The organism is Pseudobutyrivibrio xylanivorans, assembly GCF_008935055.1.
Taxonomy (GTDB): Bacteria; Bacillota; Clostridia; order Lachnospirales; family Lachnospiraceae; genus Pseudobutyrivibrio; species Pseudobutyrivibrio xylanivorans_A.
This window is the reverse complement of record NZ_CP043028.1, coordinates 1,757,716-1,815,386: the sequence shown is the minus strand read 5'-3', so window position 1 is coordinate 1,815,386 and position 57,671 is coordinate 1,757,716. Positions and strand designations below refer to the sequence as shown.

Sequence of the window (57,671 nt, the reverse complement as noted above, 5' to 3'; positions counted from 1 at the left end):
GTACCCTCATTCCACAAACTATCGACACATCTCAGGGGATGCCCTTGCTCTTGCAATGTATCACAATGTAAAACTGGAAAATTGCGATTATGTGCAGATTCATCCGACTACACTTTTCTCAAATCAGAGCGGAAGAAGCTTTTTGATTTCTGAATCTGTAAGAGGTGAAGGTGCAGTTTTAAGAGATAAAAATGGAGAGCGATTTACTGATGAATTACAGCCAAGAGATGTGGTGAGCAAGGCAATTTTTGCCCAGATGGAAAAGGACGGAACGGAGCATGTTTGGCTTGATTTTTCGCCTATTCCAGAGGAGGAGATTTTAAATCATTTTCCAAATATTTATCAGCGATGCAAACAGGCAGGTTATGACCCGTTGAAGACCTGGGTGCCAGTTGTCCCTGCACAGCACTACTTCATGGGTGGCATCTATGTGGACAAGGATAGCAAAACCACAATGGAGCAGCTTTATGCAGTAGGTGAGACCAGCTGCAACGGTGTACATGGTCGTAACAGATTAGCCAGCAATTCACTTTTGGAAAGTTTGGTGTTTGCAAAGCGAGCTGCAAATGATATCGTAAATACGAATTCATTTAAACAGGCTGAAGACTTTGAAAGTCTTGTAAATATGGATGGTTATGAAGACTTGCCATCAATCATGGAAAACTATCATGCAATGGTAGTTGGAGAAATCAAAAAAGAAGAAAACTTAAGAGCCAAGAAGGAGGCTATATAAATGAACAATATTACTATGACTTTAAATGCGGACGAGCTTATCAGAATGGCTCTTAGAGAAGATATTTCAAGCGAGGATGTTACCACAAATTCCGTTATGCCAGAGGCTAAGCCAGGTGAGGTAGAGCTCATTTGTAAACAGGATGGAATCATCTGTGGAATGGATGTATATGAGCGAGTATTCAAAATTCTTGATGAGAATACAGTAGTCGAAAAATATGTAAAAGACGGGGATGAGGTCAAGAAAGGCCAGCTCATGGGAAAGGTAAAGGGCGACATCAGAGTGCTTCTTTCTGGTGAGAGAGTTGCTCTTAATTATCTTCAGAGAATGAGTGGAATTGCTACATACACAAATCAGGTTGCGTCACTTTTAAAGGGAAGCAAGACAGTTCTTCTTGATACAAGAAAGACTACACCTAACATGAGAATTTTTGAGAAATATGCTGTAAAGTGCGGTGGCGGTCAGAATCACCGCTATAATCTTTCAGATGGAATTCTTTTAAAGGATAATCACATTGGTGCAGCAGGCTCAATCACAAAGGCAGTTGAGATGGCAAAGGCGTATGCTCCTTTTGTTCGTAAGATTGAAATCGAGACAGAAACACTTGAGCAGGTAGAGGAAGCAGTAGATGCAGGAGCAGATATTATCATGCTTGATAATATGGATGTTGCAACAATGAAAGAAGCTGTTAAAATAATTAATGGTCGAGCAAAGACAGAATGCTCAGGAAACGTGACCAAAGAAAATATCGCAAATATCATCGACAGCGGAGTAGACTACGTTTCAAGTGGTGCACTTACACATTCTGCACCAATCCTGGATATTTCGATGAAGAACTTACATGCAGTTTAATCGAGGGAGGATACAATGGACGGACAGGCTAGAAGACAAAAGATAATAGAGATAATTCAGAAATCTGATAAGCCTGTATCTGGAACAGCGCTTGCTGAGCAGCTCAATGTGAGTCGCCAGGTTGTTGTTACGGATATCGCCCTTATCAGAGCAAATGGTGTGGACATCACTTCCACCAACAGAGGCTATGTAATCAATCAGAGCAATAAATGCAAACGCATCATTAAGAGCAGACACACTGATGATCAGATATTGGATGAGCTTTTTGCTATTGTTGATAATGGAGGCTGTGCCGAGAATATTATCATCAACCATCGCTATTATAATCGCCTTGAGGCTCCTTTAAATGTTAGCTCACGCCGTGAAGCCAAGGAATTCATGGCGGCCATCGAATCCGGAAAGTCAAAGTCATTAAGCTCCGCAACCAGCGGCTACCATTACCACGTAATCAGCGCTTCCGACGAGGAAACCCTCGACGTAATCGAAGACGAGCTGAAGGCAAAAGGTTTCTGGTTAGAACTAGACGACTGGATTTTACAATAACTAAGCAAGTAACTATCAAGCTCTGGGTGTTGCTGAAGGAGACATGTAGTCGACAAAAGCAATACTCAGGCTTGAGAGTGTGACTTGCGTAAATAGGAGAATACATGGGAGCTATAAGCAATGATTGGCTGGAGCCACTGACTCCAGAATTTAAGAAACCTTACTACAAGAGTTTGTATGAAACTGTAAAAAAAGAATATCATGAGGGCCCTGTCTACCCACCGGCAGACGACATTTTCAACGCCTTCGACTTCACACCTCTCTCAGAGGTGAAGGTGGTAATTATAGGGCAGGATCCATATCATGAGCCAGGTCAAGCTCACGGCCTTTGCTTTTCAGTAAAGCCAGGAATTAAGACACCACCATCACTGGTGAATATCTATAAGGAACTCCATGATGATCTGGGCTGTTATATTCCAAACAATGGTTATTTGGAAAAATGGGCACGCCAGGGTGTATTGATGCTGAACAATGTGCTGACAGTAAGGGCTCATCAGGCAGCAAGCCATAAGGATATTGGCTGGGAACAGTTCACTGATGCAGTTATTGATGTGCTGAATAAGCAGGACCGCCCAATAGTGTTCTTACTTTGGGGCTCGCCAGCAGCAAAGAAATGCGCAAAGCTAAATAACCCAAATCATTTGATTTTGAAGGCTCCGCATCCATCTCCACTATCAGCCTATAGAGGTTTTTTCGGATGCAAGCATTTCAGTCAGACTAATGCATTTTTAGAGTCAAAGGGACTCACTCCAGTCGATTGGCAAATCGAAAATCTATAATGAATTTGAAATCAGAAGCCTAGCATTTGCAAACATTGTAAATGCTAGGTTTTTTCACAAAAACTTCACCTTTTTTACATTGTGTGGCTAGTATTTTTCAATTATAGTTATATTAGACTAATTTACGCTAGGGGATTGTGTGCAATCCTTATTGAAACAATGTAGGAGCAGTATGTTAAGGAAATTATTAGCATTTATAGGACATTTCTTTAGCCCGGATTTACCAACGGATCTTATCCTGTTTAATATCATAACGATAGTGGGATTTTTGGGTGGTATAATTGCTATTCCATTTAATGCAATTAATGGAACCACGCCAGCCCTTTCGATAGTAATTTTGATGGCCATTTCAATGGATGCTGTTTGCATCTACATGGCCAACTACCGCAACAGACTGAAGAACAGCATGATTGCAATCTGCTTCATAGTAGGAATTTTGATTTTCCCAGTGATGTTTTTCCTGACAGGTGGAATTAACAGCGGTATGGTCTGCTGGTTCTCCATGGGAATCATCTTTATTTTCATGCTTTTGGATGGCATGGATTTTGTGTTCATGCTCATGACGGATATTGCTATCATCATAGGCTGCTACACTATTTCATATTATCATCCAGAATATGTAACTGATTTGGGCGCAAGGAAGAGTGTGTTCTTTGATGTTATCCAGTCGTTACTTATAAGTGCTTTTGCAGTTGGTGCCATTATTAAATTTCAAAAGTCTATCTATGTTGGACTTTACAAACAGGCATCAATCAATAACGATGATTTGCTTGAGAAAACTCTTCAGGCAAAGAAGGCTGAGCGACTTGCTCAGACTGCAACAGAAGCCAAGAGTAACTTCCTTGCAAATATGTCTCATGAGATTCGTACCCCTATCAATACTATCATGGGTATGGATGAAATGATTCTTAGAGAGACCTCAGAGAAGGTGGTTGAGGAGTATGCGCTTGATATTAAGACTGCTTCCCAGAATCTTCTTTCCATTATAAATGATATCCTCGATATCACTAAAATCGAGTCAGGTAAGATGGGTATCATCAAGGGTGAGTATCAGTTCATGAGCCTGATGCATGACGTGCTGAACAACGTCACTTTAAGGGCGAAGGAAAAGGGACTGGATGTTAAGCTTGATATTGCAGATGATATACCTTGTGATATGCTTGGCGATGATATAAGAATTAGACAGGTACTTACCAATATCATCACAAATGCGGTAAAATATACAGAGGAAGGTTTTATTGAAATTTCAGCCAAATGCCATAGAAATATTTATGACAATACTGTAGATTTACGCTTCTCGGTTACAGATACTGGAATAGGTATCAAGAAGGAGGATATCAAGCGAATGTTTGAATCCTTCGAACGCCTTGAGGAAAACCGAAACAGAAATATTGAGGGAGCAGGTCTTGGAATGGCGATTACCCAAAATCTTTTAAAGATGATGGGAAGTAACCTTGAGGTGAACAGTGTTTACGGTAAGGGATCTACATTCTCTTTTGTTATCAATCAGGAGATTGTTAACGGAGAAAATATAGGTGATTTCAATCAAAAGCTGAAACAGCTGACTGCTAATTATGAATACAGCACCAGCTTTGAAGCTCCAAAGGCAAGATTTTTGATAGTTGATGACAACACTATGAACCGTAAGGTTTTTGCAGCATTGCTAAAGGATTCAAAGGTTCATATAGATGAGGCAGCAGGCGGTGAAGAATGCCTGTCGATGATTAAGAGAGAGCATTACGATATGATTTTCCTTGATCATATGATGCCGGGAATGGACGGAGTTGAAACCTTCAAGAATATGGCAAATCTTGAGGGAAACAAGTGCTTAGGTACACCTGTTATTGCTCTTACTGCAAATGCCATTGCAGGTGCCAAGGAACGTTATATTACCATGGGCTTCCATGGCTTCCTTTCAAAGCCTATCGTTCCAGCACAGCTTGAGAAGATGATTCGTGATTTCCTTCCAGAGCATTTGCTTGAATATCATGAGCCTGATGCAAAGGATGAGGCACGAAGGAATAGAGTTCGTCAGGTTGAGCTTCCGGATGTGGAGGGAGTCGATTGGGATTATGCATTGCTACACTTCCCAGAGGCAAACATGGTATTTCAGACAGCCGTAGATTTTTACGATTCAATTGGCTATGAGCGTGAGGAAGTTTTAAACTTTTACAATTCATTAGATGATGGCTTCCCACTGGAAGATTATCGTATAAAGGTTCATGCGATAAAGAGCATGGCAAATACAATCGGAGCAACTGCTCTTGGTGGTCTTGCAAAGCTGTGTGAGTTTGCAGCAAGGGATAATGACATTGAGAGAATCAGAGTCCTTACACCAATTCTTTTAGAGGAAATGGATGTGATGAAGGACAGATTATCAGTGCTTAACTCTGATGTAGAAAAGCCTCTTTTGGAAGATATGGATGAGCTTTTTGCATTGCTTGAAATGCTAAAGATGTCTATCAAATCACACAATTCCGAGCAGGGCGACAACATCATGAAGCAAATCATGGCGTTTTCATATCCAGCGGATATACAGGGTAAAATAGAGCACCTCAATCTTCATATAGTAAACCTTGAGGACGAGGAAGCTTTGAACGATATTTACGACCTACAAAAGTAATAACTTAAGGAGAATATACATATGCGAAAAATACTTATTGTTGGAGACTTCAGCAGTGACACATCTGAAGTGAATTCCTATCTCGAAAAGCACTTTCATACGCAGCTTTGCACAAACAATGCAAAGATAGTTCGAAGCATGCTTAAGCTCTACATTCCTGATCTTGTGCTTATGGATATAGACGACTTTGAGAATATTCACGGTGAGATTTTCGAAGCAATTCAGGAATACAATCCAGAGCTTCCGGTTATCACCTATGGACGTGAAAAGAAAAAGCAGATGTTTATTACCTACTACTATTCAGGACAGTGCAAGCATATTGTTCAGGTGAGTCGTGAGGTTTTAATCCGTGAAATTTGCAAGGAATTCAATATGAATGCCGATGCAATTTTGAATGCGGTTGTAGACAACGACAAGAAGCACATCATCGTTGTGGATGACAATCCGGTGCTTCTCAGAAACATGAGAAACATGCTTCAGGACAAGTATCGTGTTACTCTTGCAACTTCTGCCGCTCAGTGTATGAAGGCAATGGGACAGGATAGTCCAGACTTGATAATTCTTGATTATGAGATGCCTGTTGTAGATGGAAGACAAACTCTCGAGATGATTCGTTCAGAGGAGGATTACAAGGATGTTCCCGTAATTTTCCTGACAGGAATTGCAGACAAGGAGCACGTAGACGCTGTGCTTGACTTAAAGCCAGCTGGATACTTTGTAAAGCCACCAATGCAGACAAAGATTATAAATGCAATCGAGAATATCTTTTTAAAGCAAAGTGAATAAGAAATTAAGGGGAGAATAGTGGCACCGTTATGAGGCAACCATGAGGAGGTCTACTTATGAGTTTTAGGAAGATTGGAACTAAGATGCTGGTCATGATTTTACCAGTATTGATTTTGGCTCAGCTTGTACTTACAACAATTTCAGCTATTTCCAGCCATAATCTGGTAAATGAAAAGACACAGGACGCCATGAGCGCTGAACTTCGTGCTAATATCAATCAGGTTGAGGGTAACCTGCGAGATGTGCAGATTCTTGCAAATGCCATTGCTATCAGTGTGGCTAATTCATACACATATACTCAGTGGGATGCCTACCAAAAAATGCTGGAGGACATGATAGCCACGAATGACATTGTACTTGGCTCTGGTATTTGGTTCGAGCCATACGTTTATGATCCAGAGCAGCAGTATTATGGACCATACGTTTACAAGGATGGCAATTCAAATGTCACTACTTGGGAGTACAGTAATGCAGAGTATGACTACTTCAATCAGGAGTACTATACAAATGCTATGGCTTCTGATTCTGCAGTAATTACTGACCCATACTATGACCCTTCATCAGGAAAGGTTATGTCTTCCTGCTCAGCACCGATAGTTGCCAGTGGCAAGAAAATCGGATGCATAACTGTTGATATTGAATTGACAGCTATCACTGAATTGATTGGCAATGTTAAGGTTGGAGAGTCAGGCGTAGGAATCCTTACAGCAGCCGACGGTATGCTTATAGCTGGTCATGATGAACAGATGGTTCAGAATGGCGACAGCATTTTAAATGACGCAAATGCTTCCTTTGCAGCAATGGGGCAGGAGGTAATTTCCAACGAAACAGGCCTTGCAACCTATATGGATGGAAAGACAGAGTACAAGGTTTACTACGATACAATTGCTGAGACTGGATGGAAGTTTATGATTTCCATTGAGGCTTACGAATTGATGCGCCCAATCTACAAGCTTATTAATATTCTGATTGCAGTATGTATATTTGCTATAGCTATAGCTATTTTGTTTATTGTTCTTGCTATCGGTGGTGTAGCAAAGACTATCAAACGTGTTCAGTCATTTGCTACAGAGTTGGCAAGTGGAGATTTTACAATTGATTCGCTTTCGGTTAATGGACGCGACGAGCTTGCCGTTATGTCCACATCTTTGAACGAGATGTACGGTAACAACAAGGGCGTTATTCAAAGTATTGCAGATTACTCAGTCGATATTAATGATTCAAGCTCTAAGCTTAAATCAGCCGCTCAGGATTTAAAGATAGAGTTTGACAAGATTGTCGACATTATGACATCGGTGAATTCTGATATGATGAATTCATCAGCTGCAACAGAGGAGCTTTCCGCTTCAGTTGATCAGGTGGCAGAATCAGCTGACAGCCTTAATGTTGAGGCAAAGAGCAGCCTTGATCTTGCTACTGATATTAAGAAACGTGCTGATGACATTGGAAAGAACAGTCAGGAAGCTTTTGATAAATCCCAGACGCTACAAACTAATTTCCAGAACAAGCTGGAAGATAGTATTGCTCAATCGAAGGTTGTTGAAAATATTGGTGAGATGGCAAGTGTTATCGCAGATATTGCAGATCAGATTACATTGCTTTCACTGAACGCTTCAATCGAAGCTGCCCGCGCTGGTGAACAGGGCAAGGGCTTTGCTGTAGTTGCTACTGAAATTGGAAAGCTGGCAGGCCAGACAAGCGATTCTGTTGAAAAGATTCAGGAAACAATTTCAGCTATTCAGGAGGCATTCGAGGGACTGGCAACAAATGCCAAGTCACTTCTTGATTATGTTTCAGGAACAGTTACACCAGATTATAAGAAATTCGTTTCAGTAGCTGAAAGATATGGACAGGATGCTCGGTCCTTTGAGGAAACCTCGGAGAAGCTTTCTGTAATGACTGATTCAATCCAGAATATTATGAGTGAGGTTAGACTGGCTCTACAGAATATCGCAGAAGCTACGCAGAATACTGCTGCTAATAGCGGAATGGTTATGGACTCAGTTGAGAACCTGTCAGAGACTGTCGGCGAAATCAATGACATGTCAGACAAGCAGAATGATATATCAGCTAACTTATCAGAGGTTGTTAGTAAGTTTAAGTTGAATAGTTAATAGAAAATAGAGGTGAGGCCGTATGAGCATACGGTCTCACTTTTTTATTTGGACAAAGGTATGTTAGAGCTAGCATTGCTAGTAGGCATCAAGCTCTTGGGGCTCTGAATGAGGCATGTAGCCGAAGTAAGAGACCTAAGGCTTGTAGCCGTAACTAGCAATATGATAAAATAAGGTAAGTTTGGGGAAATAATGTTAGGGAGATTGTATGCGAATTATTCACTGTGCAGATCTGCACTTAGACTCAAAAATGGAGAGTAATCTGGATAAAGAACAGGCATTGCTTAGACGCTCAGAGTTGATTGAGACTTATGAGCGTATGGTGGACTATGCCCATGAGAATCAGGCGAGAGCTATTCTGATTTCCGGAGACCTTTTCGATAAAACTCACATTCGTAAAGAAGTTAAAAAGCGTGTTGTGGAACAGATTGTAAACCACCCTGAGATAGATTTTTATTATCTCAAGGGAAATCACGACCGTTGTGACTTTATGGAGGAGGGAATTGATGAGATTCCTTCTAATTTTCATATGTTTACAGATGAAGGCTGGACAAGCTATGCCTGCGAGGATGTGGTTATCACAGGCATGGAGCTTAATGCTTCAAATGCCACTACACTGGCCCAGCGTTTGGTCCTTGATTCAGCTGCAACAAATATCGTCATGCTTCACGGACAGCAGTCTGACTATGATGGCAAGGATGGAGCAGAGATTGTAAACACTACAGCTTTAAAAGGGAAATTTATCGATTACCTTGCTCTTGGTCATGTTCACAAGTATATCTTTGAGCAGCTGGATGAGAGGGGTGTCTATTGCTATCCAGGTTGTCTTGAGGGACGTGGTTTTGACGAGACTGGTGACAAGGGCTTTGTAGTCCTTGATATTAATGATGGCAAAATTGAATCAGAGTTTATTCCATTTGCAAAGCGCCGTCTCCATGAGATAACAGTTCCAGTTACTGCGGATATGGATTTACAGCGTACTGTAAACAGGGCGAAACGTTACCTTGACGATGTGGACCCACAAGATTTGATTAAATTTGTTTTGACTGGTGAGCGTGAACTTGATGACGAGCTTGATATTGTTCGCTTTCTTCACCTATTCGAAAATAAATATTTCTTCGTAAAGTGTTATGACCGCACGAAGACTTTGGTTGATTACGACAGCTTTCAATATGACAAGTCTCTTAAGGGAGAGTTTGTGCGCCTTGTTCAGGCACAGGATATGGACGAGGACGAGAAAGCAAAGATTATTGAACTAGGCATCAGAGCCATTATGGGGGAGGATGTAGAATGAAATTAATATCATGTTACATTGCCCATTTTGGCAAGATAGAAGATTTTAAATACAATTTTGAGGACGGCTTCAATTCAATCCTTCGGGAGAATGGTTGGGGTAAAACCACCTTCTCTGTTTTTATGAAGGCTATGTTCTATGGATTGGAGTATTCGCCAAACACCAAGAAAAAGCTTTTAGAGCGCAATCACTACCTTCCATGGGATGGCAGTGTCTGTGGTGGAAATATTGTTTTTACAGCCCGTGATAAGGAATATCGAATCGAGCGAACCTTCGGAAAGACTGACAGAGAAGATACTTTTGCTCTTTATGATAATGTTACTGGATTGATTTCTAAGGATTTTTCGGAGAATATTGGCGAGGAGCTTTTCAGGGTAGACAGAGATTCTTTCGAGAAGAGTGTCTATATTCCACAGGCATCTATTGCTACAGCTATGACAGATTCTCTCAATGCGAAGATGGGAAATCTTGCAGCTGCAAAGGATGATATTAGCAATTTTGATGTGGCATTAAAGAGCATTAAAGATGCCAGAGTTGAATATACCCGCAACAGCAAGATTAATCCAGGAAAGCTTTTTGGAATTCGACAGGAAATTAACAGATGCAAGGAAGAATACGAAAAGCTTCCTGCAATAGAGGAAAGTGCCGAGGCTATGAGCTGCCTTGTTGAGGAAAAACAGGCTACACTTGATGAACTTGGTGCAGAAAAGATTAAACTGGCAGAGAATATCCAACTCCAGAGTAAGAAGGAGCAAGAACTGGGTGCCTACCGTATTCATAAGGAAAATCTTGCCCGTGAGCAGGAGAACGTGGCAGCGCTTGAGGCCTATTTTAAAGAGGGGCTCCCATCCGAGGATGAACTGGATATGTTGGAGCAGACGGAGAGAGATTTGGCTGTTCATGAGCGTACCATGAAGGTACTTATTGATGAGCAGGAGAGAAACAAGGCTCCGTTTGAGAAACCATTTGAGACAAGAATTCCAGATGAAACTGAGTTTGCCATCTGGAACAAAATGGCCGCAAATCTTTCTGAATTGAAGGCGAAGGCTGAGCATTCAAGACTTTCAGAGGAATCACAGAAGCAGCTTAATGAATTAAAATTCTTCTTTGGAAAGCTGGTTCCTTCTGACGAGCAGCTGGCTCACATAGAACGACAGACCACTCAGATTACCGGTCTAGAAGCAAAGGTAGAACAGAGTAATGAGCGACTCATCACCCTTATTGCTGAAAGGGATGCCGAGGAGAAGCACAGCAAGAGCAAGAGCATTTCTGTTTGGCATATTTTAGGAACTACGCTTTTAGTTATTTTTATCGCCTTCGGTGTATTTTTCAGTACTCTTTTTGATGAATATCTTGGAAGAATATTTGAAATCGGTAGCTTTATCGCCGCGGTGATTGATGTAATACTAATGCTTGTCAGTGGACGAAGAGCCTATAAAAATAGATTGGACATTGCGGCAGAGTACGAAGAACGCATTTCGGAAGAGGAAAGCGCACTTGAAGTAAGCAGGCTTGAACTTAGAGAACTTCAGGAGGAATGCGAAGAATTTCTTTCTCATTTCCTTCTAACCAGAGCTTCGAGCATGCAGGAAAATGTTTATGAAATCAGGCGTAAGCTGGATCAATATCGACATCTTACAGACGAGGAACAATCTCGTCATCAGGAGGCAGAGAGTACATTTGATGAGCTTGCTGATTTGCAGCTGGAGCTTTACACCAAGATTCAACCATTTGCATCAGCTTATGGTATAAATCTTTACGATAAAGGCGGAGAATATGAATTTCTTGCTCAGCTGAAAAAGGATGCAGAGAAATACACGGAGTATCTGGTGAAGACTGAGGAAATCGCTCGCCATCAAAACACCATTACTACAATGACTATCGACATTAACAATGTGCTTAGTAGGTACCCTGTTGATGAGAACTTGGACAGAGCAGACCAAGTGCAGGAGATTAGCTTGAAGAAGCGTGAATATCTTGCTATCACAGAGCGAATCAAGAATCTGAAAGAAGAAATTTTAAGATTTGAAGCTGAGTATGATGTTAACGAGCAGGTTCAGTCGGTGGATGATTTGCAGCAGCAACAGAATTCTTTGGATGAGCAAATCATGGAACTCAATCGACAGATTATGCAGGAGAAGGACAACCTTTCACAGGCCCTTGAAGAGGTGGAACGACTGTCGGATATTTCTGAACAGCTGGAGCGTCTTGAGGTTAAGGAAAAGGAATACAAGAAAAATGCAGAAATCCTTTCTAAAACAGAGGACCTCCTGCAGAGAGCACGTGAAAGCTTTCTTTCAAAATACATGCAGCCGCTTCAGAATGGTTTGCATAAGTATTTAAGTCTTCTGGACAGTCCAGAGGGAACCCAGTCAGGCTATGCCATCGATGATTTTGAGCTTGATATGGATTTGAACATAAAGCTTTCGTATTCGGGAAGCACAAAGAGTGCAGAGTACCTTTCTCAGGGCTATCAGGATCTTGTAGCATTATGCTCTCGCCTTGCCCTGGTAGATGTCCTCTATGCCGACGAGAAACCAATTTTGATTTTGGACGACCCATTCACAAATCTCGATGACAAAAAAATAAAGGAGTCACTGAAACTCCTTCATAAGATTGCTGCGGATAGGCAGACGGTATATTTCACTTGTCATGATTCGCGGCTATAAAAAAAGGGGCTGTTAAAAAACTCCCCTAAAAAGGTAAGGAGTGAAATCTTCGGATTTCACTCCTCTTTTTTTTGTTGTGCATTTACTTCCAGAAGTGACAGACAAAATATTAAAGGAATAATTAAAGGATATCTATAGTAAAAAATGTTTCTTTTGTGAATTGCATATACAATTTAACATTTTGATTATACAATGATTTTATATTGTATCACTATTTAGGAGGTATACATAATGGCACAAGTAAAAACATCTGAACTATCCGTAAAAAGAAGTATTGGTAAAACATTACTGTTTTCTTTGGTTCCAATTATTTTAATTGGTACAATAAGCATCATTGGATTTCTTACCTATAGTGCCCGAAGTATCATTACAGAAATTGCTTTGATGGATTTAATGGCTGAAACTGATTCCAATTCTAGAGCACTTGGAACCAAATTTCAGATGCTTACTTCTAAATTCGGCGAGTATTGTGACACCTTAGAACAGGTATATTTTGAAGATCATGATGCCATGCTCAAATATATTGAGCCATCAACCAAATATAAACCTGTTGAAAATTCAGGTATTTACATAGGTTTTTCGGATGATACCTATTTGTTTGCTAATGGTACTATTCAGGCCGCTGACTGGAAACCAACAGAGCGTGGATGGTATGCAGCCGGAGTTGATAATGAAACTTTTGTATGTATCGAACCTTATGTAGATTCAACTACTAATGAGTTGTGCGTTACATATGTAAGAAATATCAATTTCTATGATGGTCAGTTCGGTGTTGCAGCTACGGATGTATTCTTATCAAAACTTCAGGAAGAGGTAGCAGCACTTACACCTATGAAGACTGGTGGCTCTATGGTATTGGCTGGTGATGACATTATCAGTTACTTTGACCCAACACTAAATGGTACTAAGGTTTCTGAATCAGGAAACACATACCTTGAAGAAGTTAAAAAATATGCTGAAGGTGAGCCTACAGATGTAGTAAAAATATATCAACCTACAGCTAAGGAAAATTACTATGTTTTTGCCAAGGCTATTCCTGGAACACCATGGGTACTTGTATCTTCTGTTTCAGAAGATGATGTAATGAAGGATGCTAACAAATTTACCAATATTGCAATAATAGTAATGATTCTTCTTGTAATTGTTATTATTTCAGTCATATTAATCACAGTTAAAAACATTATCACAAAACCTGTAACAATCCTTTCTGATAGCATTCACAAGATTTCAGAAGGTGACTTTACTACAAAGATGCCTAAGGACAAGGGTGATGAAATTGGTCTTATCAGTCGAGAGATGGATAGCTTTGTTTCTATTATGAATGGCGCTATCAGTTCTATTCAGAGCAAGGCTGAACAGCTTCAGGCCGATTCAGAAACCTCTAAAAATGCATCAGGAAAGATGAGTAGTGAAGCTACTGACCAGTCTGTTTCAATGGGACAGATTCAGGATACAATGGATGATATTTCCAATGCTGTAGCCGAACTTGCTGAAAATGCAACAAGCCTTGCTCACGCAGTTTCTGACTTGACTGATAATGGAAATTCTACAAACGAAGTAATGCTAAATCTTGTAGATCAAGCCAAGATTGGGCAGGAAGATATGACCGCTGTTCAGGAAAACATGAGTAAAATTACTGAATCCATGAGCGAAATGAACGATGTAGTATTAACTGTTGGAGATTCAGCGAAACAGATTACAGATATTGTTCAGATGATTGATTCTATCGCAGAACAGACCAATCTCCTTTCTCTTAACGCTTCTATTGAAGCTGCAAGAGCTGGTGAGGCTGGAAAAGGATTTGCAGTAGTTGCTGATGAAATCGGAAAGCTTGCTCAGAATTCTCAGGATGCTGCAAAGGAAATCGGCGATATCATCCGCCAGATTACCGGACTTATCTCAGATTTGGCTGACAAGTCTCAGCACAACACTGATTCTATTAATGAAAGTGGCTTAGCCGTAGAAAAGGCTGGTACAAGCTTTAATAAGATTTATGAAGATTTGAATATCGCTGCGGAAACTATGAAGAACATGATAAACATGATGGGCGAGGTAAACGACATCGCATCATCAGTTGCAGCTATTTCACAGCAACAGTCAGCAAGCTCAGAAGAAATATCAGCTACAATGTACACTCTTACCGAAAGTGCTAATCAGATTGCCTCTGAAAGCCAGGGCGTAGAAACTGTAGCAAATTCCGTATCAGATTCAGCACTCTCCATCAATGATGAGCTTTCACGCTTTAAGATTGATTCTGATCTGTAATAAATGTTCCTATTTGAAATCGTTATATACAAAAAAATGGCTGCCCCCTGAATTTATCAGGGGGTAGCTCTTTTTGAATGTGCGCCTAGCGGCGCACGTTTCTAACGGGTTAAAGTCCTGAATCCGCCCGGTAGTGGGAAGGATATAGCCGAAAGCAAGGGTGTCCGCCGTGAGGCGGAATCTGAAGGAAGCTGGATGTGGGGAACATACTAACCCACGGGCAAATCTCCGGTCTGACGTACAGAAATCTCATACGAGGTTATGCATGAGGGTAAGGCTGCATTACAAGTCGAAGCCCAATAACTACACGGAATCATGCATGATAAATGAGGCAGATGGATGGAGAGGAAGAAACGTGTGGTACCTAGGGAGGTCTGTGTGAAACGCTCCGAAAGGAGTAACCACCGTACAAGGAAACGAGGCGGTGCTGAACACGCAGAAGTCAGCAGAGGTCATAGTAGGGATATGGACATGGAAACATGGACATGCTAACTGAAGGACCGAATCAATAGGAGTCTTAAGTATGACCGAGAAAGGAGGAATGACTGTTAATGGCAGAAAACATTGATAATAATGGCTGTTCGCAAAGAGATAGTGCGGAACACGAAGGGTATGCGAAAGCGCTTAGGTCATTCAATCGGATATGGAAAGAAAGAGACAGTGCACAGCCGAAGCTCTTGGAAGCGATACTGTATAAGGACAACTTTAACAGAGCGTATAAAAGAGTTAAGGCAAACAAGGGAGCGCCAGGCATTGATGGAATGACTATCGAAGAGGCACTTCCGTACCTTAAGGAACATCAGCAGGAGTTAACTGACCGCATATACCGTGGTAAGTATACTCCATCGCCAGTCAGGCGAGTTGTGATTCCAAAACCAGATGGAGGTGTGCGTAAGCTTGGCATACCTACCGTGATAGACCGAACACTCCAACAGGCAATAACTCAACAGTTAGTGCCAATCTATGAACCATTGTTCGCGGATGGAAGCTACGGCTATCGTCCAAACAGAAGCGCAAAGGACGCTATACAGAAGGTAAAAGAATACGCAGAACAAGGTTACACTTTTGCAGTAGTCTTGGATTTATCAAAGTATTTCGACACCTTGAATCATGAAATCCTTATCAAACTGCTCAGAAAGAATGTGATGGATGAACGTGTAGTTCAGCTTATAAAGCGTTATCTGAAAAGTGGTGTAATGGAAAACGGAGTGGTCATTGATACAGAAGAAGGTTCACCGCAAGGTGGGAATTTATCTCCACTTCTTGCGAATATCTACCTCAATGAGTTTGACCAAGAGTTCCTGAAAAGAGGTGTGCCCTGCATAAGATATGCAGATGATATCGTTCTTCTAGCGAAAAGCAAAAGAGCATCAGAGAGACTCTTGGAAAGCAGTACGAAATATCTCGAAGACAAACTGAAGCTAACGGTTAATCGTGAGAAAAGCCGTACTGTAAGCGTGTTTGCAATCCGAAATTTTAAATTCCTTGGCTTTGCATTGGGAAGGAACGGGAGTGGCGTTTTCGTCAGAGTTCATCCAAAGTCATGGAAGAAGTTCAAGTCAAAGCTGAAAGATTTATCTTCCCGTAAGTCTGTGCAGTCCATCAAGCCTAGTCTTGAGAAAATCAAGGTATATGCGAGAGGATGGCTTAACTACTACGGTATAGCAAGCATGAAGTATAACATAGACGATATCAATGGGTGGCTCTATCACAGAATACGTATGTGTATATGGAAACAGTGGAAGAAGCCAAAAACTAAAGTACGCAATCTCATAAAGATGGGCGTGCCCAAGGACTTGGCGCATATGGCTGGAAACAGTCGGCGCGGACATTGGTTTACCACACATACAGTCGCAGTCAACATGGCAATGACAAAAGAAAGACTGATAAACAGTGGCTTCTATGATTTAGCCACAGCCTATCAGTCTGTGCACGTCAACTATTGAAAGCGCCGTATACCGAACGGTACGTACGGTGCCATGAGAGGACGGCGGTTAGCCACCGCCTCCTACTTAATTGGTTATTTGATTTTAATAGGAAAAACAGGAAAGGGGCTGTTAAAAAACTCCTATAAAAAAGGTAAGGGAGCTGTTAAAATTTCGGTCGTTGACGGTATTCGAGGTGTCCCTCACGTACCCATTCATGAACGATGGAGCGGTCGATTCCGAATTCTTCCGCAACCATCATCTCATTAACATCATAATTGTCATTAATATAGTCTTTTACCTTTGGAAAGAGTTCTCTTTTCATACACTCTTTGCAAAGGTCATAAGGTGAATTGACAGGGATTCTGCGGCCGCACTTTGAGCAGTGCTTGGTCACAGGCCCCTGTTCATTTAGGAAATTTAGTCTTGACTTTTTCATAATTGCCACCTCATCAGTCACCTTCGGTGACAGCTTCCCCTCAAGTGGAAGCCTCTAGAAACCAATCTGGTTTTTGAAGAAATCTCCGCGTTCCTCAAAGTTCTTAAATACTCCGTAGCTTGCAGCAGCCGGAGAAAGTATAACAGCAGATCCTTTGCTTGCGTTTTCCTTAACATAGGTGCAGGCGTCAGCTAATTCTTTGATGTAGTGAACATGCTCCATAAACTCTGGCGTTGCAACAGCCTGAAGCTTGTCTAAAAGCACTTTTCCACTGTCGTACATAAGGATAATGTGCTCTAAATTTCTGGTCTGTAAAAATTCTACAAGAGGGTCATAATCGATTCCTCTGTCCATGCCTCCAAGAAGAATTGTTCCAGCGTTTGGAATAGCTTTGATTGCACTTATTGCAGATTCAACCGTAGTTGAAATTGAATCATCGTAGTAATCTACTCCGTCCTTATTTCCTAAAAATTCAAGGCGGTGAGCAAGAGTTTTAAAGCTTGCAAGTGCTGCCATGAAGTCCTTGTCACTGATATCATATCTTCGGCAAACATCATAAACAAACGCTGTGTTAAACAAATTGTGGCTGCCACGTAAGGTTACACCTGGAATTTCCTCGAAAGAGCTAAATGGCAAATCGCCAGTTTTTACCTTGATTATTGCTGCCTTGCATTCTCCCTGTTTTGGAAGGAAATCAGGATTGCAGAAGAGGAAATCACAATAGCCTTGATTGCGATAAAGATTCTTCTTTGCATTCCAATATTTTTCAACTGAACCATAGTGGTCAAGGTGATCTTCGTAAAGGTTCAAAAGGATAGCCTTTGATGGTGAAAAATGAGCATACTCAAGCTGGTGGCAGGAAAGCTCAAAGACGATAATGGTACGTGGATGAATACGGTCTGTAATATCGAAAATAGGAAGACCGATATTTCCTCCGAAAAGCACGTCCTTTCCACACTCTTTAAGTATATGATATAAAAGTGAAGATGTTGTGGATTTTCCCTTAGTTCCTGTGATTCCTATAGTCTGAGCACCGTATACTTCGAGGAACATATCAGCCTGGCAGGTGATGTGGCATTTATACTCCTTAATGTCCTTTGGAAGAACGATTCCTGGGCTTTTGAAAACTACATCATAGTCATCCAAGCAATCCAAGTAGGAAGGACCAGTAATGACATTGTGCATAGCGGTAAGGTCTGAAGTTACAGCATTAGCATCTGCTATATCAAGACACTCATAACCTCCAACTGATGAAATCATTCGAAAGCTTGATTGTCCTTCACGTCCAAAGCCTAAAATTAAAACCTTTTTATCATTTACTAAATTTCTAATTGTTTCCTTCATTTGCTAAAGCGTCCTTTATTATCTTTTCAAAATATTCATCTAAAGCATGTTCAGATGAAAATTGATTCTTATATTTGTCGAAAGCAATTGCTGGCACAACAGATGAATCCTGATAGTGCATTAACAGCACAGGAAGAGGAATCTGATCTTTTGCATATCGACTGATGCTTTCGGTGATTGCAGCATTTACTTCATCACGGCTGCCTACACATTCAAATGGTTTTTCTGGAAGAATACCACAAAGCTTGTCAAAATCCTTCATGAGAGTTTCATCTTCAAAAAGTCGCTTTCCGAAGATGGCGTCCAGTTCCGCCAAAGAGAGGAATGGAGATAGGATGATGTAAACAAATAGGCACTTAGGGCAGTGACCACACCAAATATCCTGCTTGCTACCTACGTTACAGCTCTTGAAAATGCCGTGGTACTTCTTGAAACGTGAAAATAGCATAGCAATCTGAAGCTCTGAAAGTGGGCGCAGGAAGCTGAAATAAAATACCCCTGAACCGATGAACTGGCGCTCATAGCGTCTGAAATCTGCCTCGAACTCAAAGCTCTTTGAATACTGATGGTTTACATAGCTGTCGGCAACTGTTGATTCGTTGGCACTTGATTCATTAGAAAGAGCAACGAAGTCCAAGCCATTTAAGTAGCCTGCGATAATGCTTGAAAATGCAACCAAGGCAGAGAATGGAGTGTGACCATTCAAAAATCCCTTTGCGTTTAAATCGAGCATGTTTTTATCAAGAGTGCGCTTAGCATAAATTGTACGGTCTGTAAGCCCACCGACCTCAACAGTAGCATCTGTAGCGCCACGTGAGTTGATAACATAGCAATTCACATCAGCCTTATCAAGAAGAAGCTCGATAGAAACAACTGAGTCCTTGCCTCCGCCAACTGGAATCATTACACGAGGCTGTTTAGAGCCAAGTGACGTCGTATTGTAGGTGGCTGAATTGCAGTAGGATTCCTTTGTGCCATCGCACTGAATTGTCATGAAATCGTCGAAATCTTCTTCAATGCCATTGGTGTAATAAAACTCGCCAAGCCCATTAAAGTAAAGCTTCTTCCACCAGCCAATCTGTTCGGTAGAAAGCTTTCTGTCTTTGATGATAACGGTAGGTGGGCATGCGATTTTCCAATAGCTTACAAGCTCTACCATGCCCAGTGAAAATACCATTTCGTCAATAAGCTCTTCATCAACAGCATCAATCCTGTTGATGCGAGGTATGCTCCAGGTTGGATGGAACTCGCTGAGACCGTCGATGGAAAAATCGAAAGTCATGCTAATTCCAGAATCATTTAAATCATAGGAATATCCCTGATAAGTAAAGGTAGGATAGTCCTCTCTGAATTTTTTATAAAAATCTTGTCTGCTCATATATATCCTTTATTGTGATTATAGATTTCTTTATAATTAACTATAAGAGTATATCACAAAATTGTGTAAATTAAACACTAGAGGAGACAGTCGATGCCACACGTTGGAGGACAAAAATTAAAGATAATAAATGAATACCAGATTCTTATGGAAGAGAGCGATGAAAATCATCAGATAAATGCAGTGGAGATGACCCGCAGGCTTGAGGCCAGAGGTATTCCAGCAGAGCGAAAAAGTGTCTATAAGGATATGGATACGCTGATGGAAGCAGGTGTTGATGTGGTCAAAGGAGACAAGGGATACTATATAGCATCTCGCGTGTTTGAGCTTGCAGAGCTGAAGCTTCTTGTGGATGCAGTGGGTGCATCAAAGTTTATATCTCAGAAGAAAACCAAGGAGCTTGTGGATAAGATAACCTCATTGGCTGGTGTGGATGATGCCACACAGCTTCAGCGTCAGGTGGTTGTGCCTGAAAAGGCAACGGCATCTAATGAAAAGATTTTCTATACAATTGATGTTATTTATCAGTGCTTGGATAATGACAAGATGATGTCCTTCAAATATCAGGAGTGGACACTTTCAAAAGAAATGAAGCCCCGTCACGGAGGAAAAGTTTACAGGGTGAGCCCTGCTTTTCTCATTAGAAATGATGAAAATTATTATCTCGTAGCGTTTGATGGGGAAAACCAAGAGATACGCCACTATCGTGTGGACAAGATGGTATCTGCTGAAATGCTTGATGAGACGCGTATTGGCAAGGAGCAGCGCGACACATTGAACCCACAGGAATATGCCAGACATCATGTCAGTATGTTTGCAGGAGAGGAGCTCACTATCACTATTCGTTTTGCTAAACATCTTATTGGTGTGGTATTGGACAAATTTGGAACAACTGTTGATATTCGACAGGATGGTGACAAATACGTAAAAGCCAGAGTGAGTGTGGCGGTTTCTCCACAGCTCTACGGCTGGCTTGTAGGCATCGGTGCAACAATCACCTTCCCCGAAGCCGAATGCCGTAAATTCGAAGCGTACTTGGAGGGGATGTTAAGTGTAAGTCGGTAGGCATCAAGCTCTTGGTGTTACTGGCAGGGCACATGTAGTGCCCAGAAGTAATACCAAGGCTTGTAGCCGTAACCGACGTGGAGTTTAAATATACCCCCCGTCTACACCAATAATCTGCCCTGTCATATATGATGGGGCTTTTATTATGCCAAGCACAACTTCTGCGATTTCATCTGGGGTACAGAACTTGCCTACAGGGATTTCCTCAGCAAGCTCAGCCTTCTCTTCAGGAGATAGCATGCCATTCATATCTGTGTCCACCACGCCGCAGGCGATTGCATTGACGGCAACTCCGTTTGGAGCAAGCTCCTTTGCAAGGGCCTTGGTAAAGGCGTTCATACCACCCTTGGTTGCAGAGTAGGCTACCTCGCAGCTTGCACCTACCGAACCCCACATAGAGCTGATATTGATAATATTTCCAGACTTGTGTCTTATCATACTTGGTACAATTGCTTTTGCAGTATAGAAAAGTGATGACAGATTGGTACCAAGCATACTGTTCCAGTCCATGGCAGTCATATCAGTAAGGAGTCCGATTGAGGCTTTTCCTGCATTATTTATTAGGACATCTATGCGCCCAAGCTTGTCCAAAGCGTCCTCGCAGGAGGTAACAGTAAACTCAAAATCTGCGATATTTCCACAGTAGGTGTAAACCTCTACCTTATACTCTTCAGTAAGCTCCTGAGCTAAATCTCTTAGCATTTCAATATTGCTGTGGCAGAAGAGGGCAAGATGATATCCATCAGAAGCCAATGCTCTGGCAATTGCTTTGCCAATACCACGACTAGCGCCTGTAATCAATGCAGTTTTTTTCATTTTCTTGTTCTCCTATTGATAAAAGTGTATAGGTTTTTGATTTTCATCAGAAAATCAAAAACTGGAACTGGACCAATATTTTCTGAAAGAAAATATTGCCCTTCAGAGCAGGGTTCTTGTGGGCTTTTCCCTAAGTTACCCACAAGAAGTCTTACAATATATTAAGAAAATATTAATTATCAGATAATAACTTGAGAAAAAAGGTCTCTCTTGCTATACTATTCATATGATAAATGTATTTAATTCATTTATCAAATATTCGGTAAAGGTGGTACGACATCATGAAAACAACAATAACAGGAAAGAACATCGAATTAACCCAGGGACTTAAGGACGCAGTGGAGGAGCGTTTCAAAAAGTTAGACAAATATTTTACAAAAGATACTGAAGCGATTATTACTTTAGACGTAGAGAAGGGACGTCAGAAAATAGAAGTTACAATCCCAATGAAGGGAAGTTATTTGAGAGCAGAGGAAGTTACATCTGATATGTATGCTTCAATCGAGGCTGTTACAAATACCCTTGAGGCTCAGCTCAAGAAGCACAGAAACAAAATCATCGATAGAAAGCAGTCTGATTCAAGAGCTATTTTCGCTCAGGACTTTATCGAGGAAAAGGCTGGAGATGAGGAGAAAATCCAGATTATCCGTAAGAAGACCTTCGATATGAAGCCAATGTATGCTGAGGATGCTTGCCTTGAAATGGAAATGCTCGGACATGATTTCTTCATGTTTAGAAATGCGGATACAGATGAAATCAATGTGGTTTACAAGAGAAAGAACGGAGCTTACGGCTTGATTGAACCAGAATTCTAGAATTCGCATAATGGTAAATGAATAGTCATTTGATTTTAACCTCCTACTGGTATAATGCCTAGCATTATCCCAGGAAGGAGGTTTTTTATGGCAAAAATTGGGTTTGGCGGATATTTACAAAAGCTGCGTGAGCAGAAGAAATGGACCCAGGCTTTTTTAGCCGAAAAGGTTGATTGTATGCCATCAACAATTTCCAGAATTGAGAATGAGCATGAATTTCCGGAAATAAAGCTGTTGAAGAAGTTCAATGGAGCTTTCGAGCGTATGGGAATTGAATTTAATGCTGTCACAATGGAGGAATTGTTCGGTTTCAAAAAGGCTCGTGTGGAGCTACTCATGGCAATCAGGAAGAGGAGAGAGGAGGAAATAGAAAGAAAGCTGGACAAGTTTCAGAAGGTCATGGACAAGAATGACACTGAAGATATGCAGTATTTTGTGTTGGCACATCTGATATTTTGCAGAAAGAATGGAATGACTGTAGAGGCATTTCTCGATAAATCCATTGAGGTATACGAGATGTGCAGATGTCTGCCAGACTTCGAGGATATTCCAATGTTGACGCTGACCCCTATTGAGTATGAAATACTTTTCATTATGGGCGAATCCTATATGATTTCTGGAAAAAAGGAAACTGCTGAGCTGATTTTTGACGGTCTGTTTAAAAATTCCAAGAATAACATCACCCCATTTGCTCCAGAGAAGCTTTTGGAGATTTCAGCTATAATGGCAAGAGTTTGTCTTATGAAAAACGACTATGATAAAACTGATAATTTCCTGAAATTCATCTTTGATGAATTCATTAATAAGGTGGAAACTAGGATGTTGTTCAATGCCCTGTTCATAAAGAGTGAGCTTTGCAAAGCTATTGATGATGACAAAGGCGCGATTCTTGTGGATTCATATCTTGATTCTGTGCAGTTGCTGATGGATTACATGCATGAAGAGTACAGGATAAGAAAAGATATGAGGGGCTCCCTATTGTAATTTTGTCAAAAAAATACTATATTAACGCGGAGGGAATACTGAACGGAGGCAACAATAAATGGATATTGTAGTATTAGCTGGTGGCTTAAGTTCCGAGAGAGATGTTTCTTTTAAATCGGGAACTCAGGTAGCCGCAGCACTTAGAAATAGAGGACATAGAGCTCTTGTATTGGACGTGTTTATGGGATTTTCTGATGCAGAGTGTGACATAACAGATATTTTTGAAAACAGCGAAGAAAATTCTGTAAAGGTTGAAAACATTCCAACAGAGGCACCGGATATCAAGGCGATTATTGCAAGCCGCGCTGATAAAAGCGCTAGCTTTTTTGGCCCAAATGTTATCAGAATTTGTCAGAAGGCTGACATTGTCTTTATGGCCCTTCACGGCGGTGATGGTGAGAGCGGAAAGGTTCAGGCAGCATTTGATTTATTTGGAATCAGATACACTGGCAACGACTATATTTCCAGCGCAGTTGCAATGGATAAGCAGATGACAAAGGACTTCCTTGATAGAGCAGGAGTGCCTACACCTGTTGGCGTTTCACTGAAAAAGGAAAATAGAAGGGGCTTTAAGTTCGACAAGTATCCTTGTATTGTAAAGCCTAACTGTGGCGGCTCGTCAATCGGTGTTACCATCGTTGAGTCTGCTGACCAGCTTGGTGCAGCTTTAGATGCAGCATTTGAGTGGGAAAACGAGGTTGTAGTTGAGCAGTTCATTAAGGGTAGGGAGTTTTCTGATGGTGTCATCGAGGGTAAGGCTCTTCCAGTTATTGAGATTGCTCCTAAGCAGGGCTTCTACGATTACAAGAATAAATACGCAGCAGGATCAGCAGTTGAGACATGTCCAGCAGAGCTTACTGTAACTCAGACAGAGACAATGCAGAAATACGCTGAGAAGGCATTTAAGGCTCTTGGTCTTACAACCTATGCCCGAATGGATTTCATGATGGACGAGGAAGGCGATATTTACTGCCTTGAGGCCAACACTCTTCCAGGAATGACACCTACAAGTCTTCTTCCACAGGAGGCTGCAGTCATCGGACTTGATTTCGAGGATTTGTGTGAGGATCTCATCGAAGTGTCATTGAAGAAGTACGGCATTAAGCACGGTTAAGATAGAATACGGGAAATTCCCAAGGTTAGAGAGAAGTAGTATATGAAGAATATGACATTGGCAAAGGTTGCTCAAGCAGTTGAGGGGCAGCTTGTTTTGCCAGAAGGCTGTGAAGCATTATGCGATAAGGAGATTGCTGGTGCTGTAAACGATAATAGAAAGGTTGAAAAGGACTTCCTTTTTATACCTATGGTTGGCGCGCGAGTTGATGGTCACGATTTCATCGAGGACGCTTTTTCAAAGGGAGCATTGGCATCTCTTTCCGAAAGAAAGCTTGAAAATCCATCAGGCCCATATATAATCGTTTCAGACACAAAGCTGGCTCTCAAGCAGATTGCAACTGTCTATAGAATGCAACTAAATATTCCAGTTGTTGGAGTCATCGGAAGCGTTGGAAAGACCAGCACAAAAGAGATGATTGCTTCAGTACTTGAGACAAAGTTTAGTGTGCTCAAGACTGAGGGAAATTTCAACAATGAAATAGGACTGCCTCTTACAATCTGTCGCATTAGAGATGAGCATCAGGTGGCAGTTGTGGAAATGGGAATTTCTGATTTTGGTGAGATGCACCGTCTTGGAGATATTGCAAAGCCAAATATAGTTGTTATGACAAATATTGGTCAGTGCCATTTGGAATTTTTGAAGGATCGCGATGGAATTCTTAAGGCTAAGACAGAAGTTTTCGAGCATATGCCAAAGGATGGTGTGGTTATCCTTAATGGGGATGACGATAAGCTTTCTGGGGCTGATACCCTTGGCCTTGAAAAAATCTTTTATGGATTGAATGGTCAGGAGTTTAGTGCAAAGGATGTTGTAGCTGAAGGTATGTCAGCTACAAGGGCTGCATTTAAGGTTAAGGACGATAGCTTTGATGTGACTATTCCGCTTCCAGGAAATCACAATGTGATGAATGGACTCGCTGCTACGGCGGTAGGCTATAAGCTTGGCCTTAGCGCAGATGAGATTAAGAGAGGCCTTGAAAATGCAGGCACAATCTCAGGTCGCAACAATATTATTACCATTCGTGACATCACAATCATTGACGACTGTTACAATGCAAATCCAGTTTCTATGAAGGCATCTATAGAGGTACTTGGAAAGGCACCAGGACGTACAATTGCAGTTCTTGGAGACATGGGAGAGCTTGGAACAGACGAGAGACAGCTACACTATGGAATAGGCAAAGCTCTTGAGGACAACAATATTGGCTATGTATTTACGGTAGGCCAGCTTTCTGAGGAGATTAACAAATCTCTCAGCCAGACCAACAGCTCGTGCATGGCACATCATTACAGCTCAGTTGAGACTATGCTGGAAGATTTGCTTCCTATAATCCGCGGTGGCGACACAATACTTGTGAAGGCGTCACACTTTATGAATTTCGAAACTGTAGTAAAAACATTAAAAAATAAACTGGGATAATAAAACTAAGAACCCCCTAGTTACACTATCAAGCCTTACTGTTACTCCGCTCAGCTTAGAATGCTTCGCTTGAGTATCAGTAAGAGCTAGATAGCTACTAGGGGGTAATTTAATTTATACCAATTTTGAATCTTCTATTAATTGTTTTTCGATAATATCGTGAACGTAGAGCCCTATGCGCTTCTTATTGTCGCCTTCGAGAGCGTTAGGGTCGATGGATGGAAGGAATCGTACAATGACGTGTGCTCGTTTGATGCGAGGCTGTTGAGCTTCGAGAACCGCGCGAGTGTTTGTGAAACATACAGGTACGATAGGACAACCAGTTTTGGTAGAGAGCTTGAAGGATGCCTCGTGGAATTCGGCCATCTCTCCAGTTTTTGAGCGGGTTCCTTCAGGGAACACAAACATTGAAATCCCCTGTTTGATAAATTCCTGAGCTTTGATGATAAGCTTTAAATCCTGGCGAGGATCGGTTCTTGTAAGGAAGAGGCAGTAATTCATCTTCATCCAAACGTTTAAAAGAGGAACCTTCTCGAAGGTTTTCTTTGAAAGAAATCCGGTAACTGCAGGACAGATGTGGTAACCAAGGATTACATCAAAGAAGCTTTGATGATTACCAATGTAGAGTACGGCTTTGTCCTTTGGTATATTTTCAAGGCCGTGAACCTCATATTTCACACCAGAAATAAAAGCAACAACACCAAAAGCCCAAGCTACGCATTTATAGCCGATGACATCTTTGGCGTGTTTGTTGAAAAGTCCTACTATGAAAAGTATTCCCCAAATTGGAATACTTACAATCAAAAAGATGGTGACAAATGTGATTGCTAATATAGTTCTAAGCATTATAACCTCCAAAATATAAGATAGTTCAATTATATAGTAGACGGAAATGATAATCAACGAGTGTAAAAGCATAGCAACATGAGATTTAAATGGTAATTTAATTGTGTTACAGGATATAACAAATACAACGACCGGAGGGTACTTTTTATCATAAATATTCAAAAAACTCCCTGAAAATTTTGACAAAATTAACAAAAGATGGTACAATCCATTCAGCAGCATATAATATCATAACCCAGTCGGGGAATACGTGTTGCTAGAAAAGGGGGAGACATCATGGAACGCGAGGACTTTGACAAGGTGCGCGAATCTGTAAGATCGCAGTGCGGTAGTAGAGTTGTTATTCAGTTGGACAAAGGACGTAACAAGGTAGACATTCAGCAAGGTGTTATTCAAGAGGCTTACCCGAGTGTATTTACTATATTAGTTGACGACACTGAGACATGTCCATCGCAGTTATTATCTTTTAGCTATACAGACATAATTACTAAGGAAATTCGCATGAAACTTTGCTAGTTACAATTTCATAATGATCTCACGGCCCTGGCGAAATGCCAGGGCTATTTATTTTGAAAAAATTATGATTACCTTGAAAAGCCACATTATTATATGTATCATAATGTTGGATGATTGTGTAAAAAATTACAAGATATTGAGTTTGGCAATATATTCGGAGATAGTGTTTATGAAATATTCTAAGATAATCAGGGCGTCCCTTTGCCTTGCAATTATAGGATGTCTTGTTGCATCTGATTCAACAGTGTCAAATGCAGTCCGTTCAGTTTCAGAAATTGAGGCTGAGCAGGATGCACTGCAGGATGAGATTGATGCGCTGGATGCAGATTTATATAGCCTGGTAAGTCAGATTACCGAAATTAACAATGCCATTAAGGATACAGAGGCAGAGATAGCTGACACTGAAGCTGCTCTTGCGGATGCCACTGCAGCCAGAGAGGCTCAGTATGCTGCAATGAAGCTTCGTATCAAATATATGTATGAGACTCCTACACCAAGCGTGTTTGAGATGCTTATTGAATCTGGTTCAATTAGCCAGTTCCTTAATAGGGTTGATTATGCCAACAGTGTTCAAAAGTATGATCGAGAAAAGCTTGATCAGTTCATAGCCACTCAGGCAGAAATCGAAGAGCTTGCAGCAGCCTTAGAAGATGAAAAGGCATCTCTTGAGTCTGCAAAGAAAGAGTTAAAGACTCAGGAGGCAGCCCTTGAAACTATGGTCACTGCAAAGCGTGGTGAAATGGATGATTTGGATGCCGAGCTCAAAGAAGCGAAGGAGATTGCCGCGAGAGAGGCAGCGCTTCGAGCAGCAAGAGAAGCTGCCGCCCGCGCAGCTGCCGGTGGTACTGGTGGTGCAGTTAAGTCTGCAGGAAGCTACAATGTAAATGGAGACTTAAATCCTGGATATCGCACAGGTATCAGTGGCTCCAGCGTTGTTTCCTATGCAAATCAGTTCGTTGGAAATCCTTATGTTTGGGGTGGAACATCACTTACAAATGGTTGCGACTGCTCTGGATTCGTTCAGGGTGTCCTAGCTAACTTTGGAATTACTTATGGCTCACGAATGACCTCAGGTTCCTTCAGAGGTGTCGGACAGGAGGTTAGCTATAATTACATGCAGCCTGGCGACATTATCTGTTATCCAGGTCACGTTGCTATTTACGCAGGTGGAGGGCTTATTGTAGAGGCACAGAGTACTGCAACAGGTATCACTAATTATCGCCCTGCAAACTGCCACTCGATTATCACAATTCGAAGGGTACTATGAGAATTCAAAAGCTTATAAAACCTATAGTGCTTATTCTGTGCGTAGCGGTAATGGCCTACGTGCTTATTTACATGGATACAACCAGAGGACCGCTTGTTTATAACGATCATCTGGCAGATACAGCCGTCACTATCGATGGCATCCCTGTGACTTTTGAAGACTTGGCCTTCTACATTTTATTTGAAGAGGCAAAGATAGAGGAGCAGGCAAAGATTTACAATCCTGATTACACCAAGGATTATTGGAACATTCATACAAACGATACATTTATCCAGTTGGAGGCGAAGGATGTTGTGATGGGGATGGCGGTTCATGACCATCTCTTTTATCAGCTTGCCGTTGAAAATGGTATGGATACACTCACAGAAAGTGAGGAGCAGGATTTGTCTTATGCCATAAATGATTTTTGGGAAGACCGCCTGGATATCCAGCTGGAAAAGCTTCCCTGCGATGAGGACACTATCAATCAGCAGATAAGACTGGCAGCTATTGCTGAAAAATATCAGGATTATCTTGCAAAGGAGCAGGGACCAAGTCAGGCAGCATATAAGTACGATGGATATTATTACAGCCTGATTAGGGATGAACATCAGGTTGAAATAAATGAAAAGCTCTGGAAGAAACTTGTTATGGGTGATATTACATTAGAGCATACAAAGATTAATTATATCAATGGATTAACAGATGCGGACAAGGAAAAGAGCAAAACTGAGAAGAAAGGTTTACGAAGAAATGCAAAAGATAAATCGAAATGACCCTTGCTGGTGCGGCAGCGGTCGTAAGTATAAGCAATGTCATGAAGCTTTTGATAGAAAAATCGATAGCTTCGCAGCGAAGGGCCACAAGGTACCAAAGCACAACATGATTAAGACACCTGAGCAGGTGGAAAAGATTAAGAAATCTGCAGTTATCAACATGGCCTGCCTTGATGCAGTTGCTGAGGCAATTCATGAGGGCATGAGCACAGCAGAGATTGATAAAATTGTATACGAGACAACTACTAAGATGGGAGGAATCCCAGCACCTCTCAATTACGAGGGCTTCCCATTCAGCGTTTGCACATCTGTAAACGATCAGGTTTGTCATGGTTATCCTTCTGAGGATGTTATCCTTAAGAGCGGTGATATTGTAAATGTAGATTGTTCAACTATTCTTGATGGATATTATTCAGATTCCTCAAGAATGTTTATGATAGGCGATGTAGACCCTGAGACCAGAAAGCTGGTTGAGGTTACAAAGGAATGCTGCGACCTTGGCTTAGAGCAGGTTAAGCCTTGGGGCTTCCTTGGTGATGTGGGATTTGCTATTGCCGAACACGCACACAAAAATGGCTATCAGGTTGTTCGTGAGATTGGTGGTCATGGAGTAGGGCTTGAGTTCCACGAGGAGCCTTGGGTTGGTTACAATACACTTCCTGGCACAGAGCTTCTTATGGTCCCAGGCTTCATGTTTACAATTGAGCCAATGATCAATATGGGTTCACAGAAGATTAAGACAGACCCAAGCAATGGATGGGAGGTTTCCACACTTGATGGCAAGCCATCAGCTCAGTGGGAATATCAGGTACTTGTTACAGAGACAGGCTATGAAGTAATTTCATACTAAGAGGTAATTGAATATTGATGCGATTAGACAAGCTTTTGGTAGAATTAAATATCGGAACAAGGTCTGAAGTTAAGGCTCTTCTTAAGAAGGGCCTTATTTTTGTAGACGGAGAAAGGGCAGCAAAGCCTGAGCAAAAGGTAGATGAGAACTCTGTTGTTATAACTTATCAGGGGAAGGAATACACATACAAACAGTTTTCTTACTATGTTATCAACAAGCCTAAGGGAGTTATCACCGCAACAGAGGATGCACATGAGCGTACTATTATGGATGTGTTTTATAGCAAATGCCCTGATGCACCACGTGGACTGGCACCTGTGGGGCGTTTGGACAAGGATACCACGGGGTTACTGTTGATCACCAACGATGGTCAGTTGGCTCATGATATGCTTTCGCCAAAGAAGCATGTGGATAAAACTTATTTTGTAACACTTGACGGTGAATTAACTAATGAAAATGTCGCAGATCTTGAAGCTGGGGTACATATAGGCGAGGGAGAACCTACTGCACCTGCTACTGTGCAGTATGAAGGTGGAAATACTTGCTATATTACTATTCACGAGGGCAAGTTTCATCAGGTAAAGAGAATGTTCTTTGAAGTAGGACGAGAAGTGCTTGAATTAAAGCGCACAGCCTTCGGTCCACTGGTGCTTGATGAAGAAAAATTACCAGAAGGACACTTTATTGAGTTAAATCGTGAAAGTTTTTCTTGCAAATAGTTTAAACAAGATTTATTATATCTTCAAAGTAGTTTCATAAAGTAAAGTGTTAAAGCGAAACGGGAAGATTTCGCAATGAACGAAATGGAGGTAAATGTATGAAGAAGAAGGCTTTAAGTTTAGCACTTTGTGCAGCAATGACAGCATCTTTATTCGTAGGATGCGGAAGCGACAGTGGTTCAACAGGTGGTGGAGAATCAGTTGATACATCAGGAGAGCTCACTTGGAGAATTGGTGGTATTGGACCTATCACAGGTGGTGCTGCTCAGTACGGACAGGGTGTTATGAATGCGATTCAGCTTGCAGTAGACGAGGTTAACGAGGCAGGTGGAATCAACGGATATAAAATTTCTTTTAATTTCCAGGACGACGAGGCTGACCAGCAGAAGTCAGTTAACGCATACAATACTCTTAAGGATTGGGGAATGCAGATTCTTGAGGGAACAGTTACATCTGGTGCATGCCAGGCAGTTGCAGCAGAGACATATGCAGATAGAATTTTTACACTTACACCATCTGCTTCATCTACAGACGTAACAAACGGACATGACAATGTATTTCAGGTTTGCTTCTCAGATCCAAATCAGGGTGCTGTTTCCGCAGACTATATTGCAGATAATGGACTTGGAACAAAGGTTGGTATTATCTACGACAGCTCAGATCCATATTCATCTGGTGTTTACCAGACATTCGCTAAGGAAGCACAGGCAAAGGGACTTGAGATTGTAGCAACAGAGGCTTTCACAGCAGATTCAAAGACAGATTTTACAACACAGCTTCAGAAATGTAAGGATGCAGAGGCAGACCTTCTTTTCCTTCCATTCTACTACACAGAAGGTTCAATCGTACTTACACAGGCTAATCAGATGGGATATGCTCCTACAATGTTTGGTGTAGATGGTTTTGATGGACTTCTCGGTGTGGAAAACTTCGATGTAAAGCTTGCTGAGGGTGTATATCTTCTTACACCATTCGCAGCAGATGCAGAGGATGAGGCTACACAGAAGTTTGTAAAGGCTTATGAGGAGAAGTTCGGTGGAACACCTAACCAGTTTGCAGCTGATGCATATGATGGTATTTACATTTTAAAGGAAGCGCTTGAGGCATCAGGACTTACACCAGAAGCTTCTACAGAAGAGATTTGCGATGCACTTATCAGTGGAATTCAGAATGTAAATTATGATGGACTCACAGGTGAGAGTATGACATGGAACGATAAGGGTGAGGTATCAAAGGCACCTAAGGCTGTAATTATTAAAGACGGTGCATACGTATCAGCAGACTAAGAATTCGTTCTTAGACTATGGATAAAAGTTGGTAGGCATCAAGCTCTTAGGTCTCTGAATGAGGCATGTAGCCGAAGTAAGAGACTCTAAGGCTTGTAGCCGTAACCAACTTTTTTAGATTATTTTGGGAAAGAGAGTAATTCTTATGGGATTTTTAACCTATTTAATTAACGGGCTCAGCCTGGGAAGTGTATATGCCTTAATCGCACTTGGCTATACGATGGTTTATGGCATAGCCAAGATGTTGAACTTCGCCCACGGCGATGTAATCATGATTGGGGCGTACCTTTGCTTTATGTGTATGTCAAATACAGGTATGCCTGCTGTAGTTTCTATTGTTATTTCTATTGTGTGCTGTACTGCACTTGGAATGATTATAGAAAAAATAGCATATAAGCCACTTAGAAAGGCAACCAATCTGGCTGTACTGATTACCGCCATTGGTGTCAGCTACTTCCTGCAGAATATGGCTCTTATGATTTTTGGCTCAAATCCTGTAAGCTTCACTTCTGTAATCAAGTGGCAGGGACTTTCACTGGCAGGTGGCGCCTTAAAAATCACAGGTAATGCAATTGTTACCATAATCACATGTATCGTGATAATGATTGCCCTTATGTGGTTTGTAAAGAATACAAAGCCAGGACAGGCAATGCGTGCTGTTTCAGAAGACAGAGATGCAGCCATTCTCATGGGTATCAATGTGAATGCAACAATTTCTCTCACCTTTGCTATTGGTTCAGGACTTGCAGCAATTGCTGGTGCGCTCCTTTGTTCATCATACCCTAGCCTTACACCTTATACAGGTTCTATGCCGGGTATCAAGGCCTTTACAGCAGCGGTATTTGGCGGTATTGGTTCAATACCAGGAGCACTTGTTGGTGGACTTTTGCTTGGTATTATAGAGATTTTGGCGAAGGCATACATCTCAAGCCAGTTGGCAGATGCTATCGTATTTGCGGTATTAATAATTGTACTTTTAGTTAAGCCTACTGGAATTTTAGGCAAGCAAATCAAAGAGAAAGTGTAGGTGGCAGGTATGAAATTATACAAGAATTTAAACAAATCTACACAGAAGCTGCTAGGTTCAATCGGTGTGATTGTTGTTCTCTATTTAGTAATGACGATTATGGATGGCACTGGAAACCTAAGCTCACTCATGAAGGGCTTGTTAGTTCCAGTTTGTGCTTATTCGCTTGTGGCAGTAGGGCTTAATCTTTGCGTAGGATATCTGGGAGAGCTTTCCCTTGGGCATGCGGGATTTATGTGCGTGGGAGCATTTACATCTGCTTTTTTCTCACGAGTTTTCCAAAACACAATTCCTGATGTTCCTAGATTTATCATTGCACTTTTATTTGGAACAGCCATGGCAGCATTGTTTGGATTCCTTATTGCGATTCCAGTACTTCGTCTCTCAGGCGATTATCTTGCAATTGTAACACTTGCCTTTGGCGAGATTATTAAAAATGTTATTAATGTAATGTATGTTGGAATGGATTCCAAGGGACTTCATTTTTCAATTAAGGATCAGCTGTCACTGGGGATGAATCTTGATGGAACAATGATCATAAATGGCCCTCAGGGAATTACTGGAACTCCACGCCAGTCTACATTTACAATTGCGGTTTTACTTTTGATTTTGGCACTTGTGGTGGTTCATAATTTCGTTCATTCAAGAACAGGCCGAGCTGTCATGGCAATTCGTGATAATCAGATTGCCGCAGAGACAGTTGGACTTCCTGTGAAAAAGTATAAGCTTGTGGCATTTACAATTTCCGCAGCAATCGCAGGAATTGGCGGTGTGCTTTATGCTCACAATATCAATTCTCTTACAGCCACAACAAATAATTTTGGCTACAACATGTCAATCATGATTCTGGTATATGTAGTTTTAGGTGGAATCGGAAACTTCTCCGGTTCAGTTATTGCAGCAGTGGTGCTTACAATGCTTCCAGAACTGCTTCGAGGACTTTCAACCTACAGAATGCTGATCTACTCAATCGTGCTTATTGTGCTTATGTTGTTCAACTGGGCCCCAGCTATCCTTAAGTGGAGAGATGATCATGGTCTCACAACGGCGGCAATCATGAGCAAATTCAAAAAGAAGGAGGTGCGATAAATGGCTTTACTTGAAGTTACTAATCTTGGCATTTCCTTCGGCGGTCTAAGGGCGGTTGATGAATTTAATCTTTCTATCGAGAAAGGTGAGCTATATGGTCTTATTGGACCAAACGGCGCTGGAAAGACTACAGTTTTCAATATGCTTACAGGAATTTACAAGCCAACAGACGGCAAGATTTTCCTTGATGGCAAGGATGTAACAGGAAAGAAGACCGCAGATATTAATAAGGCTGGTGTTGCCAGAACCTTCCAAAATATTCGTCTTTTTGGAGATCAGAGCGTACTTGATAATGTAAAAATCGGACTGCATAACACCTTTGAATATGGTACAGCCACAGGCATTTTCAGATTGCCAAAGTATTTTGCAACTGAAAAAGAAATGGATAAGAAGGCATTAGAGATTCTTTCAGTTTTTGGACTTGACTCTTCAGCAGATATTTTGGCTTCTAACCTTCCATATGGAAAACAGCGTGAGCTTGAGATTGCAAGAGCATTGGCCACAAATCCAAAGCTTTTACTTTTGGATGAGCCTGCGGCAGGTATGAATCCAAATGAGACCCGAGATCTTATGAATACTATTGCACTTATCCGAAAGGAATTTGGGGTGACAATACTTCTTATCGAGCATGATATGAAGTTGGTATCAGGAATTTGTGAAAAGCTCACAGTACTTAATTTTGGTCGCGTGCTCTCGCAGGGGCGTACATCAGATGTGCTTAATAATCCAGAGGTTATTAAAGCTTATTTAGGAGAATAAATGAGCATTTCTAGCATACAATCTCTTAGTGCTCTGGAGAATGACATGTAGTCATCGGAAGAGCATCTAAGGATTGTGGGCGTGAGAAATGCGGATTAGAGGTTTTATGTTAAAAGTAGAAAATTTAGTTGTAAATTATGGAGTTATCCAGGCACTGAAAGGAATTTCATTTGAGGTAAACGAAGGTGAGGTTATTGCACTTATCGGTGCTAATGGTGCAGGCAAAACCACTACCTTACAGACCATCTCTGGTATGCTTCAACCAACCTCTGGGCAGGTGCTGCTTGAAGGAGTTGATATTACAAAGATTCCGGGGCATAAGATTGTTTCTATGGGCATGGCTCACGTTCCAGAGGGACGCCGAGTTTTTGCTGGATTAACAGTACTTGAAAACTTGAAAATGGGAGCATATACTAGAAGTAACAAGAAGGAAATTGCGGATGCGTTTGAGCGTATTTACGAAAGCTTTCCTCGTTTGAAGGAACGTCAGAATCAGCTGGCTGGAACTCTTTCAGGTGGTGAGCAGCAGATGCTTGCCATGGGACGTGCACTTATGAGTCAGCCACGCATTATTCTTATGGATGAGCCTTCAATGGGACTTTCGCCTATTTACGTAGAGGAAATCTTCAATATCATCCAGTCAATTTCCAAAGCCGGCACAACAGTTCTTCTTGTAGAACAGAATGCAAAAAAAGCTCTCGCCATCGCCGACCGCGCCTACGTCCTCGAGACAGGCAACATCGTGCTTGAAGGAAATGCCGCTGAGTTAATGAACGATGATTCAATAAAAAAAGCATATTTAGGAGAGTAAGCATTTCTTACAAGATTTGGAAATTTTAGTTATATGAGCCAGTAGCAGACAAGCTCTTGGTGTTGCCAAAGGAGCCAATCTCGCGACGGGGCAATACCAAGGCTTGTAAGCGTGACTGGCGTATTATATTAAGGGAGGTTACTTCATGGGGGATGAGAAAAAGCTGGTTATCAGCATTGCAAGAAGCTATGGTTCAGGAGGCTTGACTCTTGCAAAGAAGCTCGGCAAGGAATTGGGGATTCCTGTATACGACCGAGAGATCTTGAGAATGGCATCAGATCAAAGTGGAATTAACGAGGAGATGTTTGGCGAAGTAGACGAACATGTGCGAAAGATTTTTATGTCTGCAAAAGCTCATTACAAGGGATTACCTTTGAGCCCAGAGTATGCGGCATTTACTTCAGATGATAATCTTTTTGAACTTCAGGCTGATGTAATCAAACGAATTGCCAATACTCAAAGCTGTATTATCGTTGGTAGATGCGCGGACTTTATTCTTAGGGATAGAGCATATGTGCTTTCGCTTTTCTTCTATGCGTCAGAAGAGGATTGTTTAAAGCGTCTTCGCCGTCAGGTTAGCGGAACAGATGAGGAACTTATCAAGCGTATGCATGATATCGACAAGCACCGTGCTGACTACTATAAGTATTACACAGGCAAGGATTGGAACGATGCTCGCAACTACGACTTCTGCCTTGACACTGGCGTTATGGATTATGATCGTCTCATCGAGGTTGTTAAATCCTACATTGAAATAAAAAATAGAGAAATCTAAGTTAATAGTGCTACTGAATTCTGTGTCCCCCATTAGGCTTTTGTCCCGATGGGGGATTTTTAGAAGGGAGAGAAATGTCACATGGAAGCTTTATATCAGAATGCTGAGAACATACTTTATTATGTGGTTGGGCTGGCTACACTTTTACTGGAGTCATTTGGTATCTGTGTTCTAGTATATACAGCAGTAAAGAGTTTCATTCTTTGGATAAAGAAAGAAAACTCTATAAGACTAGAGCTTGCCCAAGGTATTGCCATAGCACTTGAGTTTAAGCTTGGAGGAGAGGTCCTTAGAACTGTTGTTGTCAGAGAATGGTCGGAGCTTGGTATTCTTGGGGCTATTATCTTACTGCGAGCAGCACTGACATTTCTAATTCACTGGGAAATTAAAAATGAACAGCAGGCTCTTGAGTCTAAGTAATTATTTAGGTAAAATGCAGGAGTTGAGTATAGACATAATAAAGTACAAATTTGAGGACTAGAAATGAATCTTAAAGTTTTAAAGACACTTGAGTATGACAAAATAGTGGCTAGATTGGCAGAGAAGGCTACCTGCGAATCAGGTAAGCTCAGATGCCAGCAGCTACTCCCAATAAATGATATTGAAGAGATTAAGATAATGCAGCAGGAAACAGCCTGTGCTTTCAATCGTCTTGTGAAGTTTTCAGATGTAAGCGCCAGTGGAACTACTGATTTACGCCCATCACTTGCAAGATTGGAACTGGGCTCATCACTTGGAATAGATGAGATTCTTGCTGTGGCTTCAGTGTTAGAGGTTACAAAGCGCGTTGCAAAGTACGGCAGCCAGATGGAAGATGAGGATGCGCTTAGCTTCTATTTCAACGGCCTTTCTCCAGAGGTGGCACTACTTAACGAGATTAGACGATGCATTATTGATGAGGAGACCATTGCTGACGATGCCAGCACAGCTCTTTTTGAAATTCGTCGAGGAATGCAGCGCACAAATGAAAAAATAAAGAGCGTAATGAACTCTCTTTTAAATAACAGTACAACAAGAGGCTATCTACAGGAGCCAGTCGTGACAATGCGTCAGGGAAGATATTGTCTTCCAGTTCGTTCTGATTACAAATCACGCGTTCCTGGAATGGTTCATGACCAGTCATCAACTGGAAGCACTTTTTTCATCGAGCCTATGCAGGCAGTTGATTTGAACAACGAGATGCGTGAGCTTCAGGTTCGTGAGCAGGATGAGATCGAAAGAATACTTGCAAATCTTTCCAACAGAATCGCTGAGGTTTCAGAGGGGATAATTCGTAATTACGAATTACTCACAGAGATTGATTTTATACTTGCAAAGGGACGTTATGCCATCGAGCTCAACGCAAGCAGCCCTGAGTTTAATGAGGATGGTATTGTAAATCTTCGTGGTGCACGTCATCCATTGCTTGATCCTAAGAAGGTAGTTGCTACGGATATTAAGCTGGGTGAGGACTACAATCTCTTGCTTGTAACAGGTCCTAACACTGGTGGTAAGACTGTGTCACTTAAGACCTGTGGTCTACTTACACTTATGGCACAGGCTGGTCTTCACATTCCTGCAAAGGATAGAAGCCAAATTGCTGTATTTGATGATATTTATGCAGATATTGGTGACGAGCAGTCAATCGAACAGTCGCTGTCCACATTCTCATCTCATATGGTGAATATTGTCCACATTTTAGAGGCTATTAACGGTGGAAGTTATTCACATGAGACAGAGGAACTGATAGCAAAGAATAAAAAAGATTTTGTTCATTCGAAGGTTATCCACGGAACAGCTACACCTGACAAGGTGCCACAGTTCTTAATCCTTATAGATGAGCTTTGTGCTGGAACTGACCCTAAGGAAGGTGCGGCGCTTGCTCAGTCAATCCTTGACAGATTGCACACACTTGATGTGCGTACAATGGCTACTACTCACTATAGTGAGCTAAAGGTGTATGCCCTTTCCACAGAGGGAGTAGAGAATGCCTCATGTGAGTTTTCGTTGGAGACACTTAGCCCAACATATCGCCTGATAATTGGCGTGCCAGGAAAGTCCAATGCCTTTGCTATCTCATCCAAGCTTGGAATTCCAGCGGACCTTATTGAGGATGCCCAGGGACGTCTTTCAGAGGATGATAAATCTTTTGAGGATTTGATGGTAGATTTGGAGCAGAAACGCCATCAGGTTGAGGAGGATGCAGCTGAGGCAGCAGCAGCACTTAAAGAGGCAGAGGCAAAGCTTGCAAACGCAACTGCTAAAGAAGAAAAGATTAAATCACAGCGCGAGGAGCTTATCCGACAGGCCCATGAGGACGCAGCAGCAATCCTTCAGGAAGCTAAGGATATTGCAGATGAGGCTATTCGAGACTTCAATAAATTTGGCAAGGGCGGCGGAAATATTTCCGCTATGGAGGCAAAGCGTGCTGCTCTTGGTAAAGGTGTAAACAAGGCTAAGAGTAAGTCTAAGGAAAAGCAGGAGGTTCAGGAGAACCACAATGTTCCAACAAACCTTCATGTTGGCGACAGAGTAAAGGTGCTTTCAATGAATTTGACAGGAAATGTATGTACTGTGCCAAATTCAAAGGGCGATTTGACTGTTCAGATGGGTATTATGAAGTCAACTGTAAATATTAAAGATCTTGTGCTTATTGAAGAAGAGGATAAGTTTGTACCTAAGAAGGGCACAAGAGTCAAGAATATGACTTACGGTGGTTTCAATAAGGCTGCATCAATTTCCCCAGAGATAAATCTTTTAGGCTGTACAGTAGATGAGGGTATTGCAAAGCTCGAAAAATATTTGGATGACGCATACATCAGTCATCTCACATCTGTAAGAGTAGTTCATGGTAAGGGAACTGGAGCACTTCGTGCAGGTGTGCAGCAGTATCTTCGCAAGTGTAAGAATGTAGCTGAATTCCACCTGGGCGAATTCGGAGAAGGCGATGCCGGCGTAACGATAGTAACTTTCAAGTAGAAATAAGCCGAGCTGTAAGTGACAAGCTCTTAGGTTTCTGGATGAAGCATTTAGCTGAAGAAAGAAACACTAAGGCTTGTTACTGTAACAGTTTGGCTGTTTTTGTAGTGTGACACTTGTGTGATTAATTGAATGTTATTATTTCTTCAGAAAAAAGTTAAAGAAAACAAAATGCTGACCGATAGAATAGTCAGTAAGAATTTTTTAGGAGGAAAAATAACATGACAATCGGGGAAATCATTAGCTGTGCAACACTTGATGAGGTATTCAGAAAGGCTTTCGAGCTCAATCGTGAGGGCATTAAGACAGAGTTTGTATCTAGCAATGAACTTAGAGTGGTTGCTGTAGAGACAGCTTAAGCGGAGACTTTATTATTGAAAATTCAGTGGCTATCTGGGAAAGGTCCAGATAGCCACTTTTTTGTCAGATGTGAACAAATTGTGAAACTGGGTTTTTGACAAAACGTAAAACATTACTTAATGGGGTTTACAAAGTTAAGATTTACTTGTAAAGTATACACATAAACAAACAAGTTCGGATTGTTACTGTAAGGCAGGCAAGACTGAATCGCCCTTTAACCATCATGCATGGTTATGTTATTATTGTATGGGAGCGATTTGGTCGTTTTTTATTTTACGAGAATTTTTTAGAAAAGAATCATTAGGGAATGAAAATAAAAAAGATATTAAATAATAATGCAGCCTTGGTCACAGATGACAAGGGGAACGAAATAGTTTATACGGGATGCGGTCTTTGTTTCCAGAAAAAATGTGGTGATCAGATTGACGAAAGTAAAATAGAAAAAACCTTCGTCATGGAAAAGCCTAGTGAACAGTTTAAGCAGTTGGTTTCAGAAATGCCATATGAACAGATTCAGGTGGCAGACGAAATCATCAAGTACGCAGAGGAGATTTTAAATAAGCGTCTTTGCAATAATATATACATCACTTTGACAGATCATCTTGGATACGCAATAGAGCGAGCCCAAAATGGTACGTATTTACGAAATAAGCTTCTTTGGGAAATCAAGAATTTCTATAAGGCTGAGTATAGCATAGGCTGCCATGCTCTTTCGATTATCAAGGAAAAGCTTGGAGCGACTCTTCCAGATGATGAGGCAGGTTTTTTTGCACTTCATATCGTAAATGCGGAATTAGATGGTAACATGCATCACACTCTTGAAACATCAGAGGTGATTAGCGATATCGTTAGCATTGTAAAATTTACTTTCAATTCAGAGCTTGATGAAAACACTCTGTCATATGAAAGATTTGTTACTCATTTGAAATATTTCTTACAGCGAGCTGAAAAGCGCGAGTATTATCCAGAGGATAATGTGGAAATGTTTTGCATGATGAAAAACAAATTTCCAGATGCTTACAAATGCGCAACCCGCATTAAGAGCTATATGGAATCCAAGTTTCCAGATAATGAAATTACAGATGAGGAAATGCTTTATTTAGTAGTGCATATTTCTCGAATTACTGATAGAAAAACTATAGAAAAACAAAAAGCTATAGGATAGTTACGGCGATAGAGTCGGCTAAACCTGTACACAAGTCATAGAGTCAAACTATGTCTCTATGTTTGTGCACAGGTTTTTTTATTGGAATTTTTACAGACCAGTGCGCAGGGTCTGAAAAAGATAAAAATATAGGGAAAAACAAAGAGAGGTTAATTAAAATGGCAAGCAAATATGATGGCTTAGCTCGTATTATCATCCAGAATGTTGGTGGTAAGAGCAACATTAAGAGTATTACACATTGTATCACACGTCTTCGCTTCAAGCTTAAGGATGAAAGCAAGGCAAACACAGAGATTTTAAAGAACACTGACGGTATTGTTACTGTTATCCAGTCTGGTGGACAGTATCAGGTAGTAATTGGTAACCACGTACCTGATGTATACGATGTAGTTTGTGAGCACGCTGGTATTTCAGGTGCAGCATCAGTAGATGATGACGGTCCAAAGGAAAAGATGAGCGCAGGAGCTGCTCTTATCGATATTATTTCTGGTGTATTCCAGCCACTTCTTTCTGTATTATGTGCAGCTGGTATCATCAAAGGTTTACTTGCAGTTTGGTCATTCGTTGCAAGCAGCGTTTATGGCATTGACGTAACAACAAGCGGTGCTTATGAGATTTGGAACGCAGTAGGTGATGGTTTCTTCTATTTCCTTCCAATCATCTTAGGTTACACATCAGCTAAGAAGTTCAAGTGTAGCGAATTTATTGGTATGGCACTTGGTGTAGGTCTTACATATCCAAACATGGTTGCTCTTAAGAGCGCTGAGGTTCTTGGAACAGTATTCGCTGGTACATCATTCTCTATGGATTACATGACAGACTGGTTCGGAATTCCTGTAATCATGCCAGCTTCTGGTTACACACAGTCAGTAGTTCCAGTTGTTTTAGCTGTTTACATTGCAGCAAAGCTTGAGAAGTTCTTCAAGAAGCATATTCCAGATGTTGTCAAGACATTCATCGTTCCACTTTGTGTTCTTGGAATTATGATGCCACTTACATATCTTGTAATTGGTCCAGTTGCAACAGTTGTATGTAACTTACTTACACTTATCTTCGGCGGATTATATAACATCCCAGTTGTTGGTGGAATTATCGCAGGTGCACTTATCGGTGCTATGTGGCAGGTACTTGTAATCTTCGGTTTACATTGGGGTCTCGTTCCACTTGCAATGATCAACTATGGTTCACTTGGATATGACTTTATCCTTTCACCATACTTCTGTGTATCATTCGCACAGTCAGCAGTAGTACTTGCTATGATTCTTAAGACAAAGGATCAGAAGCTTAAGGACATCGCTGTTCCAGCATTTATTTCAGGTTTATTCGGTGTAACTGAGCCATGTATCTATGGTATTACACTTCCAAAGAAGACACCATTCGTTATCTCATGTATCGGTGGTGCAGCAGGTGGTATCATCACTGCAGTAGCAGGTGTTAAGTCTTACACAATGGGTGGTCTTGGTTTATTCGGACTTCCATGCTACATTGATCCAAATACAAACAGCCTTTACAGCATGATTTGGGTAATCATCTCAATTCTTGTTGCAGTAGCAGTATCATTCACACTTACAATGATTATGTACAAGGACTCAGCTCCAGCAGCAAACAAAGAGCTTAAGTCAACAGGCTCATCAAATAGTGAAATCCTTGTTGCTCCAATCAAGGGCGAAATCAAGGCTTTAACAGCAGTAGAGGATAAGGTATTCTCTTCAGAGGCAATGGGTAAGGGTGTTGCAATCGTTCCAGAAGAGGGTAAGGTATACGCTCCAGCAGACGGAACTGTATCTGCATTCTTCGCAACAGGTCATGCTATCGGAATCACAACAGCTAGCGGTGCAGAGGTTATTATCCACGTTGGTATGGATACAGTTCAGCTCGAGGGCAAGGGCTTCACACCAAAGGTAAAGCAGGGTGATACTGTAAAGAGAGGAGATCTTCTTCTCGAGTTCGATATCGATTACATCAAGGCTCAGGGATACTCAGTAGAGACTCCAGTCGTAATCACAAACTCTGATAAGTATGCTGACATCATTCCTACAGACGCTAAGAAGGTAGTTAACGGAAACGATTTAATCACATTACTTTAAGATAAAACATATGGGGCTCATTGAGCCCCATAAACTATTAAGATATATGCAATGAAATGGAGGCAATAATAATGGGAACATTTAGAGAAGATTTCTTATGGGGAGGCGCAGTTGCTGCAAACCAGTTTGAGGGAGCATGGAACGTAGATGGTAAGGGTGCATCTGTTTCAGATATGTGCACAAATGGTAGTCATACAACTCCAAAGAGAATTACAACTACTATTGAGCCAAATACACTTTATCCTTCACACGAGGCAATTGATTTCTATCATCACTATGAGGAAGATATTGCACTTTTCGCAGAGATGGGATTTAAGGTATTCCGTACATCAATCAACTGGACAAGAATCTTCCCTACAGGAATGGAGTCTGAGCCAAATGAAGCAGGTCTTGCATTCTATGACAAGGTGTTCGATTGCTGCAAGAAGCATGGCATCGAGCCACTTGTTACTATTTCTCATTACGAATTGCCATATGCACTTGTAGAAAAATATAATGGTTGGGAAGGCCGTGAACTCATCGAGTATTTTATGAATTACTGCAAGGCAATCTTTGCAAGATATCAGGGCAAGGTTAAGTACTGGCTTACTTTTAACGAGATTAATGCCGGCACAATGCCAATGGGTGCTGTTTTATCTACAGGAACAGTAAAGGGCTATACAGGACCTGTAACAGAGGTTCCAAACAAGCCACAGGAGCGATTCCAGGCTCTTCATCATCAGTTTGTAGCATCAGCACTTGCTGTAAAGTATGCTCATGACAACTATCCAGAGTACAAAATTGGAAATATGATTTGTTTCGTAACATCTTACGCTGCAACCTGCAATCCTGCAGATATCATTGCAAATCAGGAGCACATGCGCGAGGTTAACTGGTATTGTTCAGATGTGCAGGTACGTGGAGAGTATCCAGCATACTCTAAGAGTATTTGGGACAGACTTGGTGTCACTATCAAGATGGAGCCAGGCGATGAGGAAATCCTTAAGCAGGGAACTGTTGATTTCTATACCTTCAGCTACTACATGTCAAATACAATTAGTGCTAATCCAGCAGCTAACGAAGGTGAGGGCAACCTCATTCTCGGCGGAAAGAATCCATACCTGGAGTCATCTGACTGGGGATGGCAGATTGACCCACAGGGTCTTAGATATGTTCTCAATGAAATCTATGACAGATATCGTATTCCACTTATGGTTGTTGAGAATGGTCTTGGAGCACGCGACGAAATCGAGGCTGATGGTTCAATCAATGATGATTACAGAATTGATTACCTTAGAAAGCACATTGCTGAGATGCGCGAGGCTGTAAAGGATGGCGTTGACCTTATGGGTTACACACCATGGGGCTGCATCGATCTTGTCAGCGCTTCAACAGGCGAGATGGCAAAGCGTTACGGATTTATCTATGTTGAAAAGTATGACGACGGTACAGGTACACTTGCTCGTCGTAAGAAGAAATCCTTTGACTGGTACAAGAATGTTATTGCCAGCAACGGCGAGGAGTTATAAGAGTTAAGAAAATAGCATATTAGATTTAAGAGTCACAGATTGGAACGGGGCCAATCTGTGGCTCTTTTTTGACGAATTTTTATGTTTTCAGAAAATTTTTAAAAATGGTGTTGACATACTTTGCCTGTCGTAGTATATTTACTTCAACACATGGAGTATTACGACTGTCGTAGTATTACGATAGTCGTAGTACTCCCACGACGCAGCCATTGCCGCAGGCAATCATAGATGCTGCGTCTTCCCGTACAGATAAAGGAGGATGAATATGGTAGAAATCAGTAGCGATGTTATCCGCGGCTACAACGACACCATGATTCTTAGCATCCTGATAAAAGAGCCATCCTATGGTTATGAAATTTCAAAACAGATTAAGCAAATTTCCGATGAGAAATACATAATCAAAGAAACAACTCTTTACTCAGCATTCAACAGAATGGAAAAGAACGGATACATAGAATCATTTGTGGCAGACCCGGATCCAGAGGGCAATGGAAAAAAGAGAACCTATTACCGAGTGACAGATGTCGGAAAGGATTTTTACCGGACCAAATGTGAGGAATGGGAACTCACCAAAGATGTAATTGAACGATTTATTGAACAATAGGGTTTTTAGAGGAGAAAAATATGGAAACAATAAAGAGTTATCTTGAAGCAATGTTTGCCAGCATGGCAAATACACCAGAAGTCAGAAAGGCAAAGGCTGAGCTGCTTCAAATGATGGAAGATAAGTATAACGAGATGATAGCTGATGGTATCAGCGAGAACGAGGCAGTGGGAACAGTCATTGCTGAATTTGGAAATCTTGATGAATTGGCAGAGGACCTTGGCCTCACAAAAGAGGTTGAGGAGGTTCATGAGCGTGAGCATGAGCAGCCAAGACGCTTCGTAACTATGGATGAGATTAGAGACTACATTGAGACACAGAAGAAAAGAGCACTTTTAATTGCAATAGGCGTTTTCCTTTGTATCACTAGTCTTGTGCCACCAATGCTTGCAGATGTTATTAATAGCGGAAGCAGAGCTGATTCACTGGGCCCAGCGCTAATGTTTATCTTTATTGGAACAGCAGTTGGACTTTTTGTATACAGCGGTGTCATCGGTGGTGAATGGAGATATATAGAGAAGGAAGCCTGCAAGATTGATTTGGCTACAGCAGATATGACCCGTGGCATGCGTTCAGCATTCAAATCATTCAGAGCAGTTTCATTAACAATTGGATGTGTGCTTTGCGTTATAAGTATTATTCCATGCATACTATTTGACGAATCAGCCTTTGCACCTGCAGGAATGTTTATTTTCGTAGCAATTGGAGTATTCCTCTTTGTTTATAGTGGTGTTATTAGCGGCGGCTTTGAAACTGTTTTAAAGATTAATGACAGAGAGACAATCAGTGGAAAGTATGGCAGGGATAAGGACGATATCGAGTACACTAGCAAGACAGCAGAAGTAATTATGGAAGTATATTGGCCTACAGTTACATGCATTTATTTAATCTATAGCTTCCTTACCTTTAACTGGCCTAGTTCATGGGTAATTTGGATTATCGCATGGATTCTTAGAAAGATTTTGGTAACTGTATTTGAGAAGGAGGAAGACTAATGAGCAAGAAGGTATATTTATTAATACTTTGGATTGTGACTTTGGCAGCAATCGTGGTTGGCATTTGGATAAATGTAGGTGGCTGGTTTGGCCTGAACATATTCAAGAGCACAAAAACAGTTACAGAGGAGTTCACATACGGAAAGAGTGGCATTGATACAATAGAGCTTAGTATGGATGCAGGTGCTGTAAAGATTTTAGAAGGTGAAGAATTCAAGGTTGAATACACATATCCAGAGGCGTATGCACCAAAGGTTAACCGTAATGGCGACAAGCTTGAGATAACTCAGAAGGTTAATAAAATAAACAGCAACCATGATGACGATAATTACCATTTGACAGTATATGTTCCAAGCAATGTTGAATTAAAGCTACTAGATGCAGACCTGGATTTAGGCGAACTCAGAATCAGCAACATTAACAGCAAGAAGCTTATCGCAGATGCTGATTGTGGCAGCGTGAGACTTAATGATGTTACAGCTGAAAAGATTTCTCTTGTAGCTAATCTTGGAGAAATTAGACTTGAGGGTTGCGTAAGTGATTATGTTAAGGCTGATGCCGATATGGGTGATGTTTATCTTGAGGGCGACTTCAATTCAGTAGAAGCTGATTGTGACATGGGCAATATTGATATCACTACAAAGAAGAGCACAGATGATGTAAAGTTTGATGTGGATTGTGACCTTGGAAATGTTACAGTAAACGGAAAGCATTGGAAGAACTAAATAACACTAAGTTTTCATATAAATAAGATAAAAAGGGGCTGTGAAAAAATGAGATAATCATTTTTTCCAGCTCCCTTTTTATATCATTTTTTGTGAGGTATGCTGTTTCTGGCAAAAATAGAGTATAATGCCCCTTTCCCCAAAAAACTACAAACTTTTTTGATTAGGCAGCTTCTTGGAGACGCATCTTTTTATTGTGATATTTATATAAGTTATGACCTATTGAAACCAAAAGAACCTCAAGTTTTACGGATTCTATTCCTTTTCGGACTATTCTTTTATACCAACGATCATTTTTTATGATTCCGAAAGTACCTTCCGCTTGAATGGATCTGTTCATTCTAAGGAGTGCTCCCTGGATGCTTTCAAGATTATTTATAACCTCCTGATGCATAGCGGTCAGTTCTTCGTTTATTCTTACGGTTTTGTTTTTATCTGTTTTCTTACACTTCGATGCATAGGGACAACCACTGCAGTCTTCACACTGATAGACTTCTTCTTGCCGGCCATACTGGTTTCCTTTTACATGCTGCCTGTATAGAAAGTTGAAGCTCCTCCCATTAGGACAACGCATTTTCCCATCATCACCGATCTCAAAATTAACAGCTCTGAATGGATCGTTGTGATATTTCTTATCGGTCGTCTCCTTTTTAAACATTGTGAACTTCATGTACTTTTTCATGCCTTTTTGCTCGCAAAAGATATAATTATTGAACGAGCCATATCCAGCATCAGCCACAGGATATTTTGGATAAAAGCCATATGTTTCATAATACTTATTCATCAACGGTATGAAGCAGTCCATGTCAGATCTGTATTGATTAACATCAACACTGCTATGTATTCATCAGCTACACCAATCTGAACGTTGTATGCGGGAAGAAGCTGGTCGTTTCCCATGTAGTCGGTCTTTATTCTCATGAATGTAGCGGAAGGATCTGTCTTTGAATAGCTGTTCCTGTTTTCTCCACAGATGCTGATTTTTGTGACATATTCATTGAGCTTTGTTGTGTACTCTACAAGCTTTTCGTACTGTCTCTGCTGGACGGTTTTCCTATGTCCTTTTCCTGAAACAAAAGTTGAAGTATCAAGCTTCCATATCTCAGAAAACCGTTCTGTTATCTGGCGCATATATTCAGGCATGTACTCTGTATTAGTCTCAATCTTGATTCCGCTCCACTGAAGATCGCTGTTGATTTCTTGCAGTAATTTAGTAATCTTTTCAAAAAGACGGTAACGGGATTTTTCCGTGGCCTTCTTCCATACCCAAGTATATTTGTTAGCATTAGCTTCAAACTTCGAACCATCAATATAAAGATGATTCAGGTCAACTTTATGCCTGCTGAATATTTCCTGATTAATATCATTGAAAATATCCTCTATTGAATCCTTTAACACATCGTTTATGAAATAGCTGAAGGTTCTGTAAGAAGGAGTTTCCCTGTCCATAAGATACATAAATCGAATGTTAACCCTACAGTTTTCTTGAAGTCCTCTTAGTGAAATATATCCTTCACTCATAAAACCGAATAGTACGGTTTTCAACATTTTGACTGGATTATATCTGATTCTGCCAAGCTTATGCTCTGGCACATTTTTCAGATACTTCTCAAGATTCATACCTCCCACGAGTTCGTCAAAAGTAAAAACCGGATCACAGATATCCAAGCAATCTGAAATAAAAAATGGTAAAACGCCCTGATTTAGAGTATTATAAGAATTGGTTTGATTGATCATGGTAATATTTTACCATGAAAAAAGAGAAGTAATCGGCTGTTTCCAGCTATTACTTCTCTTTTTTTCATGAGCTGATTATTTCACAGCCCCTTTTTATTATTGGGACCTTGATATTTGTTAAGGGGAAGTGTCCCATCGATTTCTTCTCCAGTGAGAATATCAATGCCATAAATATTTGTGATTGTTTTACTATCCTCGCTACCATTCAGATAAAAGTCATATCTTACATCATCTGAAAAACGGCTGTGTTTTTCAACGCCCTGTGGTAGATTCGTATATGCGATATTCGCATTTTCAAGCATTTCCCTGTAAAGAAATTCCAAGTCGTGCTGGTCAGTGCGACATGCAACATAGTATGCATTACCATTTCCAAAGGTGTTTCGGGTAATTGCAGGAGTGCCCTCAAGATAATCATTTTCGTATCTTGCCAGAACTTCCGCTGTAACATCACGTAGCATTTCCTGATAATCGTGAACAGACACTGAATGAGCGCTGCGACTAGCTTTATCATGAATGCTGATTGTCACCTTGTCCTCTGGATAAAGAGTATCAATTTCCTCAGAGCGAAGGCCAAAGACCTTGTCCAGACCGTCTCCTGGAAAACCTCCAAGATTAGCCAACAAGTCCTTGTTTACATAGCCAGTGAAATAGGTAGCCATAAACTGACCGCTATGATTAACAAAGTCTGATATCTTCTGACCTATTCCATCATGAAGAACGTAGAGCATTGGGGCGCAGATGATTTTATATCGGCTCCAGTCTCCATCAGAAGAAACAATGTCTGGTTCCACACCAAGACTCATAAATTCGTTGTAGATTTCCATACAGGTTTTGTCAAAGTTCTTGGTCTCGTTTGAAAGTGCCCATGCATCATCAATTGCCCAGCGATTGTCCCAGTCAAAGAGGATAGCAACCTTGTTATCGGAAAGGGAGCCGGTAATTTCACTTATTTTTTTCAAGTCAGCACCAAGGCTCGCAACCTCTTTAAAGATGCGGGTATCATTTGTTCCAATGTGGTCGATGACTGCGCCGTGCCACTGCTCAGAAGAACCGCGGCTCTTCCTTATTTGGAAGTACTGTACTGTATCCGAACCTGTTGCTAAAGCCTGCATCGAGATAAGCTTGTGCATACCAGGGCGACGATATTTATTGTAAGGTCGCCAGTTTACAACTCCGGGAGCTGATTCCATCATCATAAATGGCTGGTCCGGTTTAAGGCTTCTGAAGAGAGCATGATTGAAGCTTCGTTCTAAAAGATGCATGCTGTCTGACTGCCTGTTGTTATGCATTTCAGGATAATTATCCCAACTGATAACATCGATAAACTGACTCATGTAATGGTAGTCATAATCGTAGAACATCTCCATGTAGTTTGTTGTGGTAGGTTCTTTTGCGCCTGCAGCGTGAAGAGTATCGATTTCAAAACGCATAAAATCTGTGGCAGACCAGGTTGAAAATCTCTTCCAGTCAAGGTTGAGACCAAGCACACAGTTCTCGCCATTCGCATAAGGAGGGTCAATCTGATCAAAGCTATTGAATTTGTGTGACCAAAAGGTGGTCCACCAAGCTTTGTTCAGCTTCTCGATGTCGTGGTCGTAGCGGTCCGCAAGCCACTCCTGAAATTTCTGACGGCAGGTATCACAGTAGCAGTAGCCACCCAGCTCGTTTGAAATGTGCCACATCAATAGCCCTGGATGACCGGAAAATCTCTGAGCGAGGGCTTTATCCATGATGCGAACTTTTTCACGATATTCAGGTGACTGCATACAATGATTATGTCGCACACCGTGGTGATTTCTTACACCCATTTCATCGCAGCGCATGGCAGAAGGATACTTGGCGTCAAGCCATGCTGGACGAGCACCTGTAGGAGTGGCGAGTACAGTATAGATGCCATTATCGTATAGACGGTCCATGATATCAGCCAGCCAGTCGAAGTTAATATTGCCCTCTGTAGGCTCGTGTACGGACCAGGAAAAAACACCCATAGTAACGGTGTTGATTTCTGCTTCCTTCATAAGTTCTATATCTTTTTCTAAAATATCAGGGCGGTCCAACCATTGCTCTGGGTTGTAGTCTCCGCCATGTAGAATACCATTCAATTGTGGAAATAATATATTTTTCATGATTCACCTCACTGTGCCAGTTACGCTTACAAGCCTTGGTATTGCACCGGAGCGAGATTGGCTCCTTTTGCAACACCAAGAGCTTGTCTGCTATTGGCATCCTTAAGTAGCATCCTACCACAAGAATAGTCGGAAAACGACTAAAAATCGACATAAAAATTTATATTTTCGACCATCCCCTTCCCGTTGATTATCCTTCCACCATCCCTTATAATTAAATAAGATTTTGCGGGACTACCGCGCGCCTGTTTATCGGGCTTAGAAATGGAGAATTAAATGAAATACATTAACACCCTCAAAGAGGGAGACAGGGGTACAGAAACATACCTTTGCAAGAAGAAGACCCAGGGCATTTCAAAGACTGGAAAGGCTTTTGAGTCACTTACACTTTGCGATAAGAGCGGTACAATTGAGGCAAAGATTTGGGATGTTGATTCAGAGGGAATCAGCGACTACGACGAGCTTGATTTCATCACTGTTACTGGTGATATCACAAGCTGGAACGGTGCATTACAGTTCAACATCAAGAGACTTCGCAAGGCAAACAATGGAGAGTACGATATTTCAGATTATATTCCAGCCAGCAAGAAGGAAATTGGCGTTATGTGGAGCGATTTGATGAAGCTCATCAATTCAGTAAAGACTCCATATTTCAAGACTTTACTTAATAAATATTTTGTTGAGGACAAGGAGTTCATCAAGCAGTTTAAATCTCATTCTGCAGCGAAGTCAGTTCATCATGGCTTCACTGGTGGACTATTGGAGCACACACTTTCGGTTGCTACCAACTGTGATTTCTTCAGCAAGCAGTACCCTTTCCTTGACAGGGATTTACTTATTACAGCTGCAATTTTCCACGATCTTGGAAAGGTTAGAGAGCTTTCAGAGTTCCCTAGAAATGACTACACTGACGAGGGACAGCTTCTCGGTCATATCTATGTTGGCGCAAATATGCTGGACAGATCAATTGACGAGATTCCAGGCTTCCCAGAGGTGAAGCGCAAGGAGCTTATTCACTGTATCCTTTCTCATCACGGCGAGCTTGAGTTTGGCTCACCAAAGAAGCCAGCTATTGCAGAGGCAATTGCCCTTTCATTTGCGGACAATATCGATGCAAAGCTTGAGACAATCTATGAGGCTCTTGAGAATGTTGACGAGAACAATTTGACCTGGCAGGGCTTTAATCGTCTGCTTGATTCAAACATCCGTAGAACAGGAAAGAATTAATGAATAAAAATGATATTGTAAGACTTACAATCGAAGATATGTCCCTTGAGGGCGCAGGAATTGGTCACACTGATGGTGTGACCATTTTTGTCAAAGATGCAGTTGTTGGAGATGTTTGTGATGTTATTATCACAAAGGTGAAAAAGACATATTGCTTCGCTGCTCTGAAGGAAGTTATTGAACCAAGCAAATTCCGTGTGGAGCCAGCCTGCCCTAATGCAAAGCAGTGTGGCGGTTGTCAGATTATGCAGGTAGACTATGCTAAGCAGCTGGAGATCAAGGACAATATTGTTGCGAATAATCTGGTAAAGATTGGCGGTTATGACAGAGCGTTTGTTGATTCGGTTCGTGAGCCAATCCTTGGAATGATAGACCCATTTCGCTATCGTAATAAGGCACAGGTTCCAATTGGGACAGATAAAGATGGCAATCTGATTGCGGGATTTTATGGTGCCAGAAGCCATAGGATTGTTCCATCATCTGATTGCAAAATCTGCTCTAAAAAGAGTATGGATATCGTATATACGGTAATAGATTACATGAATGAAAATAAGGTAGCTGCCTATGACGAGGCTACAGGTAAGGGCTTAATTCGTCATGTGCTCGTCCGAGAAGGCAAGGCCACTGGCGAGACAATGGTCTGTGTAGTGGTGAATGGTGATAAGCTTCCGGCAGTGGATTCATTAGTATCTCACGTGAAAACCGTGGAACCTGAGTTGGCTTCGTTGGTGCTCAATATCAACACCCGCCGCGATAATGTCATTATGGGATATGAGACCAAGGTCCTCTACGGCAAAGAAGCTATCCGCGATACTATCACTCTTACAAATGGTGATACTATCGCCTTTGATATCAGCGCAAACTCCTTCTATCAGGTCAATCACGACCAGATGGAGAAATTGTATAGCAAGGCGCTTGAGTATGCTGATTTGCACGGTACAGAAGAGGTTTGGGATCTTTACTGCGGTATCGGTACTATTTCCCTCTCTATGGCAAAGCACGCAGGACGCGTGATTGGAATCGAGGTTGTTCCACAGGCTATCGAAAACGCTAAAGCAAACGCAAAGCTTAATGGCTTGGATAATGCTGAGTTCTACTGTGGCGAAGCAGAGGTAGTTCTTCCAGAAATCTACGAGAAGATGTCCCACCCAGATGTCATAATGGTGGATCCACCTCGCAAGGGATGCGACACAGTTGCCCTTGATACCATGGTAAAGATGCAGCCCTCTCGTATTGTTTATGTCAGCTGTGACAGTGCCACATTGGCCCGCGACCTCAAGTATCTAGAGGAGCGTGGCTATCACCTTCAGAAGTACACTGTGTGTGATCAGTTTGGACACACAATGCATACGGAGACGGTTGCGTTATTGTCCAAGAATTAGTCACAAGCTGAGCACTTTATAGATGTTACCAGAATCCAGATTATGTGAGACGAGATTGTCCAGAGGGCATTGGAAGCCTGTTGAAGAGGCGTTGAAGTATTTTCAGATGATATAAATAATAAAGACACATGTAGAAATGAATCTCATGTGTCTTTTGTTTTAGTTATTTTGTTTCTTGTTCATATTTCTTGATAGCTTGTCGAATAAGATATAAAACCTCCCCGTTTATAGAACGACCATCATATTCAGCAAGTTCTTTAAGCTTGTCATGAGTTTCACTATCTATTCTTAATCCTAAATGTTTATCTTTTTCTTTTGTCATATTTAATCCCTCAACAATGAAAGTTTAATGTAAGTACATTTTAAGTTCGCAAAATGTTATTATGGTAAAAATGGACTTATTCTAAGTACATAAAAAGTATGTTTCTTATTGCCTGCTTTAAAGTTTGGGAAAAGCTATAAAGGAGGCGATGATATGGTGGAGTATGGGTATATAAGAATTTCAAGTAAGGATCAGAATACCGATAGGCAATTTGATGCGCTGATGAAAAGGGGGATTAGCAAGAGAAATATTTTTGTGGATGAATTGTCCGGTAAGAATTTTGACAGACCTGAATATCAAAAAATGATTAAGAAGCTGAAGAAGGATGATTTAGTTGTTGCAAAAAGTATAGATAGGCTAGGACGAAATTACGATGAAATTCTAAATCAGTGGAGAATTATTACAAAAGAAAAAGAAGCCAATATTGAGATTTTGGATATGCCATTATTGAATACTACAACAGAAGTAAATGGACTTACTGGCAAATTCATATCAGATTTGGTGTTACAGATTTTAGCTTATGTCGCAGAAACTGAACGTATTTTTATTAGACAAAGGCAGAGTGAGGGAATCGTTGCTGCTAGGGAGAGAGGTGTTGTATTTGGAAGACCAAAGAAAGCTTTATCTGAATCGTTTCAGCAAGCTTGTAACGAGTGGAATGCCGGAGCAATTACTAGCAGGGAAGCAGCTGAAAAAGCAGGAATGTCGCATAGCACGTTTTATCGTAGGTGTAAGGAAACTAGAGATTAAAGAAATGCTGAAATGTGTTTCATTGAGTAGACAATAAGAAACAGTGAAAAATTAAGCAAAAACCGTTATTTTGTCTAACAACTCCATTATAAATATGCTGTTTCAAAAAGTCTACTTTCTGAAACAGATAATTATATTGGGAGAATATACTATGGATTCACAATGGACCGGTTATCCATCCAAGGACAAACCATGGCAGAAATATTACAGTGATGAGGCATTACATAAAGATTATGAGGAGTCAAGTATTTATCTTCATATCTTTGAGTGCATGAAGAATGAAGGGTTTGAAAATGAGGTCGCAATAAGTTTTTATGGAACCAAGTTAAGATATTTTGAGTTAAAGAAACGTGTTGATGAATTAGCAGAGGTTTTATCTGCTAGGGGAATCGAAAAAGAAGATAAAGTTTCTCTTTGTCTGCCAATTTTACCTGAGACAGTTTATTTGTTTTTAGCTTTGAATAAAATTGGAGCAATTGCAAATTTTATTGATCCAAGAATAAATGCTTTGCGAATAAAAGAATTTTTGGGAACTGACACAAAACTCCTTTTTTCTATAGATATTTACAACGATAAGATTGGGAAGGTCGCTGATGAGTTAGCAATTGCTAATTGTGTTGAAATATCTGCGGCTGACTCTCTACCGCTTCATTTAAAACTCGCTTATAGAGTGAAAATGCATAACAAGGCGCATAAGGATTTTGAGAGCTGGAATAATTTTGTTACTAAGAGCGGAAGAAAAAGCCTAACTAGCGTTAATACCGAGCCTGATGATGTAGCAGCCATTGTGTACACATCTGGTACTACAGGTGTACCTAAGGGAGCCATGTTGACTAATAGAAGTCTTACTGCAATTTGTTTTGCAAATAAACATGTACTTCCAGATATGGTAAAAGGAGATTCTTTGCTGGATATTATGCCGCCATTTCTTGCGTATGGATTGGCATGTGGTATTTGTGCGCCACTAGCAGAGGGAATGGAACTACAGCTTATACCTAAATTTGAACCAGAAGAATTGGGAAAGCTGGTTAGAAAGAATAAGCCTAACAACATTGTTGGTGTGCCATACTTTTTTGAACTAATTGCCAAAGATAAGAAAATGAAAGATTTGTCTTTCATAAAATATTTTATTGCGGGCGGCGATAAGATGACAGTTTCGTCAGAGCAATTTATTAACGAGTTCATAACCAAACGAAATATAAAGCATCCTGTAATTAAAGGATATGGAATGACGGAACTAAGCAGTGGTGTCATTATTTGTATCAATGACGAATGCAATAAAACGGGTAGCGTTGGGCAACCATTGTGCCGCAATAACATCATGGTTTGGGACAGTAATCAAAATAGAGAGTTGAAATATGGTCAAGAGGGGGAGATTTTCATCACTGGTCCATCGGTGATGAAAGGGTATAGCAATAATACAAAGGATGAAGAAATTCTTTTTAAGGAAATTGATGGAGTTAGATGGGTTGATACTGGTGATTTAGGATATGTGGACGAAGATGGAAATGTCTTTATTTCAAGCCGAAAGAAACGAATGATTGTCAGACCGGACGGACATAATGTGTTTCCAGTGGCTATCGAAGAAGTGGTATCTGAGCATCCTGATGTTGAAGCCGTACATGTGATAGGTGTTGCAAATCAAGAAGGTGATAATGGCAAAATCCCTACAGCGTGCATTGTGTTTAAACCTTCATGCAAAAATTCATCAAAAGCAATTGAAGAAATAAAAGAGTTATCACTAGAAAAACTTCCACCTAGAGATGTTGCGTTAAAGTACGTAGTTATTGATAAAGTGCCAATGTCCAGTGTGGGAAAGGTCGATTATCGAAAACTAGAAGAGATAGTTGACAACAGAGGAGGCATAGATTACAGGTCTGGTGAAATGATTAATACTTAATCTGGAGGCTGTGAAAAAGTGAGGAAAATTAAAGAGGTATTTCAAAACGGACTATTTGTTAGTTTTATTACTGTGCTCCTAAAGTTAATAGCATTGGTTATAGGTGCATTTATTGCTTTTAATTTGTATTACATTAAGAATTACTATTCAAGGATAGAACAAGAATATTTAAATAATGATAATGGAATCATTCTAGATAATTCTAATCAAAACCAAGTCTATCAGAATTCTGAAGTAAACAATGATTCACATGTTGAGAATAATAGCTTTTATTCGAGGGTGATTGATGAGAATACGAGTGAACATACATTATTGCAATATGCTGAAAATGCATGTATTTCAGGCAATTATGAAGCAGCGGTAGAAATATACAGTATGGAAAAACTGAGTGAATCGCCAGTAGCATTAAATAATATGGGCTACCTATATTCACAGGGACTATATTCCCCTCAAAATATAGATATAGCTGATGATTATTATGATAAGGCTATTAAAGTTGGTAGTGACAAAGCTTTAGATAATAAGTTAGCGATGCATTTAAATAATAGATGTGAAGATATTATCGAGATATTAAAGCAGGGCTACGAAGCAGGTGATTCAAACACAATTTCATTTTTGAACTATGCATTTTTTGAGAATTATTCTGATTATGAGGTTGAAGGATTACATAAGTTCGCTGTTTGGCTTTTGTATGATGCATCCCTAGAAGAACAGGAGAATTTCATTAGTAATTTATATGAATGGAATGAGGAAGGAAACGTATTTTTAACATATTCCCCAAGGGATACAAATTTAGTTAAATATATTTGGTATGATGATAACTCATGGGTAGATGTTCAAAACGGAATTGCAGGAACAACAAAGTGCTATAAAAAATACGTTTTAAAATGTATAGGAGTTGAATTGTTGAATGAAGGGATAGAGCGAGTTACGGAGGAGTTAAATAATGATTGAAAAAAGGAATGGCTATCCATCAATAGACAAACCATGGCAACAGTTTTATAAAAGCATAAAAAGAAGTAACAAATTTATTAGAACAACACCATATATAGGACTGCTAGAAAACAACAAATCATACCCTGATGAAATTGCTATTGAGTATTTTGGAGCAAAGATTACATATGGCAGTTTGTTCAAGAATATAGACGAAGTTGCAAAGGCTTTA

49 protein-coding genes and 1 pseudogene (2 of these 50 only partly in view) are annotated in these 57,671 nt (G+C 40.9%); 42 read left to right on the top strand and 8 right to left on the bottom strand.

The annotated features are described in order from the left end of the window. The 11 genes from FXF36_RS08295 to ltrA all read left to right on the top strand — a co-directional run. A protein-coding gene (locus FXF36_RS08295; protein ID WP_151623309.1) for an L-aspartate oxidase crosses the window boundary here: on the top strand, window positions 1-733 show its 3' portion. The gene continues 575 nt to the left of window position 1, outside the view; only the last 733 of its 1,308 coding nucleotides appear in the window; its start codon lies beyond the left edge, outside the window; its stop codon occupies window positions 731-733. Next, window positions 734-1,585 carry a carboxylating nicotinate-nucleotide diphosphorylase gene (gene nadC / locus FXF36_RS08290; RefSeq protein WP_151623308.1) on the top strand — a complete coding sequence of 284 codons (852 nt, stop codon included), beginning with the start codon at window positions 734-736 and terminating at the stop codon, window positions 1,583-1,585. Between the two features lie 15 nt (window positions 1,586-1,600). After that, on the top strand, window positions 1,601-2,128 hold the full coding sequence (locus tag FXF36_RS08285) for a transcription repressor NadR (protein WP_151623307.1): 528 nt from the start codon (window positions 1,601-1,603) through the stop codon (window positions 2,126-2,128). Between the two features lie 104 nt (window positions 2,129-2,232). Beyond that, window positions 2,233-2,907: a uracil-DNA glycosylase gene (gene ung, locus FXF36_RS08280; RefSeq protein ID WP_151623306.1), complete on the top strand. Its 675-nt coding sequence runs from the start codon at window positions 2,233-2,235 to the stop codon at window positions 2,905-2,907. 172 nt (window positions 2,908-3,079) lie between these two features. Then, window positions 3,080-5,530 (top strand): ATP-binding protein, encoded by a 2,451-nt coding sequence (locus FXF36_RS08275; RefSeq protein WP_151623305.1) that lies wholly within the window; start codon window positions 3,080-3,082, stop codon window positions 5,528-5,530. Window positions 5,531-5,551: 21 nt separating this feature from the next. Next, window positions 5,552-6,316, top strand: coding sequence for a response regulator (locus FXF36_RS08270; protein WP_151623304.1), 765 nt, complete (start codon window positions 5,552-5,554; stop codon window positions 6,314-6,316). 56 nt (window positions 6,317-6,372) lie between these two features. Beyond that, on the top strand, window positions 6,373-8,430 hold the full coding sequence (locus tag FXF36_RS08265; protein WP_151623303.1) for a methyl-accepting chemotaxis protein: 2,058 nt from the start codon (window positions 6,373-6,375) through the stop codon (window positions 8,428-8,430). A gap of 208 nt (window positions 8,431-8,638) precedes the next feature. Further along, a complete protein-coding gene (locus tag FXF36_RS08260; protein ID WP_151623302.1) occupies window positions 8,639-9,724 on the top strand; it encodes a metallophosphoesterase family protein in 1,086 nt (361 codons plus the stop codon). Continuing rightward, complete coding sequence (locus tag FXF36_RS08255; RefSeq protein WP_151623301.1) at window positions 9,721-12,393, top strand: AAA family ATPase; 2,673 nt, start codon at window positions 9,721-9,723, stop codon at window positions 12,391-12,393. Before FXF36_RS08260 ends, FXF36_RS08255 begins: the two co-directional genes overlap by 4 nt. Before the next feature lie 231 nt (window positions 12,394-12,624). Further along, a complete protein-coding gene (locus tag FXF36_RS08250; RefSeq protein ID WP_151623300.1) occupies window positions 12,625-14,658 on the top strand; it encodes a methyl-accepting chemotaxis protein in 2,034 nt (677 codons plus the stop codon). A gap of 551 nt (window positions 14,659-15,209) precedes the next feature. Next, window positions 15,210-16,604 (top strand): group II intron reverse transcriptase/maturase, encoded by a 1,395-nt coding sequence (gene ltrA / locus FXF36_RS08240; protein WP_151623299.1) that lies wholly within the window; start codon window positions 15,210-15,212, stop codon window positions 16,602-16,604. 145 nt (window positions 16,605-16,749) lie between these two features. Here ltrA and FXF36_RS08235 read toward each other — a convergent pair whose 3' ends face one another. Genes FXF36_RS08235 through FXF36_RS08225 form a run of 3 tightly spaced genes read right to left on the bottom strand, consistent with a single transcriptional unit; the run spans window position 16,750 to window position 19,744 of the window. Continuing rightward, window positions 16,750-17,022, bottom strand: coding sequence for a hypothetical protein (locus FXF36_RS08235; RefSeq protein ID WP_151623298.1), 273 nt, complete (start codon window positions 17,020-17,022; stop codon window positions 16,750-16,752). 54 nt (window positions 17,023-17,076) lie between these two features. Then, window positions 17,077-18,366 carry a UDP-N-acetylmuramoyl-L-alanine--D-glutamate ligase gene (gene murD, locus FXF36_RS08230; protein ID WP_151623297.1) on the bottom strand — a complete coding sequence of 430 codons (1,290 nt, stop codon included), beginning with the start codon at window positions 18,364-18,366 and terminating at the stop codon, window positions 17,077-17,079. Beyond that, window positions 18,350-19,744, bottom strand: coding sequence for a MurL-like N-terminal domain-containing (locus FXF36_RS08225; RefSeq protein WP_151623296.1), 1,395 nt, complete (start codon window positions 19,742-19,744; stop codon window positions 18,350-18,352). Before FXF36_RS08225 ends, murD begins: the two co-directional genes overlap by 17 nt. Before the next feature lie 93 nt (window positions 19,745-19,837). On the opposite strand from FXF36_RS08225, the gene FXF36_RS08220 reads away from it, so the two are divergent. Further along, on the top strand, window positions 19,838-20,809 hold the full coding sequence (locus tag FXF36_RS08220) for a helix-turn-helix transcriptional regulator (protein ID WP_151623295.1): 972 nt from the start codon (window positions 19,838-19,840) through the stop codon (window positions 20,807-20,809). An 84-nt stretch (window positions 20,810-20,893) separates the two neighbouring features. On the opposite strand, the gene ymfI is transcribed toward FXF36_RS08220, so the two are convergent. Then, window positions 20,894-21,625: an elongation factor P 5-aminopentanone reductase gene (gene ymfI, locus FXF36_RS08215; RefSeq protein ID WP_151623294.1), complete on the bottom strand. Its 732-nt coding sequence runs from the start codon at window positions 21,623-21,625 to the stop codon at window positions 20,894-20,896. Window positions 21,626-21,906: 281 nt separating this feature from the next. Here ymfI and hpf point away from each other — a divergent pair, with 281 nt between their 5' ends. From hpf to FXF36_RS08195, 4 genes are all read left to right on the top strand, one after another. Next, window positions 21,907-22,440, top strand: coding sequence for a ribosome hibernation-promoting factor, HPF/YfiA family (gene hpf, locus FXF36_RS08210; RefSeq protein ID WP_151623293.1), 534 nt, complete (start codon window positions 21,907-21,909; stop codon window positions 22,438-22,440). An 87-nt stretch (window positions 22,441-22,527) separates the two neighbouring features. Further along, complete coding sequence (locus tag FXF36_RS08205; protein ID WP_167511328.1) at window positions 22,528-23,424, top strand: helix-turn-helix domain-containing protein; 897 nt, start codon at window positions 22,528-22,530, stop codon at window positions 23,422-23,424. A 58-nt stretch (window positions 23,425-23,482) separates the two neighbouring features. Next, window positions 23,483-24,538 carry a D-alanine--D-alanine ligase family protein gene (locus FXF36_RS08200; RefSeq protein WP_151623291.1) on the top strand — a complete coding sequence of 352 codons (1,056 nt, stop codon included), beginning with the start codon at window positions 23,483-23,485 and terminating at the stop codon, window positions 24,536-24,538. A 42-nt stretch (window positions 24,539-24,580) separates the two neighbouring features. Further along, entirely contained in the window at window positions 24,581-25,960 is a 1,380-nt protein-coding gene (locus FXF36_RS08195) for a UDP-N-acetylmuramoyl-tripeptide--D-alanyl-D-alanine ligase (RefSeq protein WP_151623290.1), read from the top strand. Between the two features lie 114 nt (window positions 25,961-26,074). Here the strand turns inward: FXF36_RS08195 and FXF36_RS08190 are convergent, their stop codons facing one another. After that, window positions 26,075-26,806: a lysophospholipid acyltransferase family protein gene (locus tag FXF36_RS08190; protein ID WP_167511327.1), complete on the bottom strand. Its 732-nt coding sequence runs from the start codon at window positions 26,804-26,806 to the stop codon at window positions 26,075-26,077. Window positions 26,807-27,082: 276 nt separating this feature from the next. Between FXF36_RS08190 and FXF36_RS08185 the strand changes: the two genes are divergently transcribed. The 20 genes from FXF36_RS08185 (at window position 27,083) to FXF36_RS08095 (ending at window position 47,062) form a co-directional block, all read left to right on the top strand. Next, on the top strand, window positions 27,083-27,322 hold the full coding sequence (locus FXF36_RS08185) for a Veg family protein (RefSeq protein WP_015548439.1): 240 nt from the start codon (window positions 27,083-27,085) through the stop codon (window positions 27,320-27,322). Window positions 27,323-27,491: 169 nt separating this feature from the next. Continuing rightward, window positions 27,492-28,589: a coiled-coil domain-containing protein gene (locus tag FXF36_RS08180; RefSeq protein ID WP_243143479.1), complete on the top strand. Its 1,098-nt coding sequence runs from the start codon at window positions 27,492-27,494 to the stop codon at window positions 28,587-28,589. Next, window positions 28,586-29,344 (top strand): hypothetical protein, encoded by a 759-nt coding sequence (locus FXF36_RS08175; RefSeq protein WP_151623287.1) that lies wholly within the window; start codon window positions 28,586-28,588, stop codon window positions 29,342-29,344. The genes FXF36_RS08180 and FXF36_RS08175 overlap by 4 nt, the downstream gene beginning before the upstream one ends. After that, window positions 29,322-30,194: a methionyl aminopeptidase gene (locus FXF36_RS08170; RefSeq protein WP_151623286.1), complete on the top strand. Its 873-nt coding sequence runs from the start codon at window positions 29,322-29,324 to the stop codon at window positions 30,192-30,194. The genes FXF36_RS08175 and FXF36_RS08170 overlap by 23 nt, the downstream gene beginning before the upstream one ends. Before the next feature lie 17 nt (window positions 30,195-30,211). Then, a complete protein-coding gene (locus FXF36_RS08165; protein ID WP_151625728.1) occupies window positions 30,212-30,913 on the top strand; it encodes a pseudouridine synthase in 702 nt (233 codons plus the stop codon). 98 nt (window positions 30,914-31,011) lie between these two features. Further along, the gene (locus FXF36_RS08160) at window positions 31,012-32,199 is read left to right on the top strand and encodes an ABC transporter substrate-binding protein (RefSeq protein WP_151623285.1); all 1,188 of its coding nucleotides are present in this window, start codon (window positions 31,012-31,014) and stop codon (window positions 32,197-32,199) included. Between the two features lie 145 nt (window positions 32,200-32,344). After that, window positions 32,345-33,226, top strand: coding sequence for a branched-chain amino acid ABC transporter permease (locus tag FXF36_RS08155; RefSeq protein ID WP_151623284.1), 882 nt, complete (start codon window positions 32,345-32,347; stop codon window positions 33,224-33,226). A 9-nt stretch (window positions 33,227-33,235) separates the two neighbouring features. Continuing rightward, on the top strand, window positions 33,236-34,315 hold the full coding sequence (locus tag FXF36_RS08150; protein WP_151623283.1) for a branched-chain amino acid ABC transporter permease: 1,080 nt from the start codon (window positions 33,236-33,238) through the stop codon (window positions 34,313-34,315). Continuing rightward, window positions 34,316-35,074 carry an ABC transporter ATP-binding protein gene (locus FXF36_RS08145; protein WP_151623282.1) on the top strand — a complete coding sequence of 253 codons (759 nt, stop codon included), beginning with the start codon at window positions 34,316-34,318 and terminating at the stop codon, window positions 35,072-35,074. 106 nt (window positions 35,075-35,180) lie between these two features. Continuing rightward, window positions 35,181-35,885: an ABC transporter ATP-binding protein gene (locus FXF36_RS08140; RefSeq protein ID WP_151623281.1), complete on the top strand. Its 705-nt coding sequence runs from the start codon at window positions 35,181-35,183 to the stop codon at window positions 35,883-35,885. Between the two features lie 145 nt (window positions 35,886-36,030). Beyond that, window positions 36,031-36,660, top strand: a complete 630-nt coding sequence (locus FXF36_RS08135; protein ID WP_151623280.1) for a cytidylate kinase-like family protein — start codon at window positions 36,031-36,033, stop codon at window positions 36,658-36,660. 81 nt (window positions 36,661-36,741) lie between these two features. Next, entirely contained in the window at window positions 36,742-37,080 is a 339-nt protein-coding gene (locus FXF36_RS08130) for a DUF1622 domain-containing protein (RefSeq protein WP_151623279.1), read from the top strand. A gap of 63 nt (window positions 37,081-37,143) precedes the next feature. Beyond that, the gene (locus tag FXF36_RS08125; protein ID WP_151623278.1) at window positions 37,144-39,618 is read left to right on the top strand and encodes an endonuclease MutS2; all 2,475 of its coding nucleotides are present in this window, start codon (window positions 37,144-37,146) and stop codon (window positions 39,616-39,618) included. Window positions 39,619-39,839: 221 nt separating this feature from the next. Continuing rightward, entirely contained in the window at window positions 39,840-39,977 is a 138-nt protein-coding gene (locus FXF36_RS16280; RefSeq protein ID WP_167511326.1) for a hypothetical protein, read from the top strand. A gap of 308 nt (window positions 39,978-40,285) precedes the next feature. Next, the gene (gene licT / locus FXF36_RS08120; protein WP_151623277.1) at window positions 40,286-41,143 is read left to right on the top strand and encodes a BglG family transcription antiterminator LicT; all 858 of its coding nucleotides are present in this window, start codon (window positions 40,286-40,288) and stop codon (window positions 41,141-41,143) included. A gap of 158 nt (window positions 41,144-41,301) precedes the next feature. Beyond that, window positions 41,302-43,230 carry a beta-glucoside-specific PTS transporter subunit IIABC gene (locus FXF36_RS08115; protein WP_151623276.1) on the top strand — a complete coding sequence of 643 codons (1,929 nt, stop codon included), beginning with the start codon at window positions 41,302-41,304 and terminating at the stop codon, window positions 43,228-43,230. A gap of 71 nt (window positions 43,231-43,301) precedes the next feature. Continuing rightward, window positions 43,302-44,738 carry a glycoside hydrolase family 1 protein gene (locus tag FXF36_RS08110; RefSeq protein ID WP_151623275.1) on the top strand — a complete coding sequence of 479 codons (1,437 nt, stop codon included), beginning with the start codon at window positions 43,302-43,304 and terminating at the stop codon, window positions 44,736-44,738. Between the two features lie 265 nt (window positions 44,739-45,003). Next, window positions 45,004-45,342: a PadR family transcriptional regulator gene (locus tag FXF36_RS08105; protein WP_151623274.1), complete on the top strand. Its 339-nt coding sequence runs from the start codon at window positions 45,004-45,006 to the stop codon at window positions 45,340-45,342. Window positions 45,343-45,362: 20 nt separating this feature from the next. Further along, window positions 45,363-46,337 (top strand): permease prefix domain 1-containing protein, encoded by a 975-nt coding sequence (locus tag FXF36_RS08100; protein ID WP_151623273.1) that lies wholly within the window; start codon window positions 45,363-45,365, stop codon window positions 46,335-46,337. After that, window positions 46,337-47,062 carry a DUF4097 family beta strand repeat-containing protein gene (locus FXF36_RS08095; RefSeq protein ID WP_151623272.1) on the top strand — a complete coding sequence of 242 codons (726 nt, stop codon included), beginning with the start codon at window positions 46,337-46,339 and terminating at the stop codon, window positions 47,060-47,062. Before FXF36_RS08100 ends, FXF36_RS08095 begins: the two co-directional genes overlap by 1 nt. Window positions 47,063-47,225: 163 nt before the next feature. Here FXF36_RS08095 and FXF36_RS17010 read toward each other — a convergent pair. After that, window positions 47,226-48,799 (bottom strand): annotated as a pseudogene (locus tag FXF36_RS17010) (IS1182 family transposase). Between the two features lie 80 nt (window positions 48,800-48,879). Next, complete coding sequence (locus tag FXF36_RS08085) at window positions 48,880-50,925, bottom strand: beta-galactosidase (RefSeq protein ID WP_243143476.1); 2,046 nt, start codon at window positions 50,923-50,925, stop codon at window positions 48,880-48,882. Between the two features lie 276 nt (window positions 50,926-51,201). Here FXF36_RS08085 and FXF36_RS08080 point away from each other — a divergent pair, with 276 nt between their 5' ends. Together FXF36_RS08080 and rlmD are read left to right on the top strand one after the other, a co-directional pair. Then, window positions 51,202-52,152, top strand: a complete 951-nt coding sequence (locus FXF36_RS08080) for a 3'-5' exoribonuclease YhaM family protein (protein WP_151623270.1) — start codon at window positions 51,202-51,204, stop codon at window positions 52,150-52,152. Beyond that, window positions 52,152-53,534, top strand: a complete 1,383-nt coding sequence (rlmD, locus tag FXF36_RS08075; protein ID WP_151623269.1) for a 23S rRNA (uracil(1939)-C(5))-methyltransferase RlmD — start codon at window positions 52,152-52,154, stop codon at window positions 53,532-53,534. The genes FXF36_RS08080 and rlmD overlap by 1 nt, the downstream gene beginning before the upstream one ends. 163 nt (window positions 53,535-53,697) lie before the next feature. Here rlmD and FXF36_RS08070 read toward each other — a convergent pair whose 3' ends face one another. Further along, entirely contained in the window at window positions 53,698-53,856 is a 159-nt protein-coding gene (locus tag FXF36_RS08070) for a type II toxin-antitoxin system antitoxin (protein ID WP_151623268.1), read from the bottom strand. Window positions 53,857-54,009: 153 nt separating this feature from the next. Here FXF36_RS08070 and FXF36_RS08065 point away from each other — a divergent pair, with 153 nt between their 5' ends. From FXF36_RS08065 to FXF36_RS08050, 4 genes are all read left to right on the top strand, one after another. After that, complete coding sequence (locus FXF36_RS08065) at window positions 54,010-54,606, top strand: recombinase family protein (RefSeq protein WP_151623267.1); 597 nt, start codon at window positions 54,010-54,012, stop codon at window positions 54,604-54,606. A gap of 151 nt (window positions 54,607-54,757) precedes the next feature. After that, on the top strand, window positions 54,758-56,506 hold the full coding sequence (locus FXF36_RS08060; RefSeq protein ID WP_167511325.1) for a class I adenylate-forming enzyme family protein: 1,749 nt from the start codon (window positions 54,758-54,760) through the stop codon (window positions 56,504-56,506). Between the two features lie 18 nt (window positions 56,507-56,524). Then, window positions 56,525-57,460 (top strand): SEL1-like repeat protein, encoded by a 936-nt coding sequence (locus tag FXF36_RS08055; RefSeq protein ID WP_151623265.1) that lies wholly within the window; start codon window positions 56,525-56,527, stop codon window positions 57,458-57,460. After that, window positions 57,453-57,671, top strand: the 5' end (the start) of a protein-coding gene (locus FXF36_RS08050) for a class I adenylate-forming enzyme family protein (RefSeq protein ID WP_151623264.1). It continues 1,266 nt past the right edge of the window; the window shows 219 of its 1,485 coding nt (coding positions 1-219); the start codon lies at window positions 57,453-57,455; its stop codon lies beyond the right edge, outside the window. The genes FXF36_RS08055 and FXF36_RS08050 overlap by 8 nt, the downstream gene beginning before the upstream one ends.

Excerpts from the sequence above, each read along its gene's own strand:
- nadC (WP_151623308.1), top strand. The coding sequence starts at position 734 with ATGAACAATATTACTATGACTTTAAATGCGGACGAGCTTATCAGAATG.
- FXF36_RS08285 (WP_151623307.1), top strand. The coding sequence starts at position 1,601 with ATGGACGGACAGGCTAGAAGACAAAAGATAATAGAGATAATTCAGAAA.
- ung (WP_151623306.1), top strand. The coding sequence starts at position 2,233 with ATGGGAGCTATAAGCAATGATTGGCTGGAGCCACTGACTCCAGAATTT.
- FXF36_RS08275 (WP_151623305.1), top strand. The coding sequence starts at position 3,080 with ATGTTAAGGAAATTATTAGCATTTATAGGACATTTCTTTAGCCCGGAT.
- FXF36_RS08270 (WP_151623304.1), top strand. The coding sequence starts at position 5,552 with ATGCGAAAAATACTTATTGTTGGAGACTTCAGCAGTGACACATCTGAA.
- FXF36_RS08265 (WP_151623303.1), top strand. The coding sequence starts at position 6,373 with ATGAGTTTTAGGAAGATTGGAACTAAGATGCTGGTCATGATTTTACCA.
- FXF36_RS08260 (WP_151623302.1), top strand. The coding sequence starts at position 8,639 with ATGCGAATTATTCACTGTGCAGATCTGCACTTAGACTCAAAAATGGAG.
- FXF36_RS08255 (WP_151623301.1), top strand. The coding sequence starts at position 9,721 with ATGAAATTAATATCATGTTACATTGCCCATTTTGGCAAGATAGAAGAT.
- FXF36_RS08250 (WP_151623300.1), top strand. The coding sequence starts at position 12,625 with ATGGCACAAGTAAAAACATCTGAACTATCCGTAAAAAGAAGTATTGGT.
- ltrA (WP_151623299.1), top strand. The coding sequence starts at position 15,210 with ATGGCAGAAAACATTGATAATAATGGCTGTTCGCAAAGAGATAGTGCG.
- FXF36_RS08235 (WP_151623298.1), bottom strand. The coding sequence starts at position 17,022 with ATGAAAAAGTCAAGACTAAATTTCCTAAATGAACAGGGGCCTGTGACC.
- murD (WP_151623297.1), bottom strand. The coding sequence starts at position 18,366 with ATGAAGGAAACAATTAGAAATTTAGTAAATGATAAAAAGGTTTTAATT.
- FXF36_RS08225 (WP_151623296.1), bottom strand. The coding sequence starts at position 19,744 with ATGAGCAGACAAGATTTTTATAAAAAATTCAGAGAGGACTATCCTACC.
- FXF36_RS08220 (WP_151623295.1), top strand. The coding sequence starts at position 19,838 with ATGCCACACGTTGGAGGACAAAAATTAAAGATAATAAATGAATACCAG.
- ymfI (WP_151623294.1), bottom strand. The coding sequence starts at position 21,625 with ATGAAAAAAACTGCATTGATTACAGGCGCTAGTCGTGGTATTGGCAAA.
- hpf (WP_151623293.1), top strand. The coding sequence starts at position 21,907 with ATGAAAACAACAATAACAGGAAAGAACATCGAATTAACCCAGGGACTT.
- FXF36_RS08205 (WP_167511328.1), top strand. The coding sequence starts at position 22,528 with ATGGCAAAAATTGGGTTTGGCGGATATTTACAAAAGCTGCGTGAGCAG.
- FXF36_RS08200 (WP_151623291.1), top strand. The coding sequence starts at position 23,483 with ATGGATATTGTAGTATTAGCTGGTGGCTTAAGTTCCGAGAGAGATGTT.
- FXF36_RS08195 (WP_151623290.1), top strand. The coding sequence starts at position 24,581 with ATGAAGAATATGACATTGGCAAAGGTTGCTCAAGCAGTTGAGGGGCAG.
- FXF36_RS08190 (WP_167511327.1), bottom strand. The coding sequence starts at position 26,806 with ATGCTTAGAACTATATTAGCAATCACATTTGTCACCATCTTTTTGATT.
- FXF36_RS08185 (WP_015548439.1), top strand. The coding sequence starts at position 27,083 with ATGGAACGCGAGGACTTTGACAAGGTGCGCGAATCTGTAAGATCGCAG.
- FXF36_RS08180 (WP_243143479.1), top strand. The coding sequence starts at position 27,492 with ATGAAATATTCTAAGATAATCAGGGCGTCCCTTTGCCTTGCAATTATA.
- FXF36_RS08175 (WP_151623287.1), top strand. The coding sequence starts at position 28,586 with ATGAGAATTCAAAAGCTTATAAAACCTATAGTGCTTATTCTGTGCGTA.
- FXF36_RS08170 (WP_151623286.1), top strand. The coding sequence starts at position 29,322 with ATGCAAAAGATAAATCGAAATGACCCTTGCTGGTGCGGCAGCGGTCGT.
- FXF36_RS08165 (WP_151625728.1), top strand. The coding sequence starts at position 30,212 with ATGCGATTAGACAAGCTTTTGGTAGAATTAAATATCGGAACAAGGTCT.
- FXF36_RS08160 (WP_151623285.1), top strand. The coding sequence starts at position 31,012 with ATGAAGAAGAAGGCTTTAAGTTTAGCACTTTGTGCAGCAATGACAGCA.
- FXF36_RS08155 (WP_151623284.1), top strand. The coding sequence starts at position 32,345 with ATGGGATTTTTAACCTATTTAATTAACGGGCTCAGCCTGGGAAGTGTA.
- FXF36_RS08150 (WP_151623283.1), top strand. The coding sequence starts at position 33,236 with ATGAAATTATACAAGAATTTAAACAAATCTACACAGAAGCTGCTAGGT.
- FXF36_RS08145 (WP_151623282.1), top strand. The coding sequence starts at position 34,316 with ATGGCTTTACTTGAAGTTACTAATCTTGGCATTTCCTTCGGCGGTCTA.
- FXF36_RS08140 (WP_151623281.1), top strand. The coding sequence starts at position 35,181 with ATGTTAAAAGTAGAAAATTTAGTTGTAAATTATGGAGTTATCCAGGCA.
- FXF36_RS08135 (WP_151623280.1), top strand. The coding sequence starts at position 36,031 with ATGGGGGATGAGAAAAAGCTGGTTATCAGCATTGCAAGAAGCTATGGT.
- FXF36_RS08130 (WP_151623279.1), top strand. The coding sequence starts at position 36,742 with ATGGAAGCTTTATATCAGAATGCTGAGAACATACTTTATTATGTGGTT.
- FXF36_RS08125 (WP_151623278.1), top strand. The coding sequence starts at position 37,144 with ATGAATCTTAAAGTTTTAAAGACACTTGAGTATGACAAAATAGTGGCT.
- FXF36_RS16280 (WP_167511326.1), top strand. The coding sequence starts at position 39,840 with ATGACAATCGGGGAAATCATTAGCTGTGCAACACTTGATGAGGTATTC.
- licT (WP_151623277.1), top strand. The coding sequence starts at position 40,286 with ATGAAAATAAAAAAGATATTAAATAATAATGCAGCCTTGGTCACAGAT.
- FXF36_RS08115 (WP_151623276.1), top strand. The coding sequence starts at position 41,302 with ATGGCAAGCAAATATGATGGCTTAGCTCGTATTATCATCCAGAATGTT.
- FXF36_RS08110 (WP_151623275.1), top strand. The coding sequence starts at position 43,302 with ATGGGAACATTTAGAGAAGATTTCTTATGGGGAGGCGCAGTTGCTGCA.
- FXF36_RS08105 (WP_151623274.1), top strand. The coding sequence starts at position 45,004 with ATGGTAGAAATCAGTAGCGATGTTATCCGCGGCTACAACGACACCATG.
- FXF36_RS08100 (WP_151623273.1), top strand. The coding sequence starts at position 45,363 with ATGGAAACAATAAAGAGTTATCTTGAAGCAATGTTTGCCAGCATGGCA.
- FXF36_RS08095 (WP_151623272.1), top strand. The coding sequence starts at position 46,337 with ATGAGCAAGAAGGTATATTTATTAATACTTTGGATTGTGACTTTGGCA.
- FXF36_RS08085 (WP_243143476.1), bottom strand. The coding sequence starts at position 50,925 with ATGAAAAATATATTATTTCCACAATTGAATGGTATTCTACATGGCGGA.
- FXF36_RS08080 (WP_151623270.1), top strand. The coding sequence starts at position 51,202 with ATGAAATACATTAACACCCTCAAAGAGGGAGACAGGGGTACAGAAACA.
- rlmD (WP_151623269.1), top strand. The coding sequence starts at position 52,152 with ATGAATAAAAATGATATTGTAAGACTTACAATCGAAGATATGTCCCTT.
- FXF36_RS08070 (WP_151623268.1), bottom strand. The coding sequence starts at position 53,856 with ATGACAAAAGAAAAAGATAAACATTTAGGATTAAGAATAGATAGTGAA.
- FXF36_RS08065 (WP_151623267.1), top strand. The coding sequence starts at position 54,010 with ATGGTGGAGTATGGGTATATAAGAATTTCAAGTAAGGATCAGAATACC.
- FXF36_RS08060 (WP_167511325.1), top strand. The coding sequence starts at position 54,758 with ATGGATTCACAATGGACCGGTTATCCATCCAAGGACAAACCATGGCAG.